The organism is Leifsonia sp. Soil_N53 (genome assembly GCF_057655165.1).
The window spans coordinates 1-44,671 of sequence record NZ_JBDGMM010000043.1; the positions used below are offsets into that span (position 1 = coordinate 1).

At 72.1% G+C, this 44,671-nt stretch carries 39 protein-coding genes; 17 read left to right on the plus strand and 22 right to left on the minus strand.

What is annotated here, in order from left to right; translation table 11 throughout:
- Positions 1-267: 267 nt before the first annotated feature.
- Complete coding sequence (gene hutU, locus AC3A3H_RS04805) at positions 268-1,959, plus strand: urocanate hydratase (protein WP_487613405.1); 1,692 nt, start codon at positions 268-270, stop codon at positions 1,957-1,959.
- A complete protein-coding gene (gene hutI, locus AC3A3H_RS04810) occupies positions 1,959-3,119 on the plus strand; it encodes an imidazolonepropionase (protein WP_487613406.1) in 1,161 nt (386 codons plus the stop codon). The genes hutU and hutI overlap by 1 nt, the downstream gene beginning before the upstream one ends.
- 24 nt (positions 3,120-3,143) lie before the next feature.
- Here the strand turns inward: hutI and AC3A3H_RS04815 are convergent, their stop codons facing one another.
- Both AC3A3H_RS04815 and AC3A3H_RS04820 read right to left on the minus strand, forming a co-directional pair.
- The gene (locus AC3A3H_RS04815) at positions 3,144-4,043 is read right to left on the minus strand and encodes an arginase family protein (RefSeq protein ID WP_487613407.1); all 900 of its coding nucleotides are present in this window, start codon (positions 4,041-4,043) and stop codon (positions 3,144-3,146) included.
- Positions 4,044-4,134: 91 nt separating this feature from the next.
- Positions 4,135-7,464 (minus strand): efflux RND transporter permease subunit, encoded by a 3,330-nt coding sequence (locus AC3A3H_RS04820; protein ID WP_487613408.1) that lies wholly within the window; start codon positions 7,462-7,464, stop codon positions 4,135-4,137.
- A gap of 104 nt (positions 7,465-7,568) precedes the next feature.
- Between AC3A3H_RS04820 and AC3A3H_RS04825 the strand changes: the two genes are divergently transcribed.
- The gene (locus AC3A3H_RS04825; RefSeq protein ID WP_487613409.1) at positions 7,569-8,129 is read left to right on the plus strand and encodes a Rossmann-fold NAD(P)-binding domain-containing protein; all 561 of its coding nucleotides are present in this window, start codon (positions 7,569-7,571) and stop codon (positions 8,127-8,129) included.
- Here the strand turns inward: AC3A3H_RS04825 and yczR are convergent.
- Complete coding sequence (yczR, locus tag AC3A3H_RS04830) at positions 8,093-9,589, minus strand: MocR-like transcription factor YczR (RefSeq protein ID WP_487613410.1); 1,497 nt, start codon at positions 9,587-9,589, stop codon at positions 8,093-8,095. The two genes, AC3A3H_RS04825 and yczR, sit on opposite strands and share 37 nt — an antisense overlap.
- Positions 9,590-9,652: 63 nt before the next feature.
- On the opposite strand from yczR, the gene yczE reads away from it, so the two are divergent.
- Positions 9,653-10,546 (plus strand): membrane protein YczE, encoded by an 894-nt coding sequence (gene yczE, locus AC3A3H_RS04835; protein ID WP_487613411.1) that lies wholly within the window; start codon positions 9,653-9,655, stop codon positions 10,544-10,546.
- Positions 10,547-10,621: 75 nt separating this feature from the next.
- Here the strand turns inward: yczE and AC3A3H_RS04840 are convergent, their stop codons facing one another.
- Positions 10,622-11,398 (minus strand): MerR family transcriptional regulator, encoded by a 777-nt coding sequence (locus AC3A3H_RS04840; protein WP_487613412.1) that lies wholly within the window; start codon positions 11,396-11,398, stop codon positions 10,622-10,624.
- 86 nt (positions 11,399-11,484) lie between these two features.
- Between AC3A3H_RS04840 and AC3A3H_RS04845 the strand changes: the two genes are divergently transcribed.
- Complete coding sequence (locus AC3A3H_RS04845) at positions 11,485-12,201, plus strand: MBL fold metallo-hydrolase (protein WP_487613413.1); 717 nt, start codon at positions 11,485-11,487, stop codon at positions 12,199-12,201.
- A gap of 6 nt (positions 12,202-12,207) precedes the next feature.
- Here AC3A3H_RS04845 and AC3A3H_RS04850 read toward each other — a convergent pair whose 3' ends face one another.
- From AC3A3H_RS04850 to AC3A3H_RS04870, 5 genes are all read right to left on the minus strand, one after another.
- Entirely contained in the window at positions 12,208-14,394 is a 2,187-nt protein-coding gene (locus AC3A3H_RS04850) for an APC family permease (RefSeq protein WP_487613442.1), read from the minus strand.
- Positions 14,395-14,643: 249 nt separating this feature from the next.
- Entirely contained in the window at positions 14,644-15,273 is a 630-nt protein-coding gene (locus AC3A3H_RS04855) for a PadR family transcriptional regulator (protein WP_487613414.1), read from the minus strand.
- Entirely contained in the window at positions 15,270-16,097 is an 828-nt protein-coding gene (locus tag AC3A3H_RS04860) for a DUF4097 family beta strand repeat-containing protein (protein ID WP_487613415.1), read from the minus strand. Before AC3A3H_RS04860 ends, AC3A3H_RS04855 begins: the two co-directional genes overlap by 4 nt.
- Before the next feature lie 209 nt (positions 16,098-16,306).
- The gene (locus tag AC3A3H_RS04865) at positions 16,307-16,933 is read right to left on the minus strand and encodes an antibiotic biosynthesis monooxygenase (RefSeq protein ID WP_487613416.1); all 627 of its coding nucleotides are present in this window, start codon (positions 16,931-16,933) and stop codon (positions 16,307-16,309) included.
- Between the two features lie 50 nt (positions 16,934-16,983).
- Positions 16,984-18,021, minus strand: a complete 1,038-nt coding sequence (locus AC3A3H_RS04870; protein ID WP_487613417.1) for a LacI family DNA-binding transcriptional regulator — start codon at positions 18,019-18,021, stop codon at positions 16,984-16,986.
- Between the two features lie 335 nt (positions 18,022-18,356).
- Between AC3A3H_RS04870 and AC3A3H_RS04875 the strand changes: the two genes are divergently transcribed.
- The 5 genes from AC3A3H_RS04875 to AC3A3H_RS04895 are packed head-to-tail and all read left to right on the plus strand — an operon-like array spanning position 18,357 to position 24,634.
- Positions 18,357-19,610: a sugar ABC transporter substrate-binding protein gene (locus tag AC3A3H_RS04875; protein ID WP_487613418.1), complete on the plus strand. Its 1,254-nt coding sequence runs from the start codon at positions 18,357-18,359 to the stop codon at positions 19,608-19,610.
- A gap of 14 nt (positions 19,611-19,624) precedes the next feature.
- A complete protein-coding gene (locus AC3A3H_RS04880; protein WP_487613419.1) occupies positions 19,625-20,758 on the plus strand; it encodes a carbohydrate ABC transporter permease in 1,134 nt (377 codons plus the stop codon).
- On the plus strand, positions 20,755-21,675 hold the full coding sequence (locus AC3A3H_RS04885; RefSeq protein WP_487613420.1) for a carbohydrate ABC transporter permease: 921 nt from the start codon (positions 20,755-20,757) through the stop codon (positions 21,673-21,675). Before AC3A3H_RS04880 ends, AC3A3H_RS04885 begins: the two co-directional genes overlap by 4 nt.
- The gene (locus AC3A3H_RS04890) at positions 21,672-22,517 is read left to right on the plus strand and encodes a Type 1 glutamine amidotransferase-like domain-containing protein (protein WP_487613421.1); all 846 of its coding nucleotides are present in this window, start codon (positions 21,672-21,674) and stop codon (positions 22,515-22,517) included. The genes AC3A3H_RS04885 and AC3A3H_RS04890 overlap by 4 nt, the downstream gene beginning before the upstream one ends.
- Entirely contained in the window at positions 22,514-24,634 is a 2,121-nt protein-coding gene (locus tag AC3A3H_RS04895) for a glycogen debranching N-terminal domain-containing protein (protein ID WP_487613422.1), read from the plus strand. Before AC3A3H_RS04890 ends, AC3A3H_RS04895 begins: the two co-directional genes overlap by 4 nt.
- 138 nt (positions 24,635-24,772) lie before the next feature.
- On the opposite strand, the gene AC3A3H_RS04900 is transcribed toward AC3A3H_RS04895, so the two are convergent.
- Complete coding sequence (locus AC3A3H_RS04900) at positions 24,773-25,834, minus strand: NAD(P)-binding domain-containing protein (RefSeq protein ID WP_487613423.1); 1,062 nt, start codon at positions 25,832-25,834, stop codon at positions 24,773-24,775.
- Between the two features lie 198 nt (positions 25,835-26,032).
- On the opposite strand from AC3A3H_RS04900, the gene AC3A3H_RS04905 reads away from it, so the two are divergent.
- Entirely contained in the window at positions 26,033-26,227 is a 195-nt protein-coding gene (locus tag AC3A3H_RS04905; protein WP_487613424.1) for a DUF3073 family protein, read from the plus strand.
- A 121-nt stretch (positions 26,228-26,348) separates the two neighbouring features.
- Here the strand turns inward: AC3A3H_RS04905 and AC3A3H_RS04910 are convergent, their stop codons facing one another.
- From AC3A3H_RS04910 to AC3A3H_RS04955, 10 genes are all read right to left on the minus strand, one after another.
- Positions 26,349-26,957: a response regulator gene (locus AC3A3H_RS04910; RefSeq protein WP_487613425.1), complete on the minus strand. Its 609-nt coding sequence runs from the start codon at positions 26,955-26,957 to the stop codon at positions 26,349-26,351.
- Positions 26,954-28,096 carry a sensor histidine kinase gene (locus AC3A3H_RS04915; RefSeq protein WP_487613426.1) on the minus strand — a complete coding sequence of 381 codons (1,143 nt, stop codon included), beginning with the start codon at positions 28,094-28,096 and terminating at the stop codon, positions 26,954-26,956. Before AC3A3H_RS04915 ends, AC3A3H_RS04910 begins: the two co-directional genes overlap by 4 nt.
- A gap of 38 nt (positions 28,097-28,134) precedes the next feature.
- On the minus strand, positions 28,135-28,878 hold the full coding sequence (locus AC3A3H_RS04920; protein ID WP_487613427.1) for an ABC transporter permease: 744 nt from the start codon (positions 28,876-28,878) through the stop codon (positions 28,135-28,137).
- The gene (locus AC3A3H_RS04925) at positions 28,875-29,837 is read right to left on the minus strand and encodes an ABC transporter ATP-binding protein (RefSeq protein WP_487613428.1); all 963 of its coding nucleotides are present in this window, start codon (positions 29,835-29,837) and stop codon (positions 28,875-28,877) included. Before AC3A3H_RS04925 ends, AC3A3H_RS04920 begins: the two co-directional genes overlap by 4 nt.
- Positions 29,838-29,938: 101 nt before the next feature.
- The gene (locus tag AC3A3H_RS04930) at positions 29,939-31,252 is read right to left on the minus strand and encodes a Calx-beta domain-containing protein (protein ID WP_487613429.1); all 1,314 of its coding nucleotides are present in this window, start codon (positions 31,250-31,252) and stop codon (positions 29,939-29,941) included.
- 287 nt (positions 31,253-31,539) lie between these two features.
- A complete protein-coding gene (gene purM / locus AC3A3H_RS04935) occupies positions 31,540-32,661 on the minus strand; it encodes a phosphoribosylformylglycinamidine cyclo-ligase (RefSeq protein WP_487613430.1) in 1,122 nt (373 codons plus the stop codon).
- Positions 32,662-32,681: 20 nt separating this feature from the next.
- Positions 32,682-33,482 (minus strand): carbonic anhydrase, encoded by an 801-nt coding sequence (locus AC3A3H_RS04940; RefSeq protein ID WP_487613431.1) that lies wholly within the window; start codon positions 33,480-33,482, stop codon positions 32,682-32,684.
- A gap of 34 nt (positions 33,483-33,516) precedes the next feature.
- Positions 33,517-35,103, minus strand: a complete 1,587-nt coding sequence (purF, locus tag AC3A3H_RS04945) for an amidophosphoribosyltransferase (RefSeq protein WP_487613432.1) — start codon at positions 35,101-35,103, stop codon at positions 33,517-33,519.
- A 32-nt stretch (positions 35,104-35,135) separates the two neighbouring features.
- Positions 35,136-35,564 (minus strand): hypothetical protein, encoded by a 429-nt coding sequence (locus tag AC3A3H_RS04950; RefSeq protein WP_487613433.1) that lies wholly within the window; start codon positions 35,562-35,564, stop codon positions 35,136-35,138.
- Between the two features lie 60 nt (positions 35,565-35,624).
- Positions 35,625-35,981: a sterol carrier family protein gene (locus AC3A3H_RS04955; protein ID WP_487613434.1), complete on the minus strand. Its 357-nt coding sequence runs from the start codon at positions 35,979-35,981 to the stop codon at positions 35,625-35,627.
- 132 nt (positions 35,982-36,113) lie between these two features.
- Between AC3A3H_RS04955 and purD the strand changes: the two genes are divergently transcribed.
- The gene (gene purD, locus AC3A3H_RS04960) at positions 36,114-37,376 is read left to right on the plus strand and encodes a phosphoribosylamine--glycine ligase (RefSeq protein ID WP_487613435.1); all 1,263 of its coding nucleotides are present in this window, start codon (positions 36,114-36,116) and stop codon (positions 37,374-37,376) included.
- Positions 37,377-37,469: 93 nt separating this feature from the next.
- Here purD and AC3A3H_RS04965 read toward each other — a convergent pair whose 3' ends face one another.
- Positions 37,470-38,714 (minus strand): FAD-binding protein, encoded by a 1,245-nt coding sequence (locus tag AC3A3H_RS04965; protein WP_487613443.1) that lies wholly within the window; start codon positions 38,712-38,714, stop codon positions 37,470-37,472.
- 170 nt (positions 38,715-38,884) lie between these two features.
- Here AC3A3H_RS04965 and AC3A3H_RS04970 point away from each other — a divergent pair, with 170 nt between their 5' ends.
- From AC3A3H_RS04970 to AC3A3H_RS04980, 3 genes are all read left to right on the plus strand, one after another.
- Complete coding sequence (locus tag AC3A3H_RS04970; RefSeq protein ID WP_487613436.1) at positions 38,885-39,352, plus strand: DUF6325 family protein; 468 nt, start codon at positions 38,885-38,887, stop codon at positions 39,350-39,352.
- Between the two features lie 11 nt (positions 39,353-39,363).
- The gene (locus tag AC3A3H_RS04975; protein ID WP_487613437.1) at positions 39,364-39,714 is read left to right on the plus strand and encodes an SHOCT domain-containing protein; all 351 of its coding nucleotides are present in this window, start codon (positions 39,364-39,366) and stop codon (positions 39,712-39,714) included.
- 125 nt (positions 39,715-39,839) lie between these two features.
- Entirely contained in the window at positions 39,840-40,742 is a 903-nt protein-coding gene (locus AC3A3H_RS04980) for a phosphoribosylaminoimidazolesuccinocarboxamide synthase (protein WP_487613438.1), read from the plus strand.
- Here AC3A3H_RS04980 and AC3A3H_RS04985 read toward each other — a convergent pair.
- Positions 40,729-42,618, minus strand: a complete 1,890-nt coding sequence (locus AC3A3H_RS04985) for a heavy metal translocating P-type ATPase (protein ID WP_487613439.1) — start codon at positions 42,616-42,618, stop codon at positions 40,729-40,731. The genes AC3A3H_RS04980 and AC3A3H_RS04985 overlap by 14 nt on opposite strands.
- Before the next feature lie 142 nt (positions 42,619-42,760).
- Between AC3A3H_RS04985 and AC3A3H_RS04990 the strand changes: the two genes are divergently transcribed.
- Both AC3A3H_RS04990 and AC3A3H_RS04995 read left to right on the plus strand, forming a co-directional pair.
- Positions 42,761-43,483, plus strand: a complete 723-nt coding sequence (locus AC3A3H_RS04990; protein ID WP_487613440.1) for an RraA family protein — start codon at positions 42,761-42,763, stop codon at positions 43,481-43,483.
- A gap of 33 nt (positions 43,484-43,516) precedes the next feature.
- Positions 43,517-44,416 (plus strand): VOC family protein, encoded by a 900-nt coding sequence (locus AC3A3H_RS04995; protein WP_487613441.1) that lies wholly within the window; start codon positions 43,517-43,519, stop codon positions 44,414-44,416.
- The last annotated feature ends 255 nt before the right edge of the window (positions 44,417-44,671 follow it).

The window sequence follows — 44,671 nt, forward strand, 5'->3', positions numbered from 1 at the left end:
GGCGCCGCTGCGCCAGGGCCCGGCCACCGGCGCGGTCACCGAGGCGCTGCGCGCCACCGTCCCCGGCCCCGGCCCCGACCGCCACCTCTCCCCCGAGATCGAGGCCGCCGTCGCCTTCGTCGCCTCCGGCGCCGCGGTCGCCGCGGCCCTCACCACCACCCCCCTCCACTGACCCCCTCCATCTCTCCCGGAGTTATGTACGCAACACGCCGAGGCGAGGCGTACACAACTCCGGAACGGATGGTTACTAAACGTAAGGAGTACACGATGCAGGGATCACGATCGGTGCGGGCGCCGCGCGGGACGGAGCTCAGCGCGAAGAGCTGGCAGACCGAGGCGCCGCTACGGATGCTGATGAACAACCTCGACCCGGAGGTGGCGGAGCGGCCGGACGACCTGGTGGTCTACGGCGGCACGGGGCGCGCGGCGCGCAGCTGGGAGGCGTTCGACGCGATCGTGGCGACCCTGCGCGACCTGGAGGCCAACGAGACGCTGCTGGTCCAGTCCGGCAAGCCGGTCGGGGTGTTCCGCACGCACGAGTGGGCGCCGCGCGTGCTCATCGCCAACTCGAACCTGGTCGGCGACTGGGCGACATGGCCCGAGTTCCGCCGGCTGGAGGCGCTCGGCCTGACCATGTACGGCCAGATGACGGCCGGCTCCTGGATCTACATCGGCTCGCAGGGCATCCTCCAGGGCACGTACGAGACGTTCGCGGCGATCGCGGACAAGCGGTTCGACGGCTCGCTCGCCGGCACGCTCACCCTGACCGGCGGCTGCGGCGGGATGGGCGGCGCGCAGCCGCTGGCCGTCACCCTCAACGGCGGCGCCGTCCTCATCGTCGACGTCGACGGCACCCGCCTGCAGCGCCGCGTCGACCACGGCTACCTCGACGAGCTCGCCGACGACCTCGACGACGCGATCGCCCGCGTCCTCGCCGCCAAGGACGAGCGCCGGGCGCTCTCGGTCGGCCTCGTCGGCAACGCGGCGACGGTCTTCCCGGAGCTGTTGCGCCGCGGGGTCCCGATCGACATCGTCACCGACCAGACCAGCGCGCACGACCCGTTGAGCTACCTCCCGGAGGGCGTCACCGTCGAGGAGTGGCACGACCGCGCCGCGGCCGACCCCGAGGCCTTCACGATCGCCGCCCGCCTCTCGATGGCGAAGCAGGTGGAGGCCATGGTCGGCTTCCTCGACGCCGGCGCCGAGGTCTTCGACTACGGAAACTCCATCCGCGCCGAGGCGGAGCTCGGCGGCAACGACCGTGCGTTCGCCTTCCCCGGCTTCGTCCCCGCCTACATCCGGCCGCAGTTCGAGGAGGGCCGCGGCCCGTTCCGCTGGGCGGCGCTCTCCGGCGACCCGGCGGACATCGCCGCGACCGACCGTGCCATCCTGCAGCTGTTCCCCGACGACCACAAGCTGCGCCGCTGGATCACCCAGGCCGGCGAGAAGGTGCACTTCGAGGGCCTCCCGGCGCGGATCTGCTGGCTCGGCTACAAGGAGCGGCACCTCGCCGGGCTGAAGTTCAACGAGATGGTCGCCTCCGGCGAGCTCTCTGCCCCGATCGTCATCGGCCGCGACCACCTCGACTCCGGCTCGGTCGCCTCCCCCTACCGCGAGACGGAGGCGATGAAGGACGGCTCCGACGCGATCGCGGACTGGCCGCTCCTCAACGCACTCCTCAACACCGCCTCCGGCGCCACCTGGGTCTCCCTCCACCACGGCGGCGGCGTCGGCATCGGCCGCAGCATCCACGCCGGGCAGGTCGTCGTCGCCGACGGCACCCCGCTCGCGGCGCAGAAGATCGAACGGGTCCTCACCAACGACCCCGGCACCGGCGTCATGCGGCACGTGGACGCGGGCTACGAGCACGCCGCCGACGTCGCCCGCGAGCGCGGGCTGCGCATCCCGATGCAGGAGGCCGCGGCGGCCGCGCCTGCCGCTCCGGGTTCGGGGGCCTGATGTCCCGCGCGACGCTGCTGACCGGGATCGGCGAGCTCGTCACCCTGGACCCCGCCCACCCCGGACCGCTCGGCATCCTCCCCGACGCGGCCCTGCTGGAGGTGGACGGCCGGGTCGAGTGGACCGGTCCCACGTCGGCGGCGCCGCGCGGCGACGCGGACGAGGTCGTGGATGCCGGCGGCGCCGCCGTCATCCCCGGCTTCGTCGACAGCCACACGCACCTCGTCTTCGGCGGCGACCGCTCGGCGGAGTTCGAGGCGCGGATGGCCGGACGACCGTATTCCGCCGGCGGCATAGGCAGCACGGTCGCCGCCACGCGCGCCGCCTCCGACGCGGAACTGCGCCGCCGGCTCGACGGCTTCGTCCGCGAGCTGCGGGCCCAGGGCACGACGACGTTCGAGATCAAGAGCGGCTACGGCCTGACCGTCGAGGACGAGGCGCGGATCCTGCGGATCGCGCAGGAGGTCACGCCGGAGACCACATTCCTCGGAGCGCATGTGGTCCCGGCGGAGTACGCGGACGACGCCGAAGGGTACGTGGATCTGGTGACGGGGCCGATGCTCGACGCCTGTGCCTCGTACTCCCGCTGGGTCGACGTCTTCTGCGAGACCGGCGCCTTCACCGTTCCGCAGTCGCGGCGCATCCTGGAGGCCGGAGCCGCACGAGGACTCGGGGTGCGGGTGCACGCGAGCCAGCTCGGGCCGGGCGACGGCGTCGCGCTGGCCGTGGAGCTGGGCGCGGCGAGCGTCGACCACGGCACCTACCTCACCGACCGCGACGTCGCGCTGCTCGCCGGCTCGAGCACGGTCGCGACGCTGCTGCCCGGCGTCGAGTTCTCGACCAGGCAGCCCTACCCGGACGCCCGCCGCCTCATCGACGCCGGCGTGCGCGTCGCGCTGGCGAGCGACTGCAATCCGGGCTCCTCCTTCACGTCGTCGATGCCGTTCTGCATCGCGGTGGCGGTGCGGGAGATGGGCATGACCGTGGCGGAGGCGCTGCGGGCGGCGACGCTCGGCGGTGCGGAGGCGCTTCGCCGCGGCGACGTGGGGCACCTGCGCCCGGGCGCGCGCGCCGACTACGTCGTGCTCGACGCGCCCTCGTACGTGCACCTCGCGTATCGCCCGGGCGTCCCGCTGGTGTCGCGCACGCACGTCGCCTGACGGCGCAACGCGAAGCGCCGCGCGTCAGCGGGAGGCGAGGCCGGCGGCGGCCTCCAGCACCAGCAGGGCGGCGAGGCGCACGGTGCGCTGGTCGGCGGCGTCCGCGGTCGCGTCGACCTCGGCGATGTCGATCGAGCGGACCAGCGGGGAGGCCCCGGCCAGCCGGGCGAACCTCCGCAGCTCCCACGCCGCCAGGCCGCCGGGGACCGACGCCGGACACCCGGGCGCGACGGAACGGTCGCAGACATCCACGTCGAGGTCGACGTGGACCGGCCCGCCGGCCGACCCGGCGAGCTCCAGCGCCTCCGCCATCACGTCGTCGATCGGGCGGCGGCGGAGGTCGTCGCGCGGGACGACGGTGATGCCGTACTCCGCCGCGCGGCGGGAGTAGGCGGCCGAGTTGGCGAAGTCGGCGATCCCGATCTGGACGATGCGCCGGCCGTCGAGGCCGGCCTCCACCAGGCGGCGCACCGGCGAGCCGTTCGAGACCCCGTCCCGGAGGTCGTGATGGGCGTCGAGGGTGACCAGCCCGGCGGTCGGCAGCTCGTCACCCCAGGCGCCGAGCGCGCTCGGGACGGTGAGGGAGTTGTCGCCGCCGACCGCGACAGTCAGCCGCGACCGGGACACGGCAGCGCGCACGGCGTCGACGGCCCGCCGCTCGCCCTCGGGGCCGTCCGGCTCGGCGACGTCGCCGGCGTCGGCGAAGCGCAGCGCCTCGACGTCCAGGCCGGGGACGTGCAGCGAGTAGCGGCGCAGCGCCTCCCGCACCGCCGCCGGGGTCGCGTGCGCTCCGGTCGGCGACAGCGAGGTGCGCCAGGTCGGGAGGCCGATCAGGGTGAGGTCGATGTCCTCCCCGTCCGGACGCTCGGCGAGCGACGGCCAGGAACCCGCACGGGGCCACAGGGGATCAACGGAGAGGCTCATACCGCGACGCTAGCAACGCGCACCGCCCCGGGCGTCCCGGCACGCTCCTCCGACGTCTGGTATCCCGGACATCGGCGCGCGCCCCTCGGGATCAGAGCTGGCGGCCGCCCGCGGGCGTCGTGAAGACCGGAGGCAGCGGCGACTCCCCATCGGGAGCGTCCGGGCCGGCGCCTTCCGCACCGGGACCGCCCGCCCCGCCGCCCTTCGCCGCCTTGCGCGCCAGCCGCCGCTCGCGCGCACCCTCCACGAGGTTGTACAGCGTGGGCAGCACCACCAGCGTGAGCACGGTGGAGGAGATCAGGCCGCCGATCACGACGATGGCGAGCGGCTGCGAGATGAAGCCGCCGTGGCCGGTCCAGCCGACCGCCATCGGCGTCAGCGCGGCGATCGTGGCGAGCGCCGTCATCAGGATCGGTCGCAGACGGCGGGAGGCGCCGTGCACGACCGCATCGCTCACCGTGAGTCCGCGAGCGCGGTACTGGTTGACCAGGTCGATGAGCACGATCGCGTTGGTCACCACGATGCCGATCAGCATCAGCACGCCGATCAGCGAGGCCACGCCGAGCGGGATGCCCGAGGCGAGCTGCAGCAGGATGGCGCCGGTCGCCGCGAACGGCACCGAGACCAGGAGCAGCAGCGGCTGCCGCAGCGAGCGGAAGGTCGCCACCATCACGATGTAGACGATCAGGATGGCCGCGAGCAGCGCGAGCCCGAGCTGGCCGAACGCGCTCGACTGACTCGACGAGACGCCGCCGATCTTCGCGGTCGCGCCGGCGGGGAGGTCGGCGTCCTTGAGCGCCGTGGTGACCTCCTGGTTGGCGGTCGTCAGGTTGTCGGTGGCCGGCGTCGCGGTCACGGTGGACGTGCGCAGCCCGCGCTGCGTGGTCACGGTCGCCGGCCCCTTGGCCTCGGCGACGGTGGCGACCGAGCTGAGCGGGACGATCCCCTTGGCGGTCGGGATCGGCAGGTCGGACAGCCCGGCCACGGTGGTCGGCGGGTTGTCGCTCTGCAGGTAGATGTTGAGCGTCGAGTTCTCGATCGCGACCGAGCCGACCTGGGTCGGCTGCATCGCCTGCGAGACGATCGTGCCGACCGCCACCTCGCTGAGGCCGGCCTCCGCCGCCTTCGTGCGGTCGACGCTCACCGACACGTACGGCAGCGACGCGCTCAGGTTGTCCGTGACCTGCTTGAGCGACTCCTGCTTCTTCAGCTCGGCCACGACGGAGTCCGTCGCCTTCTGGAGGTCGGCGCCGGAGCTGGCGGTGATGTCCACCTCGATGTCGGTGGACCCGCCGAAGCCGCTCGATGAGGACACGGTGATGTCGCCGGCGCCCTTGATCGAGGCCATCTCGTTCTGGACGGTCGTCTGGAGCTTGTCCTGGTCCGCGTTCGGGTCGGTCGTCACGGAGAACGTCGTCGCCCCGCCGCCGCCGGTGAACGCGTCCCGCAGCGTCGAGCCGCTGGAGCCGATCGACACCTGGACGGTCTTCACACCGTCGGTGTGCAGGAGCTTGTCCTCCACCTTGCGCGCGGCGTCGTCTTTGGCCTGCAGGCTGGCGCCCGGCTCCAGGGTCTGCGAGACGGTGAGGGAGTTCTGGCCGCTCGACCCGAGGAAGTTGGTCTTGAGGAGCGGGAACGAGAAGAAGGTCAGGACCAGCACGATCAGGGCGGCGACGATGGTCAGCCACGAGTGCTTGAGCGTCCAGCGGATGATCGGGAGGTAGCCGCTCTGCAGGCGGGACGGGTGCTCGAGCTCGTCGTGCCCGGACGCCGCCGCCTCGGCCACCGAGAGGTGCGCGGCCGCGTCGTCGTGCTCCGTGCCCTCGTGCTTGCGGGCCTTCGGCGCGCGCAGGAACCAGTACGCGAGCACCGGCACGATGGTGAGCGCCACCAGCAGCGACGAGAGCAGCGCAATCGTCACGGTCAGCGCGAACGGCCGGAACAGCTCGCCCGTGACGTCGCCGACGAAGGCGAGCGGCAGGAACACCGCGACGGTCGTGATGGTGGACGCCGTGATCGCGCCGCCCACCTCGCGCACCGCGCGGACGATGGTGACGGCCCGGTCCACGCCGGCCACGAGTTGTCGCTTGATGTTCTCGATGACGACGATCGAGTCGTCCACCACCCGGCCGATCGCGATCGTGAGCGCGCCGAGCGTGATGATGTTGAGCGTGTAGCCGCTCGCCCACATCACGATGAAAGTGATGAGCACGCTGGTCGGGATCGAGACCACAGTGACGAGGGTGGAGCGCACCGACAGCAGGAACACCAGGATGACGATGACAGCCATCCCGAGGCCGAGCAGGCCCTCCTCGGCGAGCGCGTCGATCGACTGGGTGATGAACGGCGCCTGGTCGAACACCACGGTGATCTTCGCGTTGTCGCCGAGCTTGGTCTCCAGGTCCGGGATGAGCGCGGACACCGCGTGCGACACGGCGACGGTGTTGGCGGACGGCAGCTTGGTGACCGCGATGGTCAGCGCGGGCTTGCCGTCGACGCGGGAGAGCGAGGTGGTCGGGTCGTCGGTCTGCGCGACCGCGGCGACGTCGCCGATGGTCGGCGGGGTGGTGTTCGCGGCGGCGGCTGCGGCTGCGGCTGCGGCTGCGGCTGACTGGCCCGCTGCTCCGCCGGCCGCGCCTCCGGGTGCGGCACCCGCGGTCGCCCCGGTCGCTCCCGTGGCCGACTTGATGAGCGGCAGCGCCGAGATGTCCGCCACCGACGACAGCTGCGCCCCCGACTGGATCGTGAGCGTCTTGCCGTTCTCGGTGATCGAACCGCCCGGGAGCAGCACGCCGTTCTGCTGCAGCGCGTCCTTGATCGCGGACGAGCTGACGCCCGCGGCAGCGAGCTTGGCCGGGTCGGGCGTGATGGTGATGCGCTGGCCGACCTCGCCGACGAGCTGGGCGTCGTTGACGCCCTCCACGGCCTTGATGTCGGGAAGGGCGAGCTTGGTGATGGCGTCGCCGAGCGTGCGCTGGTCGGTGTCGCCGCTCACCGCGAGCTGGATGACGGGGAGGTCGTCGATCGACCCGGAGAGCACCTGCGGGTCCACGCCGGACGGCAGGGTCGACTTGATGCGGTTGATCGCCTGGTCGATCTTCTGCTCCGCCGTCGCGAGGTCGGTGCCGTAGGTGAACTTCGCCGTGATGATCGACTGGTTGGTGCTGCTGACCGCCGAGGTGGAGTCGAGGTCCGGCACGCCCTGGATCGCGGCCTCCACCGGGGTGCTCACGTCATGGTTGACGACCTCGGGGGAGGCGCCGGGGTAGCTCGACAGCACGACGAGCTGCGGGAACGAGATCGAGGGCGCGAGCTCCTGCTTGAGGTTCCCGAGCGCGAAGCCGCCGAAGATGGCGGCCACGATCGTGACGAGCGCGATGAGGGCGCGGTTCTTCATGCTGAGAACGGCGAGATAGTGCACGGAAGGTCCCCTCGGCGGATGTGATGGCGTGGCGTGCGGCGACCGCGGCGCTGCCAAAGTCTCTCATTGCAGGCTGTGCAATTTCCTCATGCCGTGGTACCACGTTGCGCGCGTTACGGGCAGACTCAGCGCAGGCCGCGGATGACCGTCACGAGCAGGACCTCCAGGCTGTCGCGGAAGTCGATCCGGACTTCCGCGACCTCCAGTTCGAGCGGCGCTGCAGCGCCCCGCGCGCGTACGCCCAGTCGAAGCTCGCCGACCTCCTGATGACCCGGCGCCTCGCCGAGCTCTCGGACGCACACGGCTGGGGACTGCTCAGCACCGCGGCGCACCCCGGGTACACCCGCACCAACCTGCAGACCGCCGGCCGCAACCTCGGCCGCGGCACGGAGCAGCAGCTCCAGCCGTCCGGCCGCACGCTCCTGCCGTCGCGGGGCGTGGAGCAGGGCGCCGAGCCGCTGCTGTTCGCCGCGGCCGACCCGGCCGCCGTGCAGGGCGCGTACTACGGCCCGTCGCGGCTGGCGCTGGTCGGCCCGACCCACCGGGCGCGGCTGCCGCGGAGCGCCCGCGGCCGCGACCTGCCGGCCTCGCTCTGGGCGGTGGCGGGCGAGCTGACCGGCGTCGACGCTCAGACCACGCTGGGCAGCGCGGCCGCGTCGAAGTAGGGAGCCGGCTCGGTCGAGGCGACAGCCCACGCGCGCTCCAGGGCGACGAAGGCGCGCCGTGTCTCCTCCTCGCTGTACGTGATCGGCACGCGCAGGAACCGCTCGAACGCGCCGTCCAGGCCGAAGCGCGGTCCGGCGGCGATCAGGAGGCCGTGGTTGCGCGCGGCGAGCGCGAGCGTCGAGCTGACCGGCGCGCCGATCCCGATCCAGGCAGCGAGGCCGCCGTGCTGCCGCGGGATGCGCCACTCCGGGAAGACCTCCCCGGCCAGCCGCCGCACGGTCTCGCGCCCGGCGCCGAGCTGCACGCGGCGCTCCTCCAGGATCTCGGGCATCTGCGGGAGCATCCGCGCGACGACGAGCTGCTCGATCATCGGCGTGCCCAGGTCGGTGGACGGCTTGGCCGCGATCAGCCGCTGGATCAGCGGCCGCTCGGCGCGGATCCAGCCGATCCGCAGGCCGCCCCAGAGGCTCTTGGAGGCCGAGCCGATCAGCAGCACGGGCGGGTCGCCGGCGGTGCGGTGGGCGTAGCTCGGCAGCGGGAGGTACTCGCCGACCCGGTCGATGTCCAGGTCGGCCGTGGTCTCATCGCCGACCAGGATGGTCCCGTGCGCGGCCGCCGCCGCGAGGATGCGCTCACGGGTGGCCGGCGACATGGACGCGCCCGTCGGGTTGTGGAAGTCCGGGATCAGGTACGCCAGCGCCGGGTTGGCCCGCCGGATCGCCTGCTCGGCGGCGTCGGCGTCCCAGCCGTCCTCGCCGGCCGGCTCCCGGCCGTCCGGGCCCAGCGCGTGCGGCGCGTCCGCGGGGGGCGTGACCGTGATCGGCACGAGCCGGGCGCCGGCGAGCCGGAGGGCCTCCGTCGCGTGCGGATAGGTCGGCATCTCCACGAGCGCGCGGTCGCCGCGGGACAGGAAGGTGCGGGCGATGAGCGCGATGGCCTGCTGCGCGCCGACGGTGACGAGCACCTGGTCGGCGGTGGTCGGGAGGCCGCGGTCGGCGTAGCGGGCGGCGATTGCCTGGCGCAGGTGCGGGAGGCCGACCGGGTCGTACCCGGAGTCGGGGAGGAAGTGCGGCAGCTCCTCCGCGGCGGCGCGGGCGGCGGCCGGGAGCGAGGCCGCGGCGGGCAGCGCGGCCTTGGTGAAGTCGAGCATCCCCTCGCCGCCGCTGAGCGGAAGGGCGAGCGCCGGGCCCGGGAGGCGCGCGACGCTGCCGGAGCCGCGGACGCTGTCGAGGAAGCCGCCCTCCCGGAGCTGCCGGTAGGCCGCGCTGACGGTCGTGCGGCTGAGGTCCAGCCGGCCGGCCAGGTCGCGTTCGGCGGGCAGGCGGGTGCCGATCGGGATACGGCCGTCGAGCACGAGCAGGCGGACGCGGTCGGCCAGCGACTGGTAGCCGGGAGCGGCGCCCCGCCAGTCGCCGAGCAGGGACTCGAGGGAGCGCGCGGTCAGCTGGGTGTCGGGCATGCGGGCCACTTTATCCGAATTGGCATCTTGTTGTAAGTCCAATTGCGCGATTGGATTATCAGCATGTCCCGCTTTCTCCTCGTCCGCCGCCTCGGCCAGCTCCTGGTCGGGCTGTTCCTGTACGGCATCGCGATCGCGCTGATGGTCCGCGCCGGGATCGGGGTCTCGCCGTGGGACGTGCTGGCCCAGGGCGTGTCGTACAAGACCGGCATCCCGTTCGGGCTGGTCACCAATCTGGTCGGGCTGCTCGTCCTGGCCTTCTGGATCCCGCTCCGGCAGCGACCGGGGCTGGGGACCGTGCTCAACGTCCTGCTGGTCGGGCCGAGCGCGCAGCTCGGGCTCTGGATCATCCCGCAGCAGACCGAGCTGTGGCTGCAGGTGCTGGTCTTCGCCGCAGGGCTGCTGCTGCTCGCGGTCGCCACCGGCCTGTACATCGGCCCGAAGCTGGGACCGGGGCCGCGCGACGGGCTGATGACCGGCCTCCACGCCCGCACCGGCCGGCCGATCTGGGCCGTGCGCACGGCGATCGAGGTCACGGTGCTGATCATCGGCTGGTTCCTCGGCGGCGACGTCGGCGTCGGGACGCTCGCGTTCGCGCTGCTGGTCGGGCCGCTGTGCAGTCTCACCCTCCCGTTCTTCGCCATCCGGATGCCGGAGCCCGCGCCCGCGGACGCCGAGCTGGAGGGCGAGCTGGAAGGCACGGCGGAGCAGGGCCCCGGCCTCCGCGGGGAGGGTGCGGGCGAGCGGGATGCCGTCCGTTTTGACGTGCGAGACGGCATCCTGCTCGAGTCAGACGCGGCCACCCGCTCGCGCGCGGCCGACCGGGCCGAGTCCCCGCTGGTGCGCGGCCCCCAGCCCGACCGCGCCCCCGCCGAGCCGACGACGCGCCGCCCCTCGCGCCTCATCGCCGCCCACTGGCTCGACGACCGCCTCACCGGCCGCGCCCGCCGCGCCTAGCCAGCAATCTCTCCCGGAGTTATGTACGCGACACGCCGGGCGCGAGCGTACACAACTCCGGGAGAGATTGCTGGGTTAGGCGAGGTGGGTGGCGGCGTAGATGCGGAGGGTGTCGCGCACGAAGGCGGCGCCCTCGGCGCCGCCGTAGTTGGCGGCGAAGCGGGGGTCGGCGACGTACATGTCGCCGAGTCCCGTGAGGTACGCCGCCGGCGGTGCGCCGGTGCCGTAGCCGGGCGTCGCCGGGATGTCGGCCAGCCATTCGGCGTGCCGGCGGGCGAGGGCCTGCGCCTCCTCCGACGCCGGGTCCACCCCGCGCTCGGCGGCGGCCACCCAGTCCGCCGCGAGTTGTTTCTGCCGCTGCTGCCAGCCGGCGCGCTCCTCCGCGGTCATCCCGCGCCACCAGCGGTCGGACGCCGCGTAGGCCTCCTTCCCCCAGCGCTCCTCGACCTCCTCCCTGTACTGCGTGTGGTCGAAGCCGTCGAACATCTCCTCAGCCACGAGCTCCCCTCCTTCCTCCACTGCGTGGATCGTCGCCTCGACCGACGCGATCTGCCGCGCCAGCCTGTCCCGCTCGTCGCGCAGCCACGTCAGGTGGTCGCGCAATGCGGGCGCCGCATCCCGTCTGCCGTCGAGCACGCGGGCGATGGCCGGGAGGCCGAGCCCGAGGTCCCGCAGCAGCAGGATGCGCTGCAGCCTTACGAGGGAGTCGCGGTCGTAGTGGCGGTAACCGTTCGCCGCGATCCGGCTCGGCGTGAGCAGCCCGAGCTCGTCGTAGTGACGCAGCGTCCTGCTGGTCGTGCCGGCGATGCGCGCGATGTCCTGGATGCTCCAGTCCGCGGTCGCGTCCACCATGATCCGCCTCCTTTCGTGAGGTGCTGATACCACGGTAGAAGTTGACGCTACGTCAAGGTCAAGCGCGAGGCGATACTGTCGTACGTGTGCGCGAGCTCCGTTCCCTGACCGCTGTCGCCCCCGGCATCCTCTTCGTCGAAGGCCCCGCCTCCAACTGGACCGTCTTCCATGGCCGGGGACGCGTCGAGCTGGTCGACTGCGGCTACCCGGCGGACCTGCCGCTGGTCGAGCAGTCGATCCGCGAGACCGGACTCGACGTCTCGGCTCTCGCCCGCCTCATCATCACACACGGTCACTCCGACCACCTCGGCGCCGGCCGGGTGCTCAGCGAGCGCTACGGCGTGGAGGTGCTGGCCGCGCCCGCCGAGCTGCCGAACGTCCGCCGCGAGCTCACCGAGCAGGTGACCGTCGGCGACCTGCTGCCGGTCGCGCTCCGGCGGGGCACGATCCCGTGGGCGGTGTCCGCCATCCGCGCGGGCGGCCTCGGCGAGGTCGGCATCCCGGCGGCTCAGGCGATCACCGCCGACGTGCTGGAGCTGTCGACCGGCCACCGCCTCGAGATCGTGCCGTCGCCCGGGCACACGACGGGGCACGCCTGCTTCTTCGAGCCGGACGCCGAGGCGCTGATCACGGGCGACGCGCTCGTCACCGGGCACGCGCTGCTCGCCGCCGAGGGCGAGCTCCAGCAGCTGCCGTCGTTCTTCCACCACGACCCCGACGGGGCGCAGGCGAGCGCGCAGCGCGTCAGCCTGTGCGAGGCCCGCTGGGTGCTCCCCGGGCACGGACGGGCGCTGCGGCTGTAGGAGGCCCTACCGCTTCGCTTTGGCCCGCGCCTTCGGCTGCTCGCCGGAGCCGCGCGCCGTCCGCTCGTCCACCGGAGGAACCGCCAGCTCGCCGGGCGCGGCGAACTCGTCCTGCGCCGAGAAGGTGGCGGGCGCCTGCGGCTCGCCGAGCGTGATCGGCGTCGAGTGGATGTGGATGCGCGCGCGGGCGGCGGAGGCCGGCGTCAGCGGGCGCCGTGGGATGGCGCGCACCGGCTCGCCGCGGCGGTCCTGCCCGGGCAGCGGGCGGGAGCGGCGGCCGTAGATCAGCGACGACGAGTCGAGCAGCCACGGCACGAGCGCCACGGTGACGCCGTGGCAGAGCATCAGCTGCTTGCTCAGCCGGCGGGCCCGGTGGTTGTGCAGCAGCGACTCCCACCAGTGGCCGACGATGTACTGCGGCAGGTAGACCGTGACCACCTCGGAGCCGTGCTCCTCGCGGCGGTGCTTGAGGTATTTGATCAGCGGCACGCCGAACTCGCGGTAGGGCGACTCGATGACGGTGAGCGGCACATGGATGTTCTGCTCGATCCACTGCCGCTGCAGCTTCTGGGTGCTCTCCTCCTCGATCGAGACGTGCACCGCCTCGATCGAGTCGTGCCGGGCGGCGATCGCGTAGTCCAGGGCCTTGAGGGCCGGCTTCTGCATCTTGCCGATGAGCACGATCGCGTGGTCGCCGACGCTGCCGAAGGTCGTGACCGGGTCGACCTCGATCTCCTTCTCGACATCCCGGTAGTACCGGTTCACGCCGAGCATCAGGAACCAGAGGATCGGCATGAAGATGAAGACGAGGTACGCGCCGTGCGTGAACTTGGTGATCGTCACGACGATGAGGACGACGAACGTCAGCGTCGCGCCGAACGCGTTGATGCAGAGCGAGCGGACGATGCTGCTGCGCTCGCGCGAGCTCAGCACGGCGTTGCCGTCTTTTCCGCTGCCGCGCAGCAGCGTGACCCAGTGCTTCACCATCCCGGACTGGCCGAGCGTGAACGACACGAACACACCGATGATGTAGAGCTGGATGAGCTGGGTCAGGTTCGCCTGGTAGACGAGCAGCAGGACCGTGGCGGCGAGCGCCAGCAGGATCATGCCGTTCGAGTAGACGAGGCGGTCGCCGCGGGTGTTGAGCGCCTTCGGGGCGTAGGAGTCGCGGGCGAGCACCGAGCCGAGCAGCGGGAAGCCGTTGAACGCGGTGTTCGCGGCCAGCAGCAGCACGACCGCCGTGGCGGCCTGCACGATGAAGAAGAAGAAGGTGTTGTTGCCGAACGTCGCCGCCGCGATCTGCGCGATCAGCGAGCGCTGCGGGGAGGTCGCGCACTGAGCCCAGCCCTGGAGGTCGCACGGGTTCTCCGCGTAGTGCACGCCGCTGATCAGGGCGGTGGCGGTGAGGCCGGCGAACAGGACGATCGCGATGCCGCCCATCAGCCCGAGCGTGGTGCGGGCGTTGCGGATCTTCGGGGTGCGGAAGGCGGGCACGCCGTTGGCCACGGCCTCCACACCGGTCAGCGCCGAACAGCCGCTGGAGAACGCGCGCAGGAGCAGCAGCACCACCGCGGCCTGCGTGAGGCTGCTCGCGTGCACCGTGTACCCCGCCGACTCGGCGACCGGCGCGTCGCCGAGCGCCGTGCGGACGAGAGCGGTGACGATCATCACGAAGATGCTGCCGATGAAGATGTAGGTCGGGAGCGCGAACGCCTTGCTCGACTCCCGGACGCCGCGGAGGTTCACCGCGGCGAGGATGATCACGCAGATCACCGCGAGCTCGACGCGCCACGGCGCGAGGAACGGCAGCGCCGAGATGACGTTGTCGACGCCGGAGGCGACCGACACGGCCACAGTCAGCACGTAGTCGACGAGGAGGGCGGAGGCCACGACGAGGCCGGCCTTCTCACCCAGGTTCTTGTGCGCCACCTCGTAGTCGCCGCCTCCCGAGGGGTAGGCCTTGACGAGCTGCCGGTAGCTGAGCACGACGGTGATGAGCAGCACGACGACCGCCGCGGCGACCCAGGGAGCGAAGGTGAGGAACGCCAGCCCGCCGAGCAGCAGGATCATCAGGAGTTCCTGCGGAGCGTACGCGACGCTCGAGAGCGCGTCGCTGGCGAAAATGGGTAGGGCGAGGTGCTTCGGGAGCAGCTGTCCTTCGAGTTTCTCACTCGGAAGCGGGTCGCCGATCAACCAGCGCTTCGGGGATCTCCCCTCATTTGTCACGAGGGTCGAGAATACTCGCTGCTAAAACACTGTCAAGTCGGCGCGTTGCACCGTCACCGGGATGTGATTCTGGCAACACTGGGTCGGCGCCTCGCTGAGCGTCCGTCGCCGCGGAATCTCGCGGTAGCGGGCTCGTCATCGGTCTCACTGGGAGCGAGATGAGCATGGGCTGAGACTTTCTGTGCGTCTTGAGGAAATCCGCGCTCACCGGGCGATTCAGACCCGGCCCAGCGCCTCCACGACAGCGCGCCGCACGCGAGTGAGCTCGTCCTTGAGAAGCGGCACGACGTTCTCTGGGAGAGCGCCGCGCGCCGCCTGGGAACGCAGGTCGGTCCGCAGCTGCTGACGGAACTCGTTGATGGCGACCTCGGCCTCCCGCGCGGCGGCGTTCGCGGCCGCGCGGGCGTCTCGTCCGGCCTCGCGCGCCTCCTGGCGCGGATCGACCCTGGTCGCGTCGCGCTTGGCCTCCCGCGCCGCCGAGGCCAGCTCGGCGCGCAGGGTGCGCATCGCGTCGTTCACGCCGGCACGGACCTCGTCGGCGAGTCGGCGGACGGAGTCGGTGACCTCGTCTTCGATCGCGTCCAGCTCGGGCTCGCGGGCGGCGAGCTCGGCACGGCCGGCGTCGGTGATGGCGTAGACCGTCTTGCGGCCGTCGGTCGTCTTGGTGACCAGCCCCTCCTCCTCCAGCTTCGCCAGCCGGGGGTAGATGGTGCCGGCGCTCGGCACATAGGTGCCGCCGAACCGGTCGCTCAGCGCCTGGATGAGCTCGTAGCCGTGGCGCGGCTCCTCCGCCAGGAGACTCAGCAGGTAGAGCCGGAGACTGCCGTGGGCGAAGACGGGAGTCACGCCGACGCCTCCCCGCGAGCAGTGGTGCTGCGGAGCACCGAGACGGCGCCCGAGACGGAGTTGACGGTGATGTCGACCCACGAGCCGTCGAGGCTGCCGGTGGTCGCGGTGTACCCCTTTCCGGCGGAGCCGACGACCATGACGTTGTCGAGCTGGACGCGGCCGGAGACCGTGTTCGCCCGGTAGCGGGCGCCGAGGGCCTCCGGGATGCGGATGGTCGTGTCGCCCGAGACGGTGTTGATCTGGACCTCGTCCGGGGTGCCGGCGAGGTCCACCATGATGTCGGCGGAGACGCCGTCGGCGCTGAAGCGCGGGATCGTGCCGGTCGCGGTGATGTCCCCCGAGACCGTGTGCGCGCTGATGCGGCCGGTGTGGCCGCGGGCGGACAGCTCGCCGCTGACCGAGTTGAGCTCCAGGTTGCCCACGAGGCCGTCGATGACGACGTCACCGGAGACCGTGCTGAGCCGGGCGTCGGTCTTCAGGCCCGAGATGAGGGCGCCGGCGGAGACCACGCCGAACTTCAGGACGACGTCGCGCGGCACCAGCACGCTGACGTCGGCGCGCGCGCTGGACCTCATCGACTTGAAGACGTCGATGAAGTTGTCCCAGCGCAGCTGCGGGTGGTCGATCTCGAGGCGGTCCTCGTCGATGCTGACCTTGAGGTCGCGGCCGGACACCGAGTGGACCTCCACCCGCGCTCCCGGCTCGTCGTGGCCGATGATGTCGATCTGGCCGCCCAGCAGCCCGACCTTGAGGGAGCGGACCAGCTCCACGTCGATCGTGCGGCTCTCGCCGGGCTGGATGAGCCACTTCTCCTGTGCCATGCTCTTGCGCTCCTTGCTTCGGTGACTCGCGATATATCGCGATGTTGACGTATTCACGATATATCGCGAGTAGGCCGCGCGCAAGCGCCCGCCGCGAATCTCAGGGTTGCCTCAGGGACATCCCCGACCCCGCCCACGCCATCAGTTCCGGAGTTGTGTACGCGACACGCCGCGCGAGGCGTGCACGACTCCGGAACGGATGGCTGGAGTCAGCGGCGCGGGCGGGCGAGCCAGGGATGCAGGAGGCGGGTGACGTAGGGGAGAAGGAGGTACGTCATCGTCGGCGTCAGCAGGAGCGTCGTGATGAGGACGGTCGCGAGCGGCCAGAGCTGATGCCAGCCGGGCACCAGGTAGAAGGTGACGTAAGTGAAGGCGAGCGAGAGCGGGAAGAAGCCGAGCCAGATGGTCACGGCCTGCTTCCAGCGCGGCGGCGCGGGCGGCACGCCGGGCTGAGGCTCGTCGAACCAGCCCTCGATGCCCGTGCGGCGCTCCACGCGCGACACCTCGACCAGCTCGCGGCCCTCGTAGAGCCAGTCGGCGCGGGCGTCGGAGGCCTCCCAGGCCTCCAGTGACGCGGCGTCCGCGAAGCGGTAGAGCATGTGCCACTCGTGCGAGTCGGCGTGCGCGCGCACCCAGCCCGAGCCGAGGAAGCCCTCGTAGGTGTTGGCGAGATTGACGCCGGCCTGCACCCAGTGGGTGACCTCGGGGAGGCGGGCGGGGTCGACCCGGCGGGTGATCGAGACGGTGACGGGGATGCGCTGTGGTGTGGGCGAGTGCTGGGGTAGGTCCGGGTGCTGCGCTCGTGGCGCTGCGGCGTTCGGCTCTTGTGGAGTCATGCCTCCATTGTCACCGGCGCGGGTTTCCGGCGGGTTTCGGCCGCGACCGCTCAGCGACCGCCGATGAGGCTCCCGCCCTCGCGGACAACGAGCGTCGGGGTCACGAGCCGGTGCGCCGGGTCATCGACGACCGACTGCACGCGGCCACCGTGTGCGCCCGTCAGCAGTTCGAGCACGCCGGCGGCCACCTCCTCGAGCGGCTGGCGCACGCTGGAGAAACCGAGCGAGGCGGCGACCGGGGTGTCGTCGTAGCCGGTCACCGGGATGCGGCCGCCCGTCGCCGTCAGGGCGCCCAGGGCGAGCGAGTCGGAGGCGCAGACCACAGCCTCCACGTCGACGCGCGCGGAGAGCCGGCGCATGGCCTCCGCGCCGAAGGTCACCCCGTCCTCGGAGACCTCCTCGAGCGTCGCCAGGGTCGCGTCGTCGACGGCGCCGGCCACCCGCATCGCCTCCAGCCAGCCCGCGCGGCGGTCGTCACCGGTGCCCGAGCCGGCGGGCCAGCCGAGGTAGCCGATCCGCCGCAGCCCGAGGCCGAGGAAGTGGTCCGTGGCCTCCCGCAGGCCGGCGCGGCCGTCCACGTCCACCCACAGGTGCAGCGGGTCGGTCATGTCGTCGATGCCCCACGGTCGGCCGAACGTGACGAAGGACTGGCCGTGCTCGATGAGCCACTCGGTGCGCGGGTCGCCGTGGAAGGTGGAGGTCAGCACGAACGCGTCGACGTCGGCTCCCTCCGAGAGCCGGCGGAACTGCTCGATCTCGTCCTCGGGTCCGTCGGCCGTGAACAGCAGAACGCGAAGCCCCTTGCGGTCGGCCTGCTCGGTGAGCGCGTGCAGGAAGCGATCGAGCACGCTGCCGGAGATGCCGTCGCGCGTCATCGGGTCGAGCCGGATGCCGATGGTGGAGCTCTTCTGCGTGCGGAGCCGGCGCGCGGAGGCGTGCGGACGGTAGCCGAGCGACCGGATGGCGGCCTCGACGCGCTCGCGGGTCTCCGGACGGACGATCGCCGGGGTGTTCAGCACGTTGGAGACGGTCTGGCGCGACACGCCCGCGGCGTCGGCGACGTCGCTCACCGTCGGCTGTGCGCCCATGCTGCTCCTTCCCGGTTGTTCAGACATTACCTGTGCTCGTCCGCTGCCCCGCTTGACACGTCCCGAAGGCCGTGACTATGGTGACAGCGATCCCGTTTGATCGTTCAAAAGCACTCTAGCAGCATCGAATTTGAACGATCAAAGGAATGTCCCCCCCGGAACGAGACCACAGGAGGTCGGATGCGCGCAGAGCAGCGGGCCATCCCGGCCACCACCACCGCCGCACCGGCGATGTCCTCCACAGGTCCCCGTCCAGCGCGCTCGTTCCACGACTTCGGCGACCCCACCGCGTGAGCCCGGCCGTTCGGGCACACTCACACCAAGGAGAGAAACACATGCGAAGAATCACATCCCGCTGGCTCGCGGGCGGCGCCGTCGCCGCCGCGGCCGCACTCGCCCTCACCGCCTGCGGCTCCGGCTTCGGCGGCGGCAGCGGCAGCAGCGACACCGGCAAGCTCACCTCGTCGAACAAGGCGCTGACCGTCATGATCGGCTCGTCCGGCGACGCCGAGACGGCGGCCGTCAAGTCGGCCGTCGGCGACTGGTCGTCGAGCTCCGGCACCAAGGCCAGCGTCGTCGCCGCGAGCGACCTCAACCAGCAGCTCGCGCAGGGCTTCGCGGCGAAGAAGCCCGCGGATGTGTTCTACCTCTCGACCGACGCGCTCGCCGGCTACGCCTCCAACGGCTCGCTGCTCGCGTACGGCGACCAGCTCGCCAACAAGGGCGACTTCTACCCGAGCCTGGTCAAGTCCTTCACCTACGACGGCAAGTTCTACTGCGCGCCGAAGGACTTCTCCACCCTCCAGCTCATCATCAACAAGGACATGTGGAGCGCCGCCGGCCTCACCGACAGCGACATCCCCAAGACCTGGGACCAGCTCGAGGCCGTCTCGAAGAAGCTCACCGGCAACGGCCACGTCGGCCTCGGCATCTCGGGCGAGTACGCGCGCATCGGCTCGTTCATGGTGCAGGCGGGCGGAAACCTGATGAACGACGACAGCACCAAGGCCACCGCGAACAGCGACGCCAACGTCAAGGCGCTCGACTTCGTCAAGCAGATGCTCAACGCGGGCGACCTCAAGTACGCCAAGGACCTCGGCGCCGGCTGGGGCGGCGAGGCGTTCGGCAAGAGCCTGGCCGCGATGACCATCGAGGGCAACTGGATCACCGGCGCCATGAAGTCCGACTTCCCGAACATCAAGTACCAGGTCGCCGAGCTCCCCGCCGGTCCGGCCGGTCAGGGCACGCTGCAGTTCACCAACTGCTGGGGCATCGCCGCCGACAGCCCCAACCAGGCCGCCGCCCTCAAGCTCGTCGAGAAGCTGACCAGCAAGAGCGACCAGCTCGCCTTCTCCAAGGCGTTCGGCCCGATGCCTTCCATCAAGTCGGCCGCGAGCGAGTGGAAGTCGGCCAACCCCGACCTGGTGCCGTTCCTCGACGCCGCAGACTACGCCAAGGGCGTCCCGACCGCCAAGGGCTCGGCCGACGTCGTGACCGACCTCAACAGCAAGCTGGAGACACTGGCCACGAGCGACCCGAAGACGATCCTCGACGCCACGCAGAAGAACCTCGAAGCGCTGCTGAAGTAAGGACCGCACCCACCATGTCGCAAGCCACGAGTCGGTCTCGCCGTTCCGGAATCCGGCGCGGCGAGGCCGCCTCGGGGTGGTTGTTCACCGCCCCGGTCATCCTGCTGCTCGGCGTGTTCCTCGTCATCCCGGTGCTCATGGCGCTGTGGGTCAGCTTCTCCGACTGGGGCGGGCGCGGCAGCCCCTTCTCGTCCGACGTGAACTTCGTCGGGCTCCAGAACTACTCCACGCTCCTCGCGGGCGGCGGGCTCGCCGAGCAGGACTTCGGCATGGCGCTGAAGAACAACGCCTGGTACGTCGTGCTCGTGGTCCCGGTCCAGACCGGCATCGCACTCTTCCTCGCCGTGCTCGTCAACCGGGCCGTCCTCCGCGGCCGCGGCTTCTTCCGCACCGCTTTCTACTTCCCCTCGGTGACCAGCTCGGTCGCCATCACCGTGCTGTGGCTGTTCCTGTTCAGCACCTCGGGCGCGGTCAACAAGGCGCTGTCCTGGTTCGGGATCAACGGACCGAACTGGTTCAACGACCCGAGCGGCATCATCCACAACTTCCTCGGCCTGTTCGGCGTCACGACCGGGCCGGCCGCCCTCACCCAGAACACGTTGCTCGGCGTCTCCTGGTGGGACTGGCTGGGTGGTCCCTCCGTCGCGATGACGGCCTACATCGTGATGGCGGTGTTCACCACGAGCGGCACGTTCATGCTGCTCTTCATCGCGGCCCTGCAGAACCTGGGCGGCGACATCACCGAGGCCGCCATGATGGACGGCGCCAACGGGTGGCAGCGGTTCTGGCGGATCACGCTGCCGCAGCTGCGCCCCACGCTCTTCACGGTCCTCACCCTCGGCCTGATCGGCTGCTGGCAGGTCTTCGACCAGATCTACACCGGCAGCAAGGGCGCGCCGAGCAAGACGACCCTCACCCCCGCATACCTCTCGTACCAGACCTCGTTCGGCAACCAGGAGTGGGGCCAGGGCGCCGCCATCGCGTTCATCCTGTTCGTCATCATCGTGGCGTTCACGATCTTCCAGCGCTGGGTGCTGCGGGAGCGGAAGGTGTCCAAGCGGCGGATGCGTCCCTACGACGCGGCGCTCATCGCATCCACGGCGCCGAGCAGTTCGTCCGGCTCCGCCATGAAGGGAGGCCTGGGATGACCGCGACCACCACCCCGACCGTCGCGCCTCAGGTGGCGACATCGCCGGGCGGCCCTGCGACGCGAACGGCGGGCCGGCGACGCCGCAGCACCGGGAGTCTCGTCGGCAGGTCCGTCAGCTATGCGATCCTCATCGCCCTGGCTGTCGTGTACATCATGCCGTTCCTCATCCAGATCGCGACCTCTTTCAAGACCGACGCGGACGCGACGGCCAACCCGGTGTCGCTCATCCCCCAGGTCTGGACGACGGCGGCGTACACCAAGCTGTTCCTCAACTCGGACTTCCCGATCTGGTTCATGAACTCGGCGATCGTCACCGTCTTCGTGACCCTCGGCCGGGTGTTCTTCGACTCGCTCGCCGGCTACGCGCTCGCCCGGCTGCACTTCCGCGGCCGCGGGTTCGTGTTCGCCGGGCTCGTCGCGGTCATGTCGGTGCCGATGGTGGTGCTGCTCATCCCGAAGTTCCTCGTGATCAACCAGCTCGGCATGTACGACTCCTACAGCGGCATGATCCTGCCGCTGCTGACCGACGCGGCCGGCGTCTTCATCATGAAGGGCTTCTTCGAGTCCATCCCGGCGAGCGTAGAGGAGCAGGCGCGCATCGACGGCGCCGGCACGTTCCGGGTGTTCTGGTCGATCGTGCTGCCGATGGCGCGGCCGGCGCTCATCACGATCATCATCCTGTCGTTCCAGGGCTCGTGGAACGAGCTGGCGCACTTCATCGTGTCGACCCAGGACCCGGCCCTCACCACCCTGACCAAGGGCGTCGCCGGGCTCGCGAGCGGACAGCTCAGCCAGGGCAGTCAGTACCCGCTCAAGCTCGCTGCGGCTGCGATCATGACCATCCCGGTGGCGGTGCTGTTCTTCATCTTCCAGCGCCGCATCATGAACTCCAGCGACGGGGCGGTGAAGGAATGACCGCCATCGCGCCCACCATCGTGGCCACCTGCGGCGGGCTCGTCGCGGGAGACTGGACCGACTCGCTCTACGGCCCCCTGCTCCACCACGCGATCGAGCTGGCGCAGGTGGTCGGCCGCCGCCCCCGGGTGACGCACATCAACACCGCGGGCGGCGATCAGCGCCACGTCGAGGGCGCCGAGCTGGAGGCCGCACGCGCCGCCGGGGTCGACGCCAGCCACGTGCGCTTCTTCCCGCACCCGAACATCCCCGACCTGCGCGCGCACCTGCTCGCCCACGACGTGGTGTGGGTCAGCGGCGGAAGCCTGCTCAACCTGCTCGCGATCTGGCGCGCCCACGGACTCGACCGCATCCTCGCCGAGGCCTGGGAGCGCGGGGTCGTGCTCGCGGGCGGCTCGGCGGGCGCGCTGTGCTGGCACGAGGGCGGCACCACCGCATCCCGGGGACCGGACATCTCCGCCCTCCCCGACGGCCTCGGCCTGCTCCCCGGCTCGCTCGCGGTGCACTACGACTCGGATCCGCGGCGCCGTCTCGCCCACCAGGCGGCGGTCGCCTCGGGCGAGCTGCCGGAGGGCTACGCACTCGAAGAGGGCACCGGACTCGTCTACCAGGGCACGACGCTCGTGGATGTCCTCGCCGAGCGGGAGGACGCGGCCGTGTGGCGCATCCGGCGCTCGGAGGCGCACGGGAGGCCGGGGGTGACGGAGTCGCGGCTCGAACCGCGCGTGCTGTCGCTTCCGGGGGCTGGCCCGTCACCAACGGGCACCAGGTCCTCGCCGTCCACGTCCACCACCACTTCCCCCACCACGCCCACGATCGAGGAGGCGCGAAAGCCCCGATGACCCAGCCGCTCCAACCCCTGCTGCACGACAGCGTCGTGGTGCTCACCGCGCCCAGCCAAGCCTGGTCCGCCGCGGACGGCGCCATCGACGGCAGCGGGATCCACGGTTTCTACCACTCGGACCTCCGGGTGCTCGACCGCATCCTCCTGACCGTCGGCGGCGACGCCCCCGAGCACATCGCCACCGCCGGCCCTGACGCGGCGAGCGCCGTCTTCACCTCGCTGGCCCGCCGGATCGACGATGCCACCGCCGATCCCCGGGTCCGGCTTGACCGCACCCGAACGGTCGCGGCGGGGAGCCTGCGCGAGCGGATCGTGCTGCACAACGCCCTCCGCACACCCATCGCGACGACCGTCGAGGTCGCGGTGCGCGGCGACTTCACGCCGATGCAGACGATCAAGGCCGGCCTGACCGGCGCGGAGCACCCCGTGTCGGTCGAGCGCGTGCTCGGTCGGCGGGTGGCTGAGGCTCCCCGGTCCGGCGCGAGGCGACAAAGCGGGGCGGCGTACACCGCCTCCGGCGTGGGCACGCGCGGCGATTCCGCCTCCGGCACCGGTGAAGCAGCGCCAACGCATGACGGCCTCGTCTTCCGCTCGGGCCCGGTCAGCGCGACGCTCACCGCGCCCGGCTCGCGTGTCTCCGTCGACGGCCAGGACGCCACGCTCGTCTGGGACGTCGAGGTGCCGGCGCACGGGCACGTGGCGCTGGAGTGGACCATCGACGTCGACGACCCGACCGCGGTCGTCGCGGGCGCCGCTGCGTCCGCCGATTGGGCGGCGTTCCGGGTGCAGAGCGGCGACTCGCGGCTGTCCTCCTGGCTCGACCGGGCGCTGGCCGACCTCCAGTCGCTGCGGATGTCGACCACGGCGCGGCCGGACGACACCTTCCTCGCGGCCGGCGCTCCGTGGTTCTTCACGCTGTTCGGGCGCGACTCGCTCTGGGCGGCGCGGCTGCTGCTTCCGCTCGGCACCGACATCGCCGCGTCCACGCTCCGCGTGCTGGCGCACTTCCAGGGCACCGAGAGCGTCGCCGACACCGCCGAGCAGCCCGGCAAGATCATGCACGAGCTGCGGCCCGCCGCGCTGGCCATCCCGGGCGAGGACGTGCTGCTGCCTCCGCTGTACTATGGCACGGTCGACGCGACCGCGCTCTGGATCGCCCTCCTGCACGACGCGTGGAAGTGGGGCATGCCGACGGACGAGGTCCGGGAGCTGCTCCCGGCGATGGAGGCCGCACTCGCCTGGATGCGCGACTACGGCGACAGCGACCACGATGGGTTCCTGGAGTACGTCGACACCACCGGGCATGGCCTCGCCAACCAGGGGTGGAAGGACTCGGGCGATTCCATCCAATGGAAGGACGGCTCGCTCGCGGACGGTCCGATCGCGCTCTGCGAGGTCCAGGGCTACGCCTACGAGGCCGCGGTGGGCGGCGCCGAGCTGCTCGACGCGTTCGGGATGTCGGGCGGGGACGAGTGGCGCGGCTGGGCCGCCCACCTCAAGGACCGCTTCGGGGAGGCGTTCTGGATCGACGACCCCGACGGCGCCTACCCGGCCGTCGCGCTCGACGCGGCCAAACGGAAGGTCGACACCGTGACCAGCAACATCGGCCACCTGCTCGGCACCGGCATCCTCAGCCCTGAGCAGTCCGCCCTCATCGCGCGGCGGCTGGCATCGCCCGAGCTGTCCTCGGGCTACGGCCTGCGCACCATGTCGACCGACTCGGGCGGGTACTGGCCGCTCAGCTACCACGGCGGCTCGGTGTGGGCGCACGACACCGCGATCGCGATCGCGGGACTGACGCGGGACGGCCACACGGCCGAGGCCGACCTCCTCGCCGACGGTCTGCTGGCCGCCGCCGAGGGTTTCGGCTACCGGATGCCGGAGCTGCACTCCGGCGACCCCGCCGACCAGACCAGCGCTCCGATCCCCTACCCGGCCGCCTGCCGCCCGCAGGCCTGGTCGGCCGCGGCGGCCGTCGCGGTGCTCTCCGCCCGGCTGGGACTCCGCGCCGATGCCCAGGAGGGGTCGTTCGACGCACGGCCGACCCCGGGCGCCGGCACGATCCGGGTCAACGGCCTGCGCTTCGCCGGCGCCCCCCGCGACCTGGACGTCTGACCCGCACCGCTCCCGCCCCACCCCAAGCCCGCCCCGACCAACCCGAGGGGCACGTTGTCGTCGCTTTTCGCCCGCGGAAGTGACACCAACGTGCCCTTCGCTGGTTCGGCTGGGCGGAAGGGCGGGTGCGGCTCGCGGCTAGAGCTGCGCCATGATCTGGCGGGCGATGACGCGGCCGGCGCGGTTCGCGCCGATCGTGCTCGCCTGCGGGCCGTAGCCCGCCAGGAAGATCCGCGGATCGTGCCACGAGGCTCCCGACGCGACCGTCAGACCGCCGGTCTTCTCGCGCAGCTTCAGCGGTGAGAGGTGGCGCAGCTCCGGGCGGAAGCCGGTGGCCCAGATGATCGCGTCCGCGTTCGTCTTCGTGCCGTCCGCCCAGACGACGCCGTCGCTCTCGATGCGGGAGAACATCCCGCGCTCCACGAGGAGGCCGCGGTCGATCCCGGCCGCGATGCGTCGGGTGCGGGGCACGCCGGTGCCGCTCACGATGCTGGGGAGCGCCTGGCCGGCGCGTGCCGCGGCATCCTGCGCCGACACTGCGGCCACGCCGCCCTCGATCGTCAGCTCCGACTCGTCGCGGAAGTCCACCGGGCGACGGGTCGCCCAGGTCAGGTCGGCTGCGACGCCGTCCAGCTCCAGCAGGAAGCCGATCGCGCTCGTGCCGCCGCCGACGACGACGACCGACTGCCCGGCGAGCTCCTCCGCCGACACGTACGACGACGTGTGCAGGTGACGGCCGGCGAAGTCGTTCATCCCCGGATACCACGGGATGAACGGCGCGCCCCAGGTGCCGGACGCGTTCACAACGACGCGCGTGCGCGTCTCGCCGCGGTCGTGCGCGACGACCAGGTCCGCGCCGCGGTCGAAGACCCGCGAGACGGTCACCGGGCGCTGCACTTCGAGGCCGTAGTGCTCCTCGTAGCGGCGGTAGTAGCCCGCGACGATGTCCTTGGCCGGGAGGGCGCGGTCGGCGGTGTCGAAGCTGAGACCCAGCTCCGCCATTCCCGGGAGGTCGTTCACGTGATGGGCGCTCCCGAGACGCAGCGCGTCCCAGCGGTGCTGCCACGCGCCACCCGTGCCTGGGCCGCGGTCGAGGAGGACGAAATCGTGCCCGGGGACCAGCTCGAACCGGCGCAGGTAGTAAGCGACCGCGAGCCCGGCCTGGCCCGCGCCGACGATCACCACCTGGGTGTCGGTCATGCCACTGATCACGCGCTCATTCCATCATCCGTCGCTGTGCGGTAACTCGGGGGCCATGGGGGTCACCATGCTAAACTCGATGCTAGTTTTCACTGTTTCTGTTGGATCCCCGGGTGCCATTCCCCGGGCACGACCAAAAGGGGGTCACGCATGGGGCGCGGCCGTCAAAAGGCAAAGCACACCAAGATCGCTCGTCAGTTGAAGTCGTTCAGTCCGAACGTCAACTACGACGCGCTCGAGCGTGAGCTCACCGGACATTCCCACCACGACGACGAGCACCAATACGACGCGTGGGCCGACTACGACCCCGACGGCGACGAGGAGACCTCCGAGTACGACGAGGCCGAGGACGACTACGAGGACAGCGAGACCGAGACGCCGAAGCGCGCCTGACCGCACCGCGCCCTGAGCGCGAGCAGCCGGTCCGCGAGCAGCCGCCGGCAATCACCCGGCCGGTCGCCCTGATCTGACGACGACGCAGCGACGCGGCACAGCCGCGCGTGGCCGGCACCGCTCAGAGCCAGCCCTGCCGCGTCGCGATCGCGACCGCCTCGGAGCGGTTGCGCGCACCGGTCTTGCCGATCGCGCTCGACAGGTGGTTGCGCACGGTCCCGTCGCTGAGGTGCAGCCGCCGGGCGATGTCGGTGATCGTCCCGCCCTGGCCGGCCACGGCGAGCACCTCGGCCTCCCGCAGCGTCAGCGGCGAAGCCCCCGACGCCAGCGACTCGGCCGCCAGGGCCGGATCGACCACGCGCAGTCCGGAGGCCACCCGACGGACGGCGTCCGCGAGCTGGCCGGAGGGCGTGTCCTTCACGATGAAGCCGGCCGCGCCGGCCTCCATCGCCCGCCGCAGGTAGCCAGGGCGGCCGAACGTCGTCACGATCAGCGACCGGCAGGACGGCAGTTCGCGCGCGAGCAGTGCCGCCGCCTGGATGCCGTCGAGGCCGGGCATCTCCACGTCGAGCAGCGCGACGTCCGCGGAGGACGCGCGCGCCGCCTCGAGCACCTCGTCGCCCCGGCCCACCTGGGCGACGACCTCCAGGTCCGCCTCCAGGTCGAGCAGCGCCGCGAGCGCGCCGCGCACGAGGGCTTGGTCGTCGGCGAGCAGCAGGCGGATGGTCACGCGGCCCTCCTCACCGTCAGCAGCGTCCCGCCGCGCGGCCCGGCCTCCACCGTCACCGCCGCCCCGAACGCGCGGGCGCGGTCCGCGAGCCCCGCGATGCCCGAGCCGCGCACGAGATCGCGCCGCTCCGTGCCGAACGGGGCCGGCCCGCGGCCGTCGTCCTCGATGTGCAGCGCGTCCGGCTCCACCGTCACCCAGCAGTTGCGCGAGCCGGAGTGCCGGATCACGTTCGTCACGCCCTCCCGCAGCACCCAGCCGAAGAGCTCGCGCAGCTCGGGCGCGACGTCCTCGCCGTTGCGCGGCAGGTGGGCGTGGATGTCGGCGGCGGCCAGTCCCGCCTGGGCGGCGGCCAGCTCCGTGGACAGGGTCATCTCGCGGTAGCCGGCGACGGCGGCGCGGAGGTCGGCGAGGGCCGAGCGGGTGAGCCGTTCGATGTCGGCGAGCTCCTCCTCCGCGCGGCGGGCATCGACGGGGATGAGGCGGCGCGCGAGCTCCGACTTCACCGTCACCACGGTGAGCGAGTGCCCGACGACGTCGTGCATGTCGCGGGAAAACCGCGCCCGTTCCTCCACCACGGCCAGCCGGGCGATCTCGCCCTGTGCGTTGCGCAGCCGGCGGAGGGTGTCGATCTGGCGGGCGAACGCACTCATCATGATGCCGATGGAGACCGTGATCAGCGCGATGTACCAGTCGTCGTCGAAGGTCCCGGCGAGCAGGAACACGATCAGCTGCACCGCACCGAGGGCGCCGATGATCGTCGCGGAGACCCAGGTGCGGCCGATCGACATCCCGGCCACGCACGCCACGTAGACCCACGTCCACAGCGTGTCGATGCCGACCAGCGGGATGAGGGTCAGCGTCAGCGCGAAATAGGCGAACACACCGATGAGACGCGTGCGCTCGCCCTCCCACCAGAGGATCGGCGGGAGGGCGAGGAAGCCCAGGTACACGAGCATGAGCAGGGCGGTCGTGATGATCTTGGTGGTCAGGGCGCCGGACGAGGCCCACACGCCGATGAGGGTGGAGATCTGGTAGAGCAGGCCGATCAGCGCGCCGGGATACCAGCGGAAGGCCGACCGGTGCGTCAGCCGGGCCCACACCCCGGTGGGCCGGTACTCGTCGACCTCGCTGCTGAACACGTCCCTACCCTAGCCAGCCGTGGCCTGTCGCCCGCGGCTCAGCCGCGCGCCGCGTCGCGCCGGTAGCGCCACACGATCAGCGCGCCGAGGGCGAGCGTCCACGCGGTGAGCACGAGCGCCGGCGTCAGTGCGTCGCCGCTCTGCAGCGCGCCGAGCTGACCGACGCGGTTGAGCCAGTACGACGGCACCGCCTTCGCGACGTTCGCGACCCAGGCGGGGAAGATCTGCAGCGGGATCCACAGGCCGCCCAGCACCGCCATGCCCATGAACACGGCCATGAACAGGGGCTGCGCGAACTCCGGCTTGGCGAACTGGCCGATCAGGATGCCGAGGAGGGCGAACGGCACGACGCCGACCCAGATGGCGAGACAGGCGAGCAGCCAGCTCACCGCGGGCAGGTCGGGCCGGTACAGCATGAGCGACACGGCGACGATCACGGCGATGCTGAACAGCGCGAGCGCCAGTGCGGCGACCACCTTGGACACCAGGTAGCCGGTGCCGCTGAGCGGGGTGATCCGCAGCTGGCGGTTCCAGCCGAGCGAGCGCTCGGTGACGATGTTGAACGCCTGCGAGAGGGCGGCCATCATGCCGCCGTACGCGGCGACCTGGATGGTGGTGACGACGATCCACGGGAGGTGGGTGACGGGGTCGACCTGGCCGCGGCCTCCGAACGTGCCGCCGAAGGCCAGCAGCATGACGAGCGGGACGGCGAGGGTGAAGATCATGGCGCGCATGTTCTTGAGCTGGCGCAGGGACTCGCGGCCCAGGTAGGCGATGCTCATCGGAGGGCTCCTTCGGGGTGGGTGTGCGGCTGCTGTTGTTGTTGCGGCGCGGCGGCATCCCGGCCTTCGGTGAGGGCGAGGAACGCGTCGTCCATCGTGTGCGCCGTGACCTCGATGTCGTGGAGGTCGTCGTGCGCGGCGAGGAGGGCCCGGAGCGTGGCGTCCGAGTCGTCGCTGACGAGGCTGAGGCGGCCCGCGCGCTGGTCGACCGAGCGGACCCCGGGCAGTGCGGCGAGCTCGGCGGCGACGGCCGGCGTCCAGGCGAAGCCGGCGGTCGCGGCGATCCGGCGTCCCGAGACGACGGCCTTCACCTCGGCCGGGGTGCCGTCGGCGACGACGCGGCCGCGGGCGAGCATGACGATCCGGTCGGCGTACGCGTCGGCCTCGTCGAGGTAGTGGGTGGCGAAGACGACGGTGCGGCCCTGGTCGGTGAACTCCCGCATCGAGAGCCAGAAGGTGCGCCGGGCCTCCACATCCATGGCGGCGGTCGGCTCGTCGAGGAACAGCAGGTCGGGGTTCGAGACGACGGCGACCGCGAACCGCGCCCGCTGCATCTGGCCGCCGGACAGCTTGGCGACGCGCTGCTTGGCGATCTCGGTGCAGCGCGCCCGCTCCAACGCCTCGGCGACGCTGAGCGGATGCTTGTGCGCTGACGCGACGAGCGCCACGGACTCGGCGACCGTGAGGGTAGGGAGGAGCGCGCCGCCCTGCAGCATGGCCCCGACCCGGCCCTCCCGGATCGCGCGCCGCGGGTCGGCGCCGAACAGCTCGGCGGTGCCGGCGCTCGGGCGGGCGAGGCCCAGCGCGAGGTCGATGGTGGTGGACTTGCCGGCGCCGTTGGGGCCGAGGAGGGCGATGACCTCCCCGGCGTGCACGGTGAGGTCGACGCCGTCGACGGCGGTGAGCGACCCGAACGACTTGCGGAGGCCGCTGAGGCGGATGGCTGGTGACTGGTTCACCATCTCAGAGTGCCGGGCGGCGCGGACGGGGGCGCAGGGGCCTTGTCAGGGAATCGGGGTGACGTTTGTCATGGGGTGCGAGGCGCTGGGGTGCGGCGGGGTCAGGACAACCCGTCGCGGGTGCGCACCGAGCGCACCAGCCCGATCACGCCCGCGATGCCTCCCACCGCCACCAGCACGGCCCCGAGGAGGAGCAAGAGGTCCTGCCCGACGGGAGCGGACACGACCGGTTCGTGTGCGGTCGGGTCGCCCTGCGGGAGCGCGGACGCCGCGCCGGCCGATCCGCCGCCTCCCGCTGCTCCGACAGCGGTCGCCGGGAGCGGCGGAGGGACCGCCGGGAGCGACACCATCGCGACGGCGCTGCTGACCTGCGCCGTCGCGCGCGTCAGCACGACGAAGAACACGGCCGCCGGCGAACCGGGAGCGCGGGCGGGCAGGCTCACGGTCGTCGTCACGGTCGGCTGGCCGTCGGCGAGCGCGAGCGTTCCGGTGGTCGCGACGTAGTCGGTCCCCGCGTGCGCCGTGCCGTCGAGCGTCGCGAATTCCAGGGCGACCGGGCCGGTCGCGCCCGCGCGGGTCACCTGGATGGTGACCGACGTGCTGCCGGAGACGACGCTGTCCGCCGCGACGGCGATCGGTCCGGACGCCGCCGCGACCGTGAGCGGCGCGGCGGCCGTCGCCGGCCGGAGGGTGGAGCCGACCGCGGGCGCGAACGTCGCGGTGACGGTGTGCGCACCGGCGGCGGGGGCGGGGAGGTCGGCGCGCGCGACGCCGCCCGGGCCGACCGTCGCAGTCGTGGTGGTCGCTCCGTCGATCGCGAAGGCGATGGTCCCGTCCTCCGGGGGCCCGAGCAGGAATCGCGTAACACTGGCGGACACGGAGACGACGCCGGTGGAGGTCGCGGTCGCCGGCGTGCTGAGAGCAACCGTGGTGGCGTCGGTGCAGGAGGGTGCGGAGGCGTCGATCGTGGCGGTCCGGGCGCCGAGCGTCCAGGTCAGCGACGGCTCGGCCGCGGCATCCACCGTCAGCAGCCAGGCACCGTGGTGCTCGCCCGGTGAGAAGGTCGTCGGCTGTCCGCGGTCGGTCGCGCCCTGCGACAGGTCGTTCGCGCCGGAGCCGGGAGCCACCGCGACGGGAACGGCAGCCGTGGAGCGGTAGCCGAGCACGACGGTGCGGGAGGTGACGGCCCCGAGCGGCGCGTCCTGGACGCAGTCCACGAGCGGGGTGAGGGCGGAGAGGTCAGGGGACGGGGACGGTGAGGGGGAAGGCGTCGGGGAGGACGCGAGGGCGGGGCGCACTGCCGCGCCGGACGCCGCAGTGCCGGACGCGAAGGCCGGACCCGCCGCGAGAGCGACGAGGGCGAGGGCCGCTCCCAGTGCGCATGCCAATCGAAGGCCGGCACGGGGAGGGGTCACGCGGCCACTCTAGCGGGAGGCGCGCGGCCCTCGCGCCTCCACGAACGGGTCACGCGCCGCGCCGCTGCCGCCAGCGGAGGACCTGCGGGCCCGGAGGCGCGCTGACTCCTCCCCGGCGGCACATTTCACCGCATCCGCAGTTCGATGTCCTCCGTTACCGACGATGTCGCTGGCGGAGGAGTTCCACGAGCCGCACGACCCGAGAGTCAGTCAGCGGAGGTGTTCGGGGCGGGAGCGGGCGTGGGTCCTCCGTTGGTCGCGAGATCGCGACGCGGGGCCGGCTCGGCTCAGCCCGCGTACGCCCCCACGAGGCGCACCGCGCCGCCGTCGACGCCCTTCGCGCCCTGCTCGAAGCCGGCCAGGTCGCGTGCCGCGGTCGACACGACGCCCGCGCGCCAGGTCGGGATGCCGTCGGCGGTGAGCGCCGCCGCGATCGCGTCCGCGGCCTCCGGGGCGACGACCGCGAACATGCCGATGCCGAGGTTCCAGGTGCCCTCCGACGACTCCAGCGTGCTGCCGGCAAGGTCGCTCAGCACGCGGAACACCGGGCTCGGCGACCAGGTCGAGCGGTCGACCTCCACCCACGAGCCGACCGGGAGCACACGCGCGAGGTTCGCCGCGATGCCGCCGCCGGTCACGTGGCTGAGCGAGTGCACGGCGCCCGCGGACGACGGCGTGCCCAGCACGCGCAGCAGCGGAGAGGTGTAGAGCCGGGTCGGCTCCAGGAGCGCCTCGCCGACCGTGCCGCCGAACTCGTCGAGCCGGTCGGTGAAGGCGATGCCCCGCTGAGCGAGGATGTGCCGCACCAGCGAGAAGCCGTTCGAGTGGATGCCGGAGGACGCCAGCGCGAGCACGACGTCGCCGTCGCGGACGCGCTCGGCGCCGAGCAGCTCGTCGGCCTCCACCGCGCCGACCGCCGCACCGGCCACGTCGTAGTCGTCCGGCCCGAGCAGGCCCGGGTGTTCGGCGGTCTCGCCGCCGACGAGCGCCGTGCCGGTCGCCTCGCACGCGCGGGCGATGCCGGCGACGATCGCGGCGATCCGCTCGGGCACGACCTTGCCGCACGCGATGTAGTCGGTCATGAACAGCGGCCGGGCGCCCACCACGACGATGTCGTCCACGACCATCCCGACCAGGTCCTGGCCGATGGTGTCGTGCTTGTCGAGCACCTGCGCGATCGCGACCTTGGTGCCGACGCCGTCGGTGGAGGTCGCCAGCAGCGGGCGCCGGAAGTCCTTGAGCGCCGACACGTCGAACATGCCGGCGAAGCCGCCGACACCGCCCAGCACCTGCGGACCCTGCGTGCGCGCGACCGCGGCCTTCATCAGCTCGACGGCGCGGTCGCCGGCGGCGGTGTCGACGCCGGCGGCGGCGTACGAGGAGGACGAGGATGCGGCGGGCTCGGTCACCGCTCCATGGTATCGGGCTCCTACCCGGCCCCGGCTCCGACGCCGGCCACCGAGCGGAGGTGGAGCGGTTGGATGGGACGGTGATTCCTCGGGTGCGCGCCGGTCAGCGCGTCGAGCTGCGGCCGCGACAGCGTCGTGGGCGTGAGGAAGACGTTCCAGGCCACTCCCTCCGTGCACGGCGGCGTGGTCAGCGAGCCGCTGTAGCGGGCGCTGACGGGAGACGGGGGAAGGAGTGCGGCCGGGTCGATGGCCACCGCCGGTGCGGCGCCGGAACCCTCCGGGATCGCATCGGGCAGCGCACCGAGCGCCGCGTTGCCCTCGCCCTCGGTCAGGAGGACGCCGAGCACCGCGATCTCCCCGCCGGCGGCCCGGTGCACCAGGTGCAGCTCCGCGTCGGAGCGCACTCCGTCCACGGTGTGCTCGCTGGCGGCGTGGAAGTGGAACTGCTGCAGCTGGTAGGTGGTGCCGTCGAGCTCGATGGAGCCCGCCTCCGCGACCTGGGGAGCGGCCTCGATCGCATGCCCGTCGTCCTCGAACACGAACGGCCTGGGGCCGTAGTGCACCCGGACCGGCTCGGCCGCGTCGTCGTGCTCCAGGTCGGCGGTGACGATGTCGATGGGCGACTGCCGGGCCGCGGGCCAGTCCGCGCAGGCAGGTGCGAGACCCGCCCAGTGCGCGGGGCCGTCCGCGCCGTCGTAGGACCACGAGGTGAGTGTCGGGGTCGGCGTGCCCTCCGGCGCCGGAGCCGAGCAGCCGGCCGTCCCGAGGATGAGCAGGGCGACGAGCGCGCCGGAACGGCGATGTCCTGAAGCTGGGATCACCTAGAAATGTTACATCATAAATATGCGCGAGCCGTCACTCCTGACGCCCCGGGTCCCCGTACGCGATCAGCCGCTCGTACTCCGAGTCCGGTCCCGGCTCGCAGCCGTCGCTCGTCGGACCCGCGCCGGTGTCGGTCGCGGCGACGGTCTCGGCGCGCTCCTCCGGACGCTCCAGGAGGTTCTTGCCCAGGTGGTGCGCGTCGGGCAGCTCGATCGGGTACACACCGGTGAAGCACGCGGTGCAGAGGCGCTCGCGCGGCTGGTCGGTCGCGGCGATCATGCCATCCTCCGACAGGTAGCCGAGCGAGTCGGCGCCGATCGACTGACGGACCTCGTCCACACCCAGGCCGGTGGCGATCAGCTCCGCACGGGAGGCGAAGTCGATGCCGTAGAAGCACGGCCAGGTGATGGGCGGGCTGGAGATCCGCACGTGCACCTCGGCCGCGCCGGCCTCCCGCAGCATCGAGACGAGCGCGCGCTGCGTGTTGCCGCGCACGATCGAGTCGTCGACCACCACGAGGCGCTTGCCCTTGATGACCTCCTTGAGCGGGTTCAGCTTGAGCTTGATGCCGCGCTGGCGGATGGTCTGCGACGGCTGGATGAAGGTGCGGCCGACGTACGAGTTCTTGACCAGGCCCTGCCCGAACGGGATGCCGGACGCCTGCGCGTAGCCGATCGCCGCCGGGGTGCCGGACTCGGGGGTCGGGATGACCAGGTCGGCCTCCACCGCGTGCTCGCGGGCGAGCTGACGGCCCATCTCGACGCGCGCCTCGTAGACGCCGCGGCCCGCGATGGTGGTGTCCGGACGGGCCAGGTAGACGTACTCGAAGACGCAGCCGGCGCGCTTCTCGGCGGCGAAACGCTGCGTGCGCAGGCCGTTCTCGTCGATCACGATCAGCTCGCCCGGCTCCACCTCGCGCACGAAGCTGGCGCCGACGATGTCGAGCGCCGCGGTCTCGGAGGCGACCACCCAGCCGCGGTCGAGCCGGCCGAGGACCAGCGGGCGGACGCCCTGCGGGTCGCGCGCGGCGTACAGGGTGTGCTCGTCCATGAAGACCAGGCAGTAGGCGCCACGCAGCCGCGGCAGGACCTCCAGCGCGGTGGCCTCCAGCGTGTGGTCGAGGTCGCCGGTGAGCAGCGCCGTGACGACGGCGGTGTCCGTGGTGTTGCCGCGGGACAGCTCCCCGTCGAGCTCCGGGTAGCGCTCGTGGACGAGCTGCATCAACTCGGCGGTGTTGGTCAGGTTGCCGTTGTGGCCCAGCGCGACGGTTCCGCTGGAGGTGCGGCCCAGGGTCGGCTGCGCGTTCTGCCAGCTGGAGGCGCCGGTGGTGGAGTAGCGCGTGTGTCCGACGGCGATGTGGCCGGTCAGCGAGTTGAGCGCGTTCTCGTTGAAGACCTGGGAGACCAGGCCCATGTCCTTGTAGATGAGGATCTTGCTGCCGTCGCTGGTCGCGATGCCCGCGGACTCCTGCCCGCGGTGCTGCAACGCGTAGAGGCCGAAGTAGCTGAGCTTGGCGACCTCCTCACCGGGCGCCCACACCCCGAAGACACCGCAGGCGTCCTGCGGGCCCTTCTCACCGGGCAGAAGATCATGACTCAGGCGACCGTCGCCTCCGGCCACAGCGGGCCCCTTTCGTCAGGGTGTCGGGATGTTCAGCTGTCGACGGACGGGCGGGAGTCGTTCTCCTGCGAGTCGTCCGATCGTGGACCCGGCTCCGCGCCGCGCTCGGTGTCGAGCTCGGCGCCGGTGTCGGGAAGGCGCACGTCGATTCTATCCGCCTGGACGGTGCGCGCCCGGCGGGTAGCCGACCGGTCGATCAGGAGGGCGACCAGCGCGCCGACGGCGACGCCGAGCGTCGCGCAGATGGCCAGCAGAAAGCCGAAGACCTGCCCGCGGTCGTAGGTGGGGTTCTCGGGGAACGAGTAGGTGAGGATGAGCGCGATCACGGCGAAGACGATGGCGCCGGTGAGCAAGAACCGGAAGTACCGCGGCGACCGGTGCACGCGCACCTCGGCCTCGGTGACCGTTGCCTCGACCTCGGGGTCGGGCTGCGGCGCGGACTCCTCCGGGTTCGAGCTCATGCCTCCATTCTCCCTCACCCGACCTGAGCGGACGCCCACACGGAGAGGGGCGCAGACGGCTCAGTAACGCAGCGGGAGGAGACCCTCCAGGGCGGCGCGCTGGCCGGACGCGTGCACGGCTCCCGACGCGATCCCGTCGGCCCAGGCGAGGCTCCCCGTGGCCAGCGCCAGCCACGTCGCGGCGTCGGTCTCGATGACGTTCGGCGGAGTCCCGCGCGTGTGCCGCGGGCCGGGGATGCACTGCACCGCGCCGAACGGCGGCACCCGCACCTCCACCGTGTTGCCCGGGGCGCGCTCGGCCAGCAGCTGGAGGAGGTACCGCACCGCCGTCGCCGTGGTGTCCCGGTCGGCGCCCTCCGCGAGCGCGCCGCGGACCGCGGCGCCACCCACCGCGTCGCTGATCTTCGCTCTGCCCACGCCCCCATCCTCCCACCCGCCCCATCCATCGTTTCCGGAGTTGTGTACGCAACACTCCGCGCCCGGGCGTACACAACTCCGGAATCGAGAGCGGGTCGGCCAGCCTCCCGTGCGCCCTCTAGCATGGAGCGCGTGAAGATCCTCGTCCTCGGTTCCGGTGCCCGCGAGCACGCCATCATCACCGCGCTCCTGGCCGAGGAGGCCGGGCACGCGATCGTCGCGGCCCCCGGCAACGCCGGCATCGCGGCGGACGTCGCCGTCGAGACCGGTCTCGACCCGCTGGACGGCGCCGCCGTCGCCGAGTACGCGATCGAGCACGGCATCGAGCTCGTCGTGATCGGCCCGGAGGCCCCGCTGGTCGCCGGCGTCGCCGACCCGCTGCGCACGCGCGGCATCCCGGTGTTCGGGCCGGGTCGTGCCGCCGCACAGCTGGAGGGCTCCAAGACCTTCGCCAAGCGGATCATGGAGGAGGCCGGCGTCCCGACCGGGCGCGCGGCCCGCGCGAGCACCCTGGCCGAGGCGGAGCACGCGCTCGACGAGTTCGGCGCGCCCTACGTCGTGAAGGCCGACGGCCTCGCCGCGGGCAAAGGCGTCATCGTCACCTCCGACCGGGCGGCGGCCGTCGAGCACGCCCGCCACTACCTCGCGCAGGGCGGGGTGCTGATCGAGGAGTTCCTCGACGGCGAGGAGGTGTCGCTGTTCCTGGTCAGCGACGGCCACACCGTCCTCCCGCTGAGCCCGGCGCAGGACTACAAGCGCCTCCTCGACGGGGACGCCGGCCCGAACACCGGAGGGATGGGCGCCTATTCGCCGCTCCCGTGGCTGCCGGACAACTTCGTGGACGAGGTCATCGAGACCATCGCCCTCCCGACCGTCCGGCAGCTCGCTGCGGAGCAGACGCCGTTCATCGGCCTCCTCTACTGCGGGCTGATCGTGACGGCGAAGGGCATTCGCGTGATCGAGTTCAACGCGCGCTTCGGCGACCCGGAGACCCAGGTCGTGCTGCCGCGGCTGGTGACGCCGCTGTCGACGCTGCTGTACGCGGCGGCGACGGGCGAGCTGTCCGGGATGCCGCGCCCCGAGTTCGCGATGGACACCGCCGTGACCGTCGTGCTCGCCAGCGAGGGCTACCCGGAGGCGCCGCAGACCGGCCGGCCGATCACCGGGCTGGACGAGGCGGCCCTGGTCCCGGAGGTCACGATCGCGCACGCGGCGACCGCGCTGGACGCCGAGACGGGCGCGCTGCTGGCCACGGGAGGGCGGGTCCTCTCCGTCGTCGCGCGCGGCACGAGCTTCGACGAGGCCCGCGAGCGCGCCTACGACGCGGTCTCGCGCATCCACCTCCCGGGCGCGCAATACCGCACCGACATCGCCGCGCGCGTCGCCCACTCCTGACGCTGCAGCCGGGCCGCCATCGCTCCCGGAGTTATGTACGCAACACGCCGCTTAGAGCCGTACCTAACTCCGGAATTGTTAGATGCTGAGCGGCTAGGCGAGGAGGCGGTCGAGGAAGGGGTTGCGGAAGCGGCCCTCGGGGTCGAGGGAGGACGCCAGGGCGCGGAACTCGTCCAGCTTGGGGTAGAGCGACGGGACGACGCCGTCCACGTCGAGGTAGAGCTTGCCCCAGTGCGGGCGTGCGCCGAGCGGCAGCAGCGCGGCCTCCAGCGCCGGGAGCACGGCCTCCACGCCGGCCTGGTCGCGGAACCACGTGAAGTGGAGGCCGACCACGTCGGTCCCGTATGCGCTGGACAGCCAGAGGTCGTCGGCCGCGACCGTGCGGATCTCGCTGATCTGCAGGAGCGGCGCGATCACCGGGCCGAGCTCGCGCACCGCCCGGATGGCCTCCACCGCCCGTGCGCGCGGGACCAGGTACTCGGACTGGATCTCCTCGCCGTTGGACGGCGTGAACTCGAACCGGAAGTGCGCGAGGCGCTCGCTCCACGGGCCCACCACGCCGAGCTGCTGCGTCGTGTTCCGCACGTCCATCGTGGCGATCATGTGCCGCGGCTCGGTGAGCGCCGGCGCACCGAAGAAGTCGTCGCCGATGTCCGTCGCGACACCGTCGAGCTCCTTGATCCACGCGAGCGACACGGCGTCCTCGTCCCAGGTCGTGAAGAGGGAGACGCTGTACGCGGCCGAGGTGACCTCGTCGAGGCGGTCGGTCACGGCCTCCCACGGAACGCCTCCGAACAGGCGCTGGCGTGCGTCGTAGGTGGGGCGGATGTCGAGCACGACCTCCGTGACGATGCCGAGGGCGCCGAGCGAGACCGCCGCGCCCTCGAACCCGGCGTCGCCTCGGGCGAAGTCCACGAACTCGCCCGAGGCGGTGAGGATGCGCAGCCCGGCGACCGCGGTCGAGAGGTTGCCGTTGCGGTCGCCCGAACCGTGCGTCGCCGTCGCGATGGCGCCGGCGACCGAGATGTGCGGCAGCGACGCCAGGTTGTGCAGTGCCCAGCCGGCCGACTGGAGCGCCTGGGCGAGGTCGCCGTAGCGCACTCCGCCGCCGACGGTCACCGTGCGGGAGTCGGCGTCGATGCGGATGTCCGCCGGGAGGCCGGCGGTGCTGATCAGCAGGCCGTCGGTGTCGGCGAGGTCGTTGAAGGAGTGCCTGCTGCCCAGCGCGCGGACGGAGCCGGCGCCCGTCACGAGGGCGCGGAGCTCCTCGACGCTGGTCGGGCGCACGATCTCCCGCGCCCGGTACTCGTGGTTTCCTGCCCAGTTCTTCTCGCCCACCAGGGGTCCCTTCTCGACGTCGACGGCGGTGTCCGCAGACCTCCAGTCTAGGGATGTGACCGTGCACATTACGCCGCTTCCTGAGCGCGAAATTACGTCATTGCCGGGCCGAGTACGCGTGTGTATCGTCTGGCGTGAAAGCGGGACCGGCCCGCAGACGGAGGCACGAGATGGCTGAATTCGAGTACGGTCCGGCGGAGTTCATCGTCGCCCAGTTCGACAACGACAGACCCTCGCCAGGGGTGGTCCAGGCCATCCTCGACCTGGTGGAGGGCGGCACCGTGCGCCTCCTCGACCTCCTGTTCGTGACGCGGCACGCCGACGGCGGCATCGACATCGTCGAGCTGGAGGAGATCGGCGACGAGATCGGCATGGCGGGGATCAGCCTGGACGCCGGCGGCCTCGCCGGAGCCGAGGACGTGGACTCGATCGCCGAGCTGATCGAGCCGGGCACCACCGGCGCGATCCTGGTGATCGAGCACCTGTGGGCCCGGGAGCTCGCCAGCAAGTTCTTCCAGGCCGGCGGCCTGGTGGTCCACAGCGAGCGCATCCCGGCGCCGGTCGTGAACGCGGTCGTGGCCGGGGAGTTCGAGGACTACGTGGAGTCCGACACCGACGTGGAGACGGTCGAGAGCTGAGGAGTGGGGACATGCCTTTAGGACGAATGGGACGCCCGGGACTGATCGGGATGGCGGCGCGCACCGCCGTGGTGGCGGGCACGGCCACGGCCGTGTCGGGCAACGTACAGCGGCGGCAGGCGCAGCGCGCGGAGGACAAGTACGAGCAGCAGGCGGCCGCGGAGCAGCAGCAACAGGCGCAGATGCAGCAGATGGCGCAGGAGGCGGCCGCGCAGCAGGCGGCTGCGGCTCCGGCGGCGGCACCGGCGGCCGCGCCCGCCGACGACATGATGGCGCAACTGCAGCAGCTCGCGACGCTGCACTCGCAGGGCATCCTGTCCGACGCCGAGTTCAGCGCGGCGAAGGCGAAGCTGCTGGCGTGAGGCGGATGCACCTGGAGTGACCGCGCGCGGCCGACGCCGACCCGGTCCCTTCCGCTCCGCCGCGGCGGATTGCGGGAGAGACCGGGTCGGCGTCGGCGGCCTGTGGGCACCCCTACGATGGACGGGTGAGCGAACTGGCAGGCTGGACGCACGTCTATTCCGGGAAGGTCCGCGACCTCTACGTCCCGGAGGGCGCGGGAGGGCTGGCCGACACGACCGCCGTCCTCGTGGTGGCGTCCGACCGGGTAAGTGCGTTCGACCACGTGCTCGAGCCGGGCATCCCGGGCAAGGGCGAGCTGCTCACCACGCTCAGCCTGTGGTGGTTCGATCGCCTGCACGGCATCCCGAACCATCTGATACCGGACCATGCCCTCGACGGCGACCGCGTCGTGGAGCGCATCCCCGCCGAGGTCGCCGGCCGCGCCATGCTCGTGAAGCCGTTGGACATGTTCCCGGTCGAGTGCGTCGTCCGCGGCTACCTGACCGGCAGCGGCTGGGCCGAGTACCAGCGGACGCAGAGCGTCTGCGGCGTGCCGCTTCCCGCCGGGCTCACGGATGGCGACCGCTTGCCGGAGCCGATCTACACGCCGGCGTGGAAGGCCCCGATGGGCGAGCACGACGAGAACATCAGCTTCGAGCGCACTGTCGAACTGGTCGGTGCCGAGGTGGCGGAGGAGCTCCGCCGCCTGTCTCTCGAGATCTACGCCCGCGGAGCGGAGATCGCCGAGGAGCACGGCGTGATCATCGCCGACACGAAGTTCGAATTCGGCGCCGACCGCGCGACAGGGGAGATCACCCTCGCCGACGAGGTGCTCACCAGCGACTCCAGCCGCTACTGGGACGCCCGCGTGTTCGCGACGGCGGCGACCCCGGCCGCGCGGATGGCCAGCTTCGACAAGCAGATCGTCCGCGACTGGCTCACGGCCAACTGGGACAAGACCGGCACTCCGCCGGAGCTCCCCGCCGAGGTCGTGGAGCGCACGGCGGCCCGCTACCGCGAGCTGCTGGAGCGGCTCACAGGGGCGTAGGTCCCACCGCCGCGCGCGGTCCGGCCCTGGGCTCTGCGGCCTCCTTGGTGTCGAGGCGGCCGCCGATGGCGCGGAGGGCGGCGAGGATCGTCGCCAGGTCGACCAGTTCCTGGATGAGCGCGCCCGCGGTCGCCGGGATGAAGCCGAAGGCCGCGATCAGCATCAGCAGGACCGAGACGATGATCCCGAGCCAGATGCTCTGCAGGGCGATCCGCACGGTGTCCTTCCCGATCCGCACCGCGCGGGCGACGCCGTGGATATCGTCCACGAGGATGACCGCGTCGGCGGACTCGCTCGCCGCCGTCGCGCCCTTGGCGCCCATCGCGATGCCCACGTCCGCCGCCGCCAGGACCGGCGCGTCGTTCACGCCGTCGCCCACCATGATCACGGGCCGCTCCGCGATGCCCGCGACCTCCGCCACCTTGTCGGCCGGGAGGCACTCCGCACGCACTCTCGTCACGCCGAGCTCCGCGGCGATGTGCGCGGCGGTCTCGCGCGCGTCTCCGGTCAGCATCATCGTGTTCGTGACCCCGAGCGCCGCGAGCTCGCGCAGGGTCGTCGCCGCGTTCGCGCGGAGCCGGTCGCTCGCGAGCAGCGCCCCGGCGTAACGCCCGCCGATCGCGACGTAGACCGCGAGCTCTCCCGACGCGATCGCCGTACGCACGGTGTCCGGCGCGTGTTCGGCGACGAACGCGAACTTGCCCACCACGACCTCCCGGCCATCGATGTCCGCGACGACGCCGTTGGTGGCGGCCTCCTGAGCCGACGCCGCCTCGTGCAGGACCAGGCCGCGCTCCTGCGCCGCCTGGATGAACGACGACGCGAGCACATGCGAGGAGTACTGCTCGGCGCTGGCCACGGCGCCGAGGAGCTCGTCAGCGGAGAACGATGGTTGCGGGCGGACCTCGCTGAGCTCCGGGGCGCCGTAGGTGAGCGTGCCGGTCTTGTCGAACACGGCCGTGCGCGCCCGCGCCAGCTGCTCCAGCACGCCGCCTGACTTGACGATGATGCTGTTGCGCGCCCCGCGGCTCATCCCGCCGATGAACGCCACCGGCGCGGCGATGAGCAGCGGGCACGGCGTCGCCAGCACCAGCACCTCCGCGAAGCGCACCGGGTCGCCGCTCGCCCACCATGCCACCGCGCCGAGCGCCAGCGAGAACACCGTGAACGGCACGGCGTAGCGGTCGGCGAGCCGCACGACCGGCGCCTTGCTCTGCGCGGCCTGGGCGACGAGCGCGACGATCTGCTGGTACTGCGAGGAGGCCGCCGTCGAGGTGGCCCGCAGCTCAACCGCCTCCTGCCCGTTCACCGACCCGCTCAGCACCTCATCGCCCGCCGACTTCTCGACCGGGATGCTCTCCCCGGTGATCGACGCCTGGTCGAACGTCCCCCGCCCGGAGAGCAGGACGCCGTCGACCGGCACGATCTCGGACGGGCGGACGAGCAGCGCGTCGCCCACCCGCACCTGATCGACCGGCACCTCCTGGTATCCGCCGTCCACGACCAGATGGGCGAACTGCGGTGCACGGGCGAGCAGGGCGTCGAGCTCGCGTTTGGCCCGGCGGTTGGCGTAATCCTCCAGCGCTTCGCCACCGGTCAGCATGAGCACGACGATCAACGCCGCCACGAACTCGCCGACCAGCACGGTGGCGACGATCGCCGTGATCGCCAGGATGTCGAGGCCGAACCGGCCCTGCGCCATGGCGCGCAGCATCCCCACCGCCTGCCAGGCGGCGACGGCGAGCGCGTAGACGCTGAACACCCACTGGACCAGCCAGCCCGCGCCGGCGAGCGCCAGCACGATGCCGACCGCGCCGACGCCCAGCGTCAGCGTGACCACCCAATACCGGCGAGCCAGCCGTCCGATCCGTCTCATCGCACCTCCCGTAGACCATCCTTGGGCAGCGAGCAGCGGCACAGAAGCCCCGAGAGCGATCCGTGGATGACTCGTCGCGGCTGAGGGGCTGTGGAGGAAGTGCATTCCCCCGCGCGCATGGGTGCGGCGGTAGCGTCGCGGCATGGACACGAACGCCGCGAAGCCGCAGCCGCTCCGCACCGCCGCCGCTGACCCCCTTCCCACCGCCGCCGTCGCCGACGCCGCCGTGCGCCTCGGCATCCCCGTCGCCGTGGCCCCGGTCGCCCTCACCCCGCTCCTCCCCGCCCGCCCGTTCCACGGACCCGCAGCCCCCGTCACCCACCTCGGCAGCGTCGACGTCCTCCTCGAGACCATCGACGACGCCCCCGCCGGCGCCGTGCTCGTCGTCGACAACGGCGGCCGGCGCGACGAGGCCTGCGTGGGCGACCTGATGCTGCTCGAGGCGCGGGAGGCCGGCCTGTCCGGCGCGGTGATCTGGGGGCTGCACCGCGACACCGCCCAGCTGCGCGAGATCGGGCTCCCGCTGTTCAGTCTGGGCGCGCACCCGTTCGGCCCGCGTCGCGTTCCGCCCGCCGGGTCCGCCATGAAGAGCGCGACCCTCGACGGCGTCGCCGTCGCCCCGGGCGATTGGATCGTGGCCGACGACGACGGCGTGTTGGTGGTCGGCGAGGACCGCCGCGACGAGCTCTTCGCGGAAGCCCGGCGCATCCAGACGGTCGAGGGCGCGCAGTCCGAGCGGATGCGAGCTGGAACGTCGCTGCGCGACCAGCTCGACTTCGCCCGCTACCGCGCCCTCCAGGCGGCGGACCCGACGCTGACCCTGCGCCGCTACCTCTCCGAGACCGGCGGAGCGATCGAGACCTGAAATATCCGGCGCCGCACAGGCGTTGCACTACCCATGCCCGAACTGCTTCCCGCCGACTCCGCGATGGGTGCGGTGACCCTCCGGGTCGCCGACCTCCACGCCATGACCGCCTACTACCGCGACGCCGTCACACTCTCCGTGCTGGCCGCAGAGGGAGGGCGCGTCATCCTGGGCCGCGGCTCCACCCCGTCGGTGATCCTGGAGCACGCGCCCGAGCTGAAGCACGCGTCGCCCGGCGAGGCCGGCCTGTTCCACACGGCGATCGTCTTCGACAGTCAGGAAGCCCTCGCCGCCGCCGTCTACTCGGTCGCCCGCCGCGCGCCCGGGACGTTCACCGGCAGCGCCGACCACCTCGTCTCGCAGGCCTTCTACTTCACCGACCCCGAGGGCAACGGCGTCGAGCTGTACTGGGATCGCGACCGCAGCCAGTGGAGCTGGACGCACGGCCAGGTGGAGATGGACACGCTCTACCTCGACCCGAACGCGTTCCTCCACGAGCACCTCAGCGAGCGCGGCGCCGCGCTGGCGGAGCTGCCGAGCCTCGACGGCGGGACCGTCGCCGATCCGCGTTTCGGCGACGCCGTCGTGGGCCACGTGCACCTGTCGGTCGGGGACGTGGCGTCGGCGCGCGCGTTCTATGTCGACCGGCTCGGGTTCGAGGCCACGGCCTCCCTCGGGGCGTCGGCGCTGTTCGTGTCGGCGGGCGGCTACCACCACCACATGGCGATGAACACCTGGAACAGCCGGGGCGCGGGCGTGCGCCGGCTCGCGCTCGGACTCGGCGAGGTGCAGCTGCGGCTCCCCGGCGCCGATGATCTGGGCGCGCTGACGGAGCGGATGCGGCACTACGGGGTGCCGACGCGCGACGACGGCCGGTCGGTGTCGTTCGACGACCCGTGGGCGAATGTGGTGCGGGTGGTTGCGGAGGCGTAGTCAGCGGAGGAGAACCGGGGCGACGCGCCGCCGGAATGCAGTGAAGGGAGGACTCCCCGGCCGGATTGGGCGGGGAGTCCTCCCTTCGTTGCGTGGTGGCTACTCGGTGGCGGGAGCGGTGTGGATGCCGTGGTGCTCCTCGCCGTCGCGGGGTGCGTCGGCGGCCGGCTGGGCGGTGTGCGCGCCGTGCTGGACCGCGTCGACCGGTGCGGCGGCGGCGTGCGCTCCGTGTGCGGGGGCATCGCCCGCGGCGAC

Coding starts and splice junctions, on each gene's coding strand:
- AC3A3H_RS04950 (WP_487613433.1), bottom strand. CDS start 35,564: ATGAGCTCGAACCCGGAGGAGTCCGCGCCGCAGCCCGACCCCGAGGTC.
- AC3A3H_RS04860 (WP_487613415.1), bottom strand. CDS start 16,097: ATGGCACAGGAGAAGTGGCTCATCCAGCCCGGCGAGAGCCGCACGATC.
- AC3A3H_RS04875 (WP_487613418.1), top strand. CDS start 18,357: ATGCGAAGAATCACATCCCGCTGGCTCGCGGGCGGCGCCGTCGCCGCC.
- AC3A3H_RS04970 (WP_487613436.1), top strand. CDS start 38,885: ATGGCTGAATTCGAGTACGGTCCGGCGGAGTTCATCGTCGCCCAGTTC.
- AC3A3H_RS04885 (WP_487613420.1), top strand. CDS start 20,755: ATGACCGCGACCACCACCCCGACCGTCGCGCCTCAGGTGGCGACATCG.
- AC3A3H_RS04880 (WP_487613419.1), top strand. CDS start 19,625: ATGTCGCAAGCCACGAGTCGGTCTCGCCGTTCCGGAATCCGGCGCGGC.
- AC3A3H_RS04995 (WP_487613441.1), top strand. CDS start 43,517: ATGCCCGAACTGCTTCCCGCCGACTCCGCGATGGGTGCGGTGACCCTC.
- AC3A3H_RS04870 (WP_487613417.1), bottom strand. CDS start 18,021: ATGGGCGCACAGCCGACGGTGAGCGACGTCGCCGACGCCGCGGGCGTG.
- AC3A3H_RS04895 (WP_487613422.1), top strand. CDS start 22,514: ATGACCCAGCCGCTCCAACCCCTGCTGCACGACAGCGTCGTGGTGCTC.
- AC3A3H_RS04985 (WP_487613439.1), bottom strand. CDS start 42,618: ATGAGACGGATCGGACGGCTGGCTCGCCGGTATTGGGTGGTCACGCTG.
- AC3A3H_RS04890 (WP_487613421.1), top strand. CDS start 21,672: ATGACCGCCATCGCGCCCACCATCGTGGCCACCTGCGGCGGGCTCGTC.
- yczE (WP_487613411.1), top strand. CDS start 9,653: ATGTCCCGCTTTCTCCTCGTCCGCCGCCTCGGCCAGCTCCTGGTCGGG.
- hutI (WP_487613406.1), top strand. CDS start 1,959: ATGTCCCGCGCGACGCTGCTGACCGGGATCGGCGAGCTCGTCACCCTG.
- AC3A3H_RS04975 (WP_487613437.1), top strand. CDS start 39,364: ATGCCTTTAGGACGAATGGGACGCCCGGGACTGATCGGGATGGCGGCG.
- AC3A3H_RS04920 (WP_487613427.1), bottom strand. CDS start 28,878: ATGAGCATCGCCTACCTGGGCCGCGAGTCCCTGCGCCAGCTCAAGAAC.
- AC3A3H_RS04990 (WP_487613440.1), top strand. CDS start 42,761: ATGGACACGAACGCCGCGAAGCCGCAGCCGCTCCGCACCGCCGCCGCT.
- AC3A3H_RS04815 (WP_487613407.1), bottom strand. CDS start 4,043: ATGAGCCTCTCCGTTGATCCCCTGTGGCCCCGTGCGGGTTCCTGGCCG.
- yczR (WP_487613410.1), bottom strand. CDS start 9,589: ATGCCCGACACCCAGCTGACCGCGCGCTCCCTCGAGTCCCTGCTCGGC.
- AC3A3H_RS04900 (WP_487613423.1), bottom strand. CDS start 25,834: ATGACCGACACCCAGGTGGTGATCGTCGGCGCGGGCCAGGCCGGGCTC.
- AC3A3H_RS04865 (WP_487613416.1), bottom strand. CDS start 16,933: ATGACTCCACAAGAGCCGAACGCCGCAGCGCCACGAGCGCAGCACCCG.
- AC3A3H_RS04840 (WP_487613412.1), bottom strand. CDS start 11,398: ATGGTGGACGCGACCGCGGACTGGAGCATCCAGGACATCGCGCGCATC.
- hutU (WP_487613405.1), top strand. CDS start 268: ATGCAGGGATCACGATCGGTGCGGGCGCCGCGCGGGACGGAGCTCAGC.